Annotated in this window: 59 protein-coding genes and 1 pseudogene (2 of these 60 cut by a window edge); 29 read left to right on the top strand and 31 right to left on the bottom strand. The window is 75.0% G+C overall.

From position 1 onward, the window contains the following. A protein-coding gene (locus CHB98_RS05920; RefSeq protein WP_089304653.1) for a proteasome assembly chaperone family protein crosses the window boundary here: on the top strand, positions 1–654 show its 3' portion. The gene continues 288 nt to the left of window position 1, outside the view; 654 of the gene's 942 nt are visible here — the last part of the coding sequence; the start codon falls outside the window, past its left edge; the stop codon is at positions 652–654. Positions 655–681: 27 nt separating this feature from the next. Here CHB98_RS05920 and CHB98_RS05925 read toward each other — a convergent pair whose 3' ends face one another. The 3 genes from CHB98_RS05925 to CHB98_RS05930 form a co-directional block, all read right to left on the bottom strand. Continuing rightward, positions 682–1,998, bottom strand: a complete 1,317-nt coding sequence (locus tag CHB98_RS05925; RefSeq protein ID WP_089304654.1) for an MFS transporter — start codon at positions 1,996–1,998, stop codon at positions 682–684. A 100-nt stretch (positions 1,999–2,098) separates the two neighbouring features. Then, positions 2,099–2,224: a hypothetical protein gene (locus CHB98_RS22665; protein ID WP_281251834.1), complete on the bottom strand. Its 126-nt coding sequence runs from the start codon at positions 2,222–2,224 to the stop codon at positions 2,099–2,101. A gap of 41 nt (positions 2,225–2,265) precedes the next feature. Continuing rightward, positions 2,266–3,321 carry a substrate-binding domain-containing protein gene (locus CHB98_RS05930; protein WP_089304655.1) on the bottom strand — a complete coding sequence of 352 codons (1,056 nt, stop codon included), beginning with the start codon at positions 3,319–3,321 and terminating at the stop codon, positions 2,266–2,268. A gap of 143 nt (positions 3,322–3,464) precedes the next feature. Here CHB98_RS05930 and CHB98_RS05935 point away from each other — a divergent pair, with 143 nt between their 5' ends. Continuing rightward, on the top strand, positions 3,465–3,878 hold the full coding sequence (locus tag CHB98_RS05935; RefSeq protein WP_089304656.1) for a MarR family winged helix-turn-helix transcriptional regulator: 414 nt from the start codon (positions 3,465–3,467) through the stop codon (positions 3,876–3,878). Between the two features lie 71 nt (positions 3,879–3,949). After that, the gene (locus tag CHB98_RS05940) at positions 3,950–4,987 is read left to right on the top strand and encodes an alpha/beta fold hydrolase (protein WP_089304657.1); all 1,038 of its coding nucleotides are present in this window, start codon (positions 3,950–3,952) and stop codon (positions 4,985–4,987) included. A 75-nt stretch (positions 4,988–5,062) separates the two neighbouring features. On the opposite strand, the gene CHB98_RS05945 is transcribed toward CHB98_RS05940, so the two are convergent. The 7 genes from CHB98_RS05945 to CHB98_RS05975 form a co-directional block, all read right to left on the bottom strand. Continuing rightward, positions 5,063–6,727: a catalase gene (locus CHB98_RS05945; RefSeq protein WP_089304658.1), complete on the bottom strand. Its 1,665-nt coding sequence runs from the start codon at positions 6,725–6,727 to the stop codon at positions 5,063–5,065. Then, positions 6,724–7,197: a Fur family transcriptional regulator gene (locus tag CHB98_RS05950; RefSeq protein ID WP_089304820.1), complete on the bottom strand. Its 474-nt coding sequence runs from the start codon at positions 7,195–7,197 to the stop codon at positions 6,724–6,726. Before CHB98_RS05950 ends, CHB98_RS05945 begins: the two co-directional genes overlap by 4 nt. Positions 7,198–7,259: 62 nt before the next feature. Continuing rightward, on the bottom strand, positions 7,260–8,159 hold the full coding sequence (purU, locus tag CHB98_RS05955) for a formyltetrahydrofolate deformylase (protein WP_245820943.1): 900 nt from the start codon (positions 8,157–8,159) through the stop codon (positions 7,260–7,262). Between the two features lie 64 nt (positions 8,160–8,223). Continuing rightward, complete coding sequence (gene ligD / locus CHB98_RS05960) at positions 8,224–9,144, bottom strand: non-homologous end-joining DNA ligase (RefSeq protein WP_179224232.1); 921 nt, start codon at positions 9,142–9,144, stop codon at positions 8,224–8,226. 18 nt (positions 9,145–9,162) lie between these two features. Then, entirely contained in the window at positions 9,163–10,632 is a 1,470-nt protein-coding gene (ligD, locus tag CHB98_RS05965; protein ID WP_245820944.1) for a non-homologous end-joining DNA ligase, read from the bottom strand. A 1-nt stretch (position 10,633) separates the two neighbouring features. Then, on the bottom strand, positions 10,634–11,638 hold the full coding sequence (ku, locus tag CHB98_RS05970; protein ID WP_089304660.1) for a non-homologous end joining protein Ku: 1,005 nt from the start codon (positions 11,636–11,638) through the stop codon (positions 10,634–10,636). Between the two features lie 129 nt (positions 11,639–11,767). Next, positions 11,768–12,313, bottom strand: coding sequence for a DUF1360 domain-containing protein (locus CHB98_RS05975; protein ID WP_245820945.1), 546 nt, complete (start codon positions 12,311–12,313; stop codon positions 11,768–11,770). Between the two features lie 198 nt (positions 12,314–12,511). Between CHB98_RS05975 and CHB98_RS05980 the strand changes: the two genes are divergently transcribed. Continuing rightward, entirely contained in the window at positions 12,512–12,931 is a 420-nt protein-coding gene (locus CHB98_RS05980; protein ID WP_089304662.1) for a hypothetical protein, read from the top strand. 330 nt (positions 12,932–13,261) lie between these two features. Beyond that, a complete protein-coding gene (locus CHB98_RS05985) occupies positions 13,262–13,660 on the top strand; it encodes an STAS domain-containing protein (protein ID WP_089304663.1) in 399 nt (132 codons plus the stop codon). 69 nt (positions 13,661–13,729) lie between these two features. Here the strand turns inward: CHB98_RS05985 and CHB98_RS05990 are convergent, their stop codons facing one another. Both CHB98_RS05990 and CHB98_RS05995 read right to left on the bottom strand, forming a co-directional pair. Further along, the gene (locus CHB98_RS05990) at positions 13,730–14,746 is read right to left on the bottom strand and encodes a DNA topoisomerase IB (protein ID WP_245820946.1); all 1,017 of its coding nucleotides are present in this window, start codon (positions 14,744–14,746) and stop codon (positions 13,730–13,732) included. A gap of 58 nt (positions 14,747–14,804) precedes the next feature. Then, positions 14,805–16,643 carry a SpoIIE family protein phosphatase gene (locus tag CHB98_RS05995; protein ID WP_089304664.1) on the bottom strand — a complete coding sequence of 613 codons (1,839 nt, stop codon included), beginning with the start codon at positions 16,641–16,643 and terminating at the stop codon, positions 14,805–14,807. 232 nt (positions 16,644–16,875) lie between these two features. Between CHB98_RS05995 and CHB98_RS06000 the strand changes: the two genes are divergently transcribed. Continuing rightward, the gene (locus tag CHB98_RS06000) at positions 16,876–17,373 is read left to right on the top strand and encodes an ATP-binding protein (protein WP_089304665.1); all 498 of its coding nucleotides are present in this window, start codon (positions 16,876–16,878) and stop codon (positions 17,371–17,373) included. Further along, a complete protein-coding gene (locus CHB98_RS06005) occupies positions 17,370–18,374 on the top strand; it encodes an RNA polymerase sigma factor SigF (RefSeq protein WP_089304666.1) in 1,005 nt (334 codons plus the stop codon). The genes CHB98_RS06000 and CHB98_RS06005 overlap by 4 nt, the downstream gene beginning before the upstream one ends. A gap of 59 nt (positions 18,375–18,433) precedes the next feature. Here CHB98_RS06005 and CHB98_RS06010 read toward each other — a convergent pair whose 3' ends face one another. Both CHB98_RS06010 and CHB98_RS06015 read right to left on the bottom strand, forming a co-directional pair. Further along, on the bottom strand, positions 18,434–19,639 hold the full coding sequence (locus CHB98_RS06010) for an SPFH domain-containing protein (protein ID WP_089304667.1): 1,206 nt from the start codon (positions 19,637–19,639) through the stop codon (positions 18,434–18,436). Positions 19,640–19,733: 94 nt separating this feature from the next. After that, a complete protein-coding gene (locus CHB98_RS06015; protein ID WP_089304668.1) occupies positions 19,734–20,177 on the bottom strand; it encodes an NfeD family protein in 444 nt (147 codons plus the stop codon). An 87-nt stretch (positions 20,178–20,264) separates the two neighbouring features. On the opposite strand from CHB98_RS06015, the gene CHB98_RS06020 reads away from it, so the two are divergent. Beyond that, on the top strand, positions 20,265–21,005 hold the full coding sequence (locus CHB98_RS06020; protein ID WP_089304669.1) for a hypothetical protein: 741 nt from the start codon (positions 20,265–20,267) through the stop codon (positions 21,003–21,005). Positions 21,006–21,082: 77 nt separating this feature from the next. On the opposite strand, the gene CHB98_RS06025 is transcribed toward CHB98_RS06020, so the two are convergent. The 3 genes from CHB98_RS06025 to fabG form a co-directional block, all read right to left on the bottom strand. Beyond that, positions 21,083–22,225, bottom strand: a complete 1,143-nt coding sequence (locus tag CHB98_RS06025; RefSeq protein WP_089304670.1) for a ferrochelatase — start codon at positions 22,223–22,225, stop codon at positions 21,083–21,085. A 67-nt stretch (positions 22,226–22,292) separates the two neighbouring features. Continuing rightward, entirely contained in the window at positions 22,293–23,063 is a 771-nt protein-coding gene (fabI, locus tag CHB98_RS06030) for an enoyl-ACP reductase FabI (RefSeq protein WP_089304671.1), read from the bottom strand. Next, complete coding sequence (fabG, locus tag CHB98_RS06035; RefSeq protein ID WP_089304672.1) at positions 23,063–23,779, bottom strand: 3-oxoacyl-ACP reductase FabG; 717 nt, start codon at positions 23,777–23,779, stop codon at positions 23,063–23,065. Before fabG ends, fabI begins: the two co-directional genes overlap by 1 nt. Positions 23,780–24,001: 222 nt before the next feature. Here fabG and CHB98_RS06040 point away from each other — a divergent pair, with 222 nt between their 5' ends. Continuing rightward, positions 24,002–25,699, top strand: coding sequence for a gluzincin family metallopeptidase (locus tag CHB98_RS06040; protein WP_089304673.1), 1,698 nt, complete (start codon positions 24,002–24,004; stop codon positions 25,697–25,699). A gap of 131 nt (positions 25,700–25,830) precedes the next feature. After that, on the top strand, positions 25,831–26,286 hold the full coding sequence (locus CHB98_RS21455) for a hypothetical protein (protein ID WP_179224234.1): 456 nt from the start codon (positions 25,831–25,833) through the stop codon (positions 26,284–26,286). 34 nt (positions 26,287–26,320) lie between these two features. On the opposite strand, the gene CHB98_RS06050 is transcribed toward CHB98_RS21455, so the two are convergent. From CHB98_RS06050 to CHB98_RS06070, 5 genes and pseudogenes are all read right to left on the bottom strand, one after another. Continuing rightward, positions 26,321–27,151, bottom strand: coding sequence for a hypothetical protein (locus tag CHB98_RS06050; RefSeq protein ID WP_089304675.1), 831 nt, complete (start codon positions 27,149–27,151; stop codon positions 26,321–26,323). Next, positions 27,148–27,756 (bottom strand): hypothetical protein, encoded by a 609-nt coding sequence (locus tag CHB98_RS06055; protein WP_143424959.1) that lies wholly within the window; start codon positions 27,754–27,756, stop codon positions 27,148–27,150. The genes CHB98_RS06050 and CHB98_RS06055 overlap by 4 nt, the downstream gene beginning before the upstream one ends. 84 nt (positions 27,757–27,840) lie before the next feature. After that, positions 27,841–28,383, bottom strand: coding sequence for a hypothetical protein (locus CHB98_RS06060; protein ID WP_143424960.1), 543 nt, complete (start codon positions 28,381–28,383; stop codon positions 27,841–27,843). Positions 28,384–28,669: 286 nt separating this feature from the next. After that, positions 28,670–28,909, bottom strand: a pseudogene (locus CHB98_RS22230) (transposase); the annotation flags it as partial. Positions 28,910–29,023: 114 nt separating this feature from the next. Then, positions 29,024–29,815 (bottom strand): CPBP family glutamic-type intramembrane protease, encoded by a 792-nt coding sequence (locus CHB98_RS06070; RefSeq protein ID WP_089304679.1) that lies wholly within the window; start codon positions 29,813–29,815, stop codon positions 29,024–29,026. A gap of 205 nt (positions 29,816–30,020) precedes the next feature. Between CHB98_RS06070 and CHB98_RS06075 the strand changes: the two genes are divergently transcribed. The 4 genes from CHB98_RS06075 (at position 30,021) to CHB98_RS06090 (ending at position 33,821) form a co-directional block, all read left to right on the top strand. Beyond that, the gene (locus CHB98_RS06075; RefSeq protein WP_089304680.1) at positions 30,021–31,592 is read left to right on the top strand and encodes a hypothetical protein; all 1,572 of its coding nucleotides are present in this window, start codon (positions 30,021–30,023) and stop codon (positions 31,590–31,592) included. Positions 31,593–31,595: 3 nt separating this feature from the next. Beyond that, on the top strand, positions 31,596–32,591 hold the full coding sequence (locus CHB98_RS06080; RefSeq protein ID WP_089304681.1) for a hypothetical protein: 996 nt from the start codon (positions 31,596–31,598) through the stop codon (positions 32,589–32,591). A 108-nt stretch (positions 32,592–32,699) separates the two neighbouring features. Continuing rightward, positions 32,700–32,945 (top strand): hypothetical protein, encoded by a 246-nt coding sequence (locus CHB98_RS06085; protein ID WP_089304682.1) that lies wholly within the window; start codon positions 32,700–32,702, stop codon positions 32,943–32,945. 3 nt (positions 32,946–32,948) lie between these two features. Beyond that, positions 32,949–33,821: a matrixin family metalloprotease gene (locus CHB98_RS06090; protein ID WP_089304683.1), complete on the top strand. Its 873-nt coding sequence runs from the start codon at positions 32,949–32,951 to the stop codon at positions 33,819–33,821. Positions 33,822–33,888: 67 nt separating this feature from the next. Here the strand turns inward: CHB98_RS06090 and CHB98_RS06095 are convergent, their stop codons facing one another. Further along, entirely contained in the window at positions 33,889–35,787 is a 1,899-nt protein-coding gene (locus CHB98_RS06095) for a M28 family metallopeptidase (RefSeq protein ID WP_089304684.1), read from the bottom strand. A 246-nt stretch (positions 35,788–36,033) separates the two neighbouring features. On the opposite strand from CHB98_RS06095, the gene CHB98_RS06100 reads away from it, so the two are divergent. Then, positions 36,034–37,110 (top strand): cytochrome P450 family protein, encoded by a 1,077-nt coding sequence (locus tag CHB98_RS06100; protein WP_143424961.1) that lies wholly within the window; start codon positions 36,034–36,036, stop codon positions 37,108–37,110. 150 nt (positions 37,111–37,260) lie between these two features. On the opposite strand, the gene CHB98_RS06105 is transcribed toward CHB98_RS06100, so the two are convergent. Next, a complete protein-coding gene (locus CHB98_RS06105; protein ID WP_245820947.1) occupies positions 37,261–38,289 on the bottom strand; it encodes a zinc-binding dehydrogenase in 1,029 nt (342 codons plus the stop codon). Further along, the gene (locus CHB98_RS06110; RefSeq protein ID WP_245820948.1) at positions 38,286–39,524 is read right to left on the bottom strand and encodes a 3-deoxy-7-phosphoheptulonate synthase; all 1,239 of its coding nucleotides are present in this window, start codon (positions 39,522–39,524) and stop codon (positions 38,286–38,288) included. Before CHB98_RS06110 ends, CHB98_RS06105 begins: the two co-directional genes overlap by 4 nt. Positions 39,525–39,583: 59 nt before the next feature. On the opposite strand from CHB98_RS06110, the gene CHB98_RS06115 reads away from it, so the two are divergent. The 7 genes from CHB98_RS06115 (at position 39,584) to CHB98_RS06145 (ending at position 44,459) form a co-directional block, all read left to right on the top strand. Then, a complete protein-coding gene (locus tag CHB98_RS06115) occupies positions 39,584–39,787 on the top strand; it encodes a zinc-ribbon domain-containing protein (protein ID WP_089304687.1) in 204 nt (67 codons plus the stop codon). Between the two features lie 10 nt (positions 39,788–39,797). Further along, complete coding sequence (locus CHB98_RS06120) at positions 39,798–40,808, top strand: DUF2332 domain-containing protein (protein ID WP_089304688.1); 1,011 nt, start codon at positions 39,798–39,800, stop codon at positions 40,806–40,808. A 126-nt stretch (positions 40,809–40,934) separates the two neighbouring features. Then, on the top strand, positions 40,935–41,975 hold the full coding sequence (locus CHB98_RS06125; RefSeq protein ID WP_089304689.1) for an NAD(P)-dependent alcohol dehydrogenase: 1,041 nt from the start codon (positions 40,935–40,937) through the stop codon (positions 41,973–41,975). Next, positions 41,972–42,637 carry an SDR family NAD(P)-dependent oxidoreductase gene (locus CHB98_RS06130; RefSeq protein WP_089304690.1) on the top strand — a complete coding sequence of 222 codons (666 nt, stop codon included), beginning with the start codon at positions 41,972–41,974 and terminating at the stop codon, positions 42,635–42,637. Before CHB98_RS06125 ends, CHB98_RS06130 begins: the two co-directional genes overlap by 4 nt. Before the next feature lie 28 nt (positions 42,638–42,665). After that, complete coding sequence (locus CHB98_RS06135) at positions 42,666–43,187, top strand: cupin domain-containing protein (protein WP_089304691.1); 522 nt, start codon at positions 42,666–42,668, stop codon at positions 43,185–43,187. 138 nt (positions 43,188–43,325) lie between these two features. Continuing rightward, complete coding sequence (locus CHB98_RS22875; protein ID WP_342744014.1) at positions 43,326–43,745, top strand: GNAT family N-acetyltransferase; 420 nt, start codon at positions 43,326–43,328, stop codon at positions 43,743–43,745. Between the two features lie 30 nt (positions 43,746–43,775). Next, positions 43,776–44,459: an NRDE family protein gene (locus CHB98_RS06145; RefSeq protein WP_245820949.1), complete on the top strand. Its 684-nt coding sequence runs from the start codon at positions 43,776–43,778 to the stop codon at positions 44,457–44,459. Here CHB98_RS06145 and CHB98_RS06150 read toward each other — a convergent pair whose 3' ends face one another. Continuing rightward, the gene (locus CHB98_RS06150; RefSeq protein ID WP_089304693.1) at positions 44,460–44,933 is read right to left on the bottom strand and encodes an EamA family transporter; all 474 of its coding nucleotides are present in this window, start codon (positions 44,931–44,933) and stop codon (positions 44,460–44,462) included. Between the two features lie 653 nt (positions 44,934–45,586). Between CHB98_RS06150 and CHB98_RS06160 the strand changes: the two genes are divergently transcribed. After that, positions 45,587–46,063, top strand: coding sequence for a YybH family protein (locus CHB98_RS06160; RefSeq protein ID WP_245820950.1), 477 nt, complete (start codon positions 45,587–45,589; stop codon positions 46,061–46,063). A gap of 433 nt (positions 46,064–46,496) precedes the next feature. Then, positions 46,497–46,646, top strand: a complete 150-nt coding sequence (locus CHB98_RS06165; RefSeq protein ID WP_089304694.1) for a Zn-dependent oxidoreductase — start codon at positions 46,497–46,499, stop codon at positions 46,644–46,646. Between the two features lie 56 nt (positions 46,647–46,702). Here CHB98_RS06165 and CHB98_RS06170 read toward each other — a convergent pair whose 3' ends face one another. After that, positions 46,703–47,584: a helix-turn-helix transcriptional regulator gene (locus tag CHB98_RS06170; RefSeq protein ID WP_089304695.1), complete on the bottom strand. Its 882-nt coding sequence runs from the start codon at positions 47,582–47,584 to the stop codon at positions 46,703–46,705. A gap of 133 nt (positions 47,585–47,717) precedes the next feature. On the opposite strand from CHB98_RS06170, the gene CHB98_RS06175 reads away from it, so the two are divergent. The 4 genes from CHB98_RS06175 to CHB98_RS06190 all read left to right on the top strand — a co-directional run bounded on the left by CHB98_RS06175 (position 47,718) and on the right by CHB98_RS06190 (position 50,797). Continuing rightward, positions 47,718–48,236 carry a cyclophilin-like fold protein gene (locus CHB98_RS06175; RefSeq protein ID WP_089304696.1) on the top strand — a complete coding sequence of 173 codons (519 nt, stop codon included), beginning with the start codon at positions 47,718–47,720 and terminating at the stop codon, positions 48,234–48,236. Positions 48,237–48,310: 74 nt separating this feature from the next. Next, positions 48,311–49,351, top strand: coding sequence for an NAD(P)-dependent alcohol dehydrogenase (locus CHB98_RS06180; RefSeq protein WP_089304697.1), 1,041 nt, complete (start codon positions 48,311–48,313; stop codon positions 49,349–49,351). Beyond that, complete coding sequence (locus tag CHB98_RS06185) at positions 49,348–50,580, top strand: MFS transporter (protein WP_245820951.1); 1,233 nt, start codon at positions 49,348–49,350, stop codon at positions 50,578–50,580. The genes CHB98_RS06180 and CHB98_RS06185 overlap by 4 nt, the downstream gene beginning before the upstream one ends. A 67-nt stretch (positions 50,581–50,647) precedes the next feature. Next, positions 50,648–50,797, top strand: coding sequence for a Zn-dependent oxidoreductase (locus CHB98_RS06190; RefSeq protein ID WP_089304698.1), 150 nt, complete (start codon positions 50,648–50,650; stop codon positions 50,795–50,797). A gap of 142 nt (positions 50,798–50,939) precedes the next feature. Here CHB98_RS06190 and CHB98_RS06195 read toward each other — a convergent pair whose 3' ends face one another. Continuing rightward, on the bottom strand, positions 50,940–52,001 hold the full coding sequence (locus CHB98_RS06195) for an SLOG cluster 4 domain-containing protein (RefSeq protein ID WP_143424962.1): 1,062 nt from the start codon (positions 51,999–52,001) through the stop codon (positions 50,940–50,942). A 362-nt stretch (positions 52,002–52,363) separates the two neighbouring features. Between CHB98_RS06195 and CHB98_RS06200 the strand changes: the two genes are divergently transcribed. Further along, a complete protein-coding gene (locus CHB98_RS06200) occupies positions 52,364–53,335 on the top strand; it encodes a quinone oxidoreductase family protein (protein ID WP_089304700.1) in 972 nt (323 codons plus the stop codon). A 139-nt stretch (positions 53,336–53,474) separates the two neighbouring features. Here the strand turns inward: CHB98_RS06200 and CHB98_RS06205 are convergent, their stop codons facing one another. The 3 genes in view from CHB98_RS06205 to CHB98_RS06215 are tightly spaced (each overlapping or abutting the next) and all read right to left on the bottom strand, a layout consistent with a single transcriptional unit that may run on beyond the window. Continuing rightward, entirely contained in the window at positions 53,475–54,431 is a 957-nt protein-coding gene (locus tag CHB98_RS06205) for a VWA domain-containing protein (protein WP_089304701.1), read from the bottom strand. Further along, positions 54,428–55,429, bottom strand: a complete 1,002-nt coding sequence (locus CHB98_RS06210; RefSeq protein ID WP_245820952.1) for a DUF58 domain-containing protein — start codon at positions 55,427–55,429, stop codon at positions 54,428–54,430. Before CHB98_RS06210 ends, CHB98_RS06205 begins: the two co-directional genes overlap by 4 nt. Then, a protein-coding gene (locus CHB98_RS06215; RefSeq protein ID WP_089304702.1) for an AAA family ATPase crosses the window boundary here: on the bottom strand, positions 55,426–55,554 show its end. The gene runs 1,176 nt beyond the window's last position; only the last 129 of its 1,305 coding nucleotides appear in the window; its start codon lies beyond the right edge, outside the window; the stop codon is at positions 55,426–55,428. Before CHB98_RS06215 ends, CHB98_RS06210 begins: the two co-directional genes overlap by 4 nt.

A 55,554-nucleotide genomic window follows, 5' to 3' on the forward strand; every position in this document is an offset into this window, starting at 1 on the left:
GGCGTGTACGCGCTGGAGGACGGCGCCGGGCGCCCGTTCCTGCTGCTGCACGGGGCGGAGCCGGACTTCGCCTGGGAGGGCTTCGTGGCCGCCGTCCGGGAGCTGGTCGGGCGGTTCGGCGTCACCACGGTCGTGGCCCTGCAGGCCATCCCGATGCCGGTGCCGCACACCCGGCCGGTGACGGTCACCGCGCACGCCACGCGCCGCCCGCTGATCGCGGAGTACCCGGTGTACTGGGGCGAGGTCCGCGTGCCGGGCAGCGTCGGGGCGCTGCTGGAGCTGCGGCTCGGCGAGGCCGGCGTCGACGCGTGCGGGGTGGCTGCGCACGTGCCGCACTACCTGACCCAGGCGACCTTCCCGGCGGCCTCGCTGACCCTGCTGGAGCACCTGGCCGGGCTGACCGGGCTGCAGCTGCCCACGGAGGAGCTGCGGGCGGCCGCGGAGGTGCACCGCGCGGAGGTCGACGAGCAGATCGGCCGGTCCCCCGAGAACACCGCGGTGGTGGCCGCGCTGGAGCAGCAGTTCGACCAGTTCACCGCCGCCCGCGCGGGCAGCGACCTGCTCGGGGACGTCGGCGAGGTGCCCAGCGGCGAGGAGCTCGGCGCGGAGTTCGAGCGGTTCCTCGCCGAGCAGGAGCGCCGCCGCGGCGAGTGAGCCGGCACCCGGCGCGAGGCCGTCCGCTCAGGCCGGGCGGGCCGAGCGGGTGAGGCTCATGCCCAGCGCGCCGAGCACGCCCACGACGGCGAACACGTAGAACCCCCAGGGGAAGGCGACGCCGGCGGTGACCAGCGCGCCGGTGACCACCGGCCCCACGATCGCCCCGATCCGCCCGGCGCCGGCCGACCAGCCCAGCGCGGTCGCCCGCACCTGCGGCGGGTGGTTGGCGCTGACGAAGGCGTAGACCAGCACCTGGGCGCTGAACACGAAGCAGCCGGTGAGGAAGCACATGGCGTACAGGCCCGCGGTGGGCAGCCGGACCGACAGCAGGGCCAGGAACAGCGCCCCGGAGGCGAACCAGGCGATGCCGGCGGCGCGGATGCCGACGCGGTCGGCGACGGTGCCGGCGACCAGCAGGCCGACGATCGCGCCGACGTTGAGGACCAGCAGGAAGGCCAGCGAGTCGCCGAGGTCGTAGCCCGCCTCGCGCATGATCGTCGGCAGCCAGTTGTTGAGGCCGTAGACGAGCAGCAGGCCCATGAACGACGTCGCGCCGATCGCCACGGTGTTGCGCAGCCGGCCGGCGGTGAACAGCGTGCGCACGGTGGCGGCCGCCCCCGCAGCACCCTCCGCGCCGGCGTGCGGCGCCGCCGCGGGGGTGCTCTCCAGCGCCAGCCCGTGCCGGCGGGCCACCTCCTCGGCCTCGGCCCGCCTGCCCTGGGCGAGCAGGTAGCCGGCCGACTCGGGCAGGTGGCGCACCATCAGCGGCACCAGCGCCAGCGCCGGCAGCGCGCCGATCACGAACATCGCGCGCCAGCCCAGGGACGGGATGACGACGATCGCCAGGGCCGCGGTGGCGACCGCGCCCACGTGGTAGCCGGTCATGATCGTGGTGGTCGCCCGGCCGCTGCGGCCGGCGCGGGTGAACTCGTTGACCATCGCGATCGCCGTCGGCAGGCAGCCGCCCAGGCCGATGCCGGCGAGGAACCGCAGCACGCCGAATACCGCGGCGTTGGGCGCGAACGCACACAGCAGGGTGAGCAGCGAGAACGCGGCGACGGCGCCGATCAGCGCCGTCCGCCGGCCGACCAGGTCGGTGAGGGTGCCGATGGTGAGGGCGCCGACCATCATGCCGAGCAGGCCGACGGTGATGACCGCGGTGGCGCCGGTGCCGGACAGCCCCCACTCCTCCGGCGTGCGCAGCGTGGGGATGACCGTGCCGACGACGACGAGGTCGAAGCCGTCGAGGAGGACGGCGACCCAGCACAGCGGCGCCACCCAGCCCGCGGCGCGCGCCCGTGTCCCCCTCGTGCCGGCCGGCGACGGCGGTGCGGTGCTCATGGTGCCTCCTGACGCGACGGTGCGGACCGCGCAGGACGCTAGGTGAGCCGGGCCACTGCCTCCAGCCCGCCCTCCCGGCCAGCGGAAGCGCCCGCCACGGTCAGGAGGTGACGCAGACCTGCCCGCGGTCGCGGCGCTGCGGCCCCTGCCCGCCGGGGCGGATGTCCTCGTCGGAGATCTCCGTCGGCAGGAACACCGAGCAGCAGGCGTTCGGGATGTCGACCACCCCTGGAAGCGTCCTCCCCGGGCCGGCGCCGCGGCCCGGCGCTACAGCTCAGCGAGGACGTCGAAGTCGTAGCCGTCGGCCACGGCCAGGTGCACCCGCTGCCGCAGGTGGTTGCCGGTGAAGGCCACCGGGCCGCGCGGGCCGTCCCAGCCCACTCCGTCGGCCACCGCCGCCATCCGGGCGACGTCCAGGCTGCCGGCCCGACGCGCCAGGGCCGCCAGCGCCAGCAGCCCCTCGTAGCAGGACTCCGCGGCGTTGTTCAGCGGCGGGGCGTCCGGGCCGTGGTGGCCGACGTAGGCGCCGCCGAACGCCAGCGCCGACGGGGTGGCCAGCGAGCGGAAGTAGGCGGCGCAGACGAACAGGTTGCGGGTCGCCTCGGCCCCGCTGGCCAGGAGCATGTTCTCCTCCATGAGCGGGGTGAACCGGACGAGGTCGTCCTGCAGCCCGTGCGCGGCGAACGCCCGGTTGAAGGCCACCGCGTCCTGGCCGACGAGGTAGAGCAGCACCCCCTGGGCGTCGCTGCGCGCGACGCGCTCGACGACGTCGCCGTAGTCGGCGGTGCCGAGCGGCACGTAGGCGGTGCCGGTCAGCTGCAGGTCCAGCGCGCGGGCGAACTCGCGGGTGACCGCCACCGAGACCCGCGGCCACACGTAGTCGTCGCCCACCACGAACCACCGCCGCACGCCGCACACGTCGCGCAGCCAGCGCAGCGCGGGGGCGATCTGGCGGGCCGGTGTCTCCCCGGAGCAGAAGACCCCCGGCCGCGCCTCCCCGCCCTCGTACAGCGACGTGTAGACGTAGGGCACCCGGCCGGCGGTCACCGGCGCCACGGCGTGCCGGACGGCGGAGATGTGCCAGCCGGTCACCGCCTCGACGCGCCCCTCGCCGACCAGCCGCCCGACGGCCGCGCCGACCCGCTCGGGGGCGGCACCCCCGTCGACCACCTCCACGGCCACCTCCCGGCCGAGGACGCCGGCGTCGTTGACCGCCCGCACGGCGGTCGCGGCGACCGCCTCGCAGGAGGGGCCGAAGATGCCCGCGGGCCCCTGCAGCGGGACGACGAGCGCGACGCGGGTGACGTCGGTCGAGCGGCGCATCGACCCCCCTCGGGTGGGACGCGGGAGCGCTCCGGCCTCTGGGAGGATCCCTGAGGACCACTGTGCTGACCCGCCCCTCCGATGGGAAGGGCGCCCGCTGCCCCGAGCCCACTGCCCCGAGCCCACTGCCCCGAGGACGACCCATGCCGCCGGAGACCCCTCACGTCGACCTGCTGCGGCAGGTCGCCACCGGGCTGACCGCGCGGGTGCAGGACATCCTCGCGCCGAGCGACCTCACGCTGGACCAGTGGCGGGTGCTGCGCACCCTGGACGGCGAGGGCCCGCTGTCGATGAGCGACCTGAGCGGCCGCACCCGGATCCCCGCCCCGACCGCGACCCGCGTCGTCGACCGGCTGGTGGAGCGCTCGCTGCTGTACCGCAACGTCGACGCGGCCGACCGGCGCCGCGTGCTGGTGCACGCCGCCGAGCGGGGCCGGCGGCTGTGCCGGTCGCTGGCCCCGCGGATCGCCGACGCCGAGCGGGACGGCCTGGCCGCGCTGTCCGCCCGGGAGGCCGCCACGCTGCGCCGGCTGCTGGAACGGCTGGCCACCGGCTGACGGCCCGGGTTGCGCCCGGCGGCCGGCGGCGAGCAGGCTGCACCGGACACTTCCACGTGGAAGGAACCGCCGTGCCCCGACCGACCGACGCGGAGTTCTTCGACCTCGGCGACCTGCCCCTGCAGAGCGGCGGCACGCTGCGCGGCGCGCGGCTGGCCTACCGGACGTACGGGACGCTGGCCGAGGACCGCTCCAACGTGATCGTGCACCCCACCTGGTTCAGCGCCTGGCACGACGCCAACGAGTGGTCGATCGGGCCGGGGCTGGCCTGCGACCCCGACCGGTACTTCGTCGTCGTCCCCAACCAGCTCAACAACGGCCTGTCCAGCTCGCCGAGCACCACCCCGCCGCCGTTCGACGGCCCGCACTTCCCGCTGGTCACCTTCCACGACCAGGTGGAGGCCCAGCACCGCCTGCTCACCGGGAAGTGGGGCATCGAGACCGTCGAGCTGGTGCTGGGCTCCTCCATGGGCGCCGGCCAGACCTACCAGTGGGCGGTGAGCCACCCGGAGATGGTCCGGCGGGCCGCCCCGATCGTCGGCTCCAGCCGCACGAGCGAGCACAACCAGGTCTTCATCAAGAGCCTACGCGCCGCGCTCACCCTGGACCCGGCCTTCCGGGGCGGCGAGTACGCCCCGGACGCCCGTCCCACCGCCGGCCTGCGGGCCTTCGCCCGGATCTACGCCGGGTGGGGGCTGTCCCAGGCGTTCTACTGGGGCCGGGAGTACCGCGGCATGGGCTTCTCCTCGCTGGAGGACTTCCTGGTCGGGTTCTGGGAGGGGTTCTGGCTGGACCCCGACCGGGACCCCAACAACCTGCTGGCCATGCTCTGGACCTGGGAGCACGGCGACGTCGGCCGCACGCCGGGCTTCGACGGGGACACCGAGGCGGCGCTGCGCTCCATCCGCTGCCCGGTGGTGGCGATGCCCGCGCGGACGGACCTCTACTTCCCGCCCGAGGACGAGCAGTGGGCCGCGCAGTTCATCCCGCAGGGCGAGGTGCGGGTCATCGACACCACGTGGGGCCACTTCGGCGGCCTGGGCCTCAACCCCGCGGACAACGCGTTCGTCGACGCGAACCTGAAGGAGCTGCTGGCCCGTCCGGTGTGACGGCCCGGACAGCGGAGCGGGCCGCGACCGGGGGATCCCGGTCGCGGCCCGCCGCGTCGTGCTGGGGTGCCGGGTTCAGCTCGCGAGGACGACCCGCTCGTTGGGCACGGTGTGCGTCATCGTCAGGCCGGTCACGTCCCGCGGGCCGTTCTTGCCCAGGTTGGCCGCCCGCTGCAGCTCCGCCTCGGAGAGCGTCTGCGTCTGCAGCGGCTCCAGGCCACGGACGTCGTCGGCACTGATGCCCAGGCCGTCGCCCACGCGCTGGCCGAGCTCGTCGTCGCACATGAAGAAGTGCCAGACCATCCGCTCCTGGACCTCGCGGACCGCCTCGGAGACGTTCTCGACCAGGTTGGCCACCAGGTCGTCCTTCTCCCACTGCTCCATGAGCTGGTAGCGCTGCCCGGCCTGGGTGTAGTCGTCGGTCCGGGGGATGCGCTTGCGGGTGAGCCGGCCGGCGATCAGCGGGCCCTGCTCGTCGTGCGTCGGGTACTCCGCCTCGCGCAGGCCACCCATCACCGACGGCTCGTAGTTGACGTGCGGGTTCTGGCCCGCACCCAGGTCCACGCCGAAGGACATCGGCCCGCCGCGCTGGTTGGTGGCCACCCGGGCGTTCTTCGCCGAGTTCACCGGGAGCTGCAGGTAGTTCGGGCCCACCCGGTAGCGCTGGGTGTCGGAGTAGGAGAACGTCCGGCCGACCAGCATCTTGTCGTCGGAGAAGTCGAGGCCGTCGACCAGCACGCCGGTGCCGAACGCGCTCTGCTCGTTCTCGTCGTGGTGGTCGGTCACGTTGCGGTTCAGCGTCATGGTGCCGACGAGCCTGGGCTCGAAGTCGGTCTCCGGCCACACCTTGGTGTCGTCCAGCGGGTCGAAGTCCAGCTCCGGGTGCTCGTCGTCGCTCATCAGCTGGACGTAGAGGTCCCACTGCGGGTACTCGCCGCGCTCGATGGCCTCGAACAGGTCCTTCGAGGCGTGCCCCAGGTCGTTGCCCTGGATCACCGCGGCGTCGGCCGCGGTGAGGCTCTTGACGCCCTGCCGGGGCAGCCAGTGGTACTTCACCAGGTGCGTCTCACCCTGGGCGTTGACCCACTTGTAGGTGTTCACGCCGAAGCCCTGCATGTGCCGGTAGTCCGCCGGGATGCCGCGCGGGCTGAACAGGTTGACCAGCATGTGCATGGCCTCGGGGGTCTGCGACATGAAGTCGAAGATCCGGGCCGGCTCCTGCCGGAAGGTGACGGGGTCGGGCTTGAGGGAGTGGATGACGTCGGGGAACTTGATCGCGTCGCGGATGAAGAAGACCGCGAGGTTGTTGCCGACGATGTCCCAGTTGCCGTCCTCGGTGTAGAACTTCACCGCGAAGCCGCGCGGGTCCCGCGCCGCCTCCGAGGAGTCCCGGCCGCCGATGACGGTGGAGAACCGGATGGCCAGGTCGGTCTTCTTGCCCGGGGTGTTGAAGAGCTTGGCGCGGGTGTAGCGCTCGATCGGCTCGTCGCCCCACCTGCCGGTGGCCTCGAACTCGCCGTAGGCGAGGAAGCCGCGGGCGTGCACGACGCGCTCGGGGATGCGCTCCCGGTCGAAGTGGCTGATCTTCTCGAGGAACTGGTAGTTCTCCAGGGTCGCCGGGCCACGGGCGCCGACCGTCCGGGAGTTCTGGTTGTCGTAGACCGGGTGACCCTGACGGTTGGTCAGGACCGCGCGGTCGGCCTCGCTGTGGGCCGGGCCCTGCGATGCGACGTCGGTCATGCGTGTGCTCCTCCTCGATCCTGGTGCCGGGCGACCTGCCCGGTCACTCCTGGTGTCCCTACCTGGCACGCACGGCACAGACCCCAGAAGACGACCTCCGCCTCGTCGACGACGAAACCCGCCGTGTCCGAGGGCGCCAGGCAGGGGGCCGCCCCCACGGTGCAGTCGACGTCCGCGACCGCGCCGCACGAGCGGCAGACCAGGTGGTGGTGGTTGTCGCCGACCCGCAGCTCGAACAGCGCCGGGGCGCCGGCCGGCTCGATCCGGCGGGCCAGGCCGCCGGCGACGAGTGCCTTGAGCACGCCGTAGACCGCCTGCGGCGACACGGTGGGGTGCAGGGCACGGGCGGCGGTGACGATGGTGTCCACGTCCGCGTGCGGACGCCCGGCGAGCACCTGCAGGACCGACAGCCGCGGCCGCGTGACACGCAGCCCGGCGGCGCGCAGCCGGTCCGCCCAGGTGGTCCCCATCGGCACCCAGCCAACCCGCCTTCCTTGATCCAGTCAAATCAAGGGCCGGCTCCGGGCGGTCGCTAGGCGAAGACGATCGTCCGCTCGCCGTCCACGATGACCCGGTCCTCGACGTGCCAGGTGACCGCCTGGGCGAGCACCTGCCGCTCGACGTAGCGGCCGATCCGGCGCATGTCCCCCACGCTCGCCCGGTGGTCCACCCGGGCGACCTCCTGCTCGATGATCGGCCCGGCGTCCAGTTGCGGGGTGACGTAGTGGGCGGTGGCGCCGATCAGCTTCACCCCGCGGTCGTGCGCGGCCCGGTAGGGGTTCGCGCCGACGAAGGCCGGCAGGAAGCTGTGGTGGATGTTGATCAGCCGCTCCGGGAACCGGCTGCAGAAGTCGGCCGAGACGATCTGCATGTACCGGGCGAGCACCACCAGGTCGACGTCCCCGATGAGCTCCAGCGCCCGTGCCTCGGCCTCGGCCTTGGTCTCCGGCGTCACCGGCACGTGGTGGAACGGGACGCCGGCGGCGCGGGCCACCGGCTCGAGGTCGGGGTGGTTGGAGACGACGGCGGCGACCTCCGCCCGCAGGTCGCCGGCGCGCACCCGGTAGAGCAGCTCCTGCAGCACGTGGTCGGTCTTCGACACGAACACCGCCACCCGCTGCCGGTGGGCGGCCTCGGTCAGCCGCCAGGTGAACTGCCACTGCTGGGCGAGCAGCGCCAGCGCCCCCTCGAGCTGGTGGCGGCGGGCTGCCAGGCCGTCGAGGAAGAACTCCAGCCGCAGCGTGAACGTGCCGCCCACCGGGTCCGAGGAGTGCTGCTGGGAGTCGATGATGTTGGCCCCGACGTCGGCCATCAGGCCGCTGAGGACGGCGACGATGCCCGGCCGGTCGGGGCACCGGACGACGAGGCGGCCGACGTCGGCCAGCCGGTCGTCGCGCGGGCCGGGCGAGGGCAGTTCAGCGGCGGCGGACACGGCTGCCGAGGATGCCAGGCGCCGCCCGGGCGCACCTCCCCCGGACGGAGCACCCGGCCCCCCGTCAGGCCGGCGGGAGGGTGGCGCGGCCGGCCCCGGCGATGTCGAACAGGTCGCCGTACTCCTCGACCCGGGCCAGCACGTCGTCGGTCCGGAACCGCAGCGACCCGGGGTCGGCACCGTCGAGCACCGCCTCCACCTCGTCCCAGCCGATCGGCGTGGACACCGGCGCGTCGGGCCGGGCGCGCAGCGAGTACGGGGCGATGGTCGTCTTGGCCGGGTTGTTCTGGCTCCAGTCGACGAGCACCTTGCCCGGCCGCAGCACCTTCTCCATCCGCCACACGACCCGGTCCGGCGTCTCGGCGGACAGCTGCTGGGCCAGCGCCCGGGCGTAGCGGCTGGGGTGCTCGCGGTCGGTCACCCGGATCGGCGCGTACACCTGCACCCCCTTGGACCCGGAGGTCTTCACCACCGGGTCCAGCCCGTCGGCCACCAACTCCTCGCGCAGCCGCTCGGCGACCTCGCAGCACTCCAGGATGCCGGCGTCCGGCCCGGGGTCCAGGTCGAGCACCAGCAGGTCGGGCAGGGCCGGCTGCAGCCGGCTGCCCACCCGCCACTGCGGCACGTGCAGCTCCAGCGCGGCGAGGTTGGCCGCCCAGGCCAGGTCGGCGATGGTCTCCAGGACCACCATGTCCAGGGTCTCCCGGCCCCGCGAGCTGCCCGGGCTGGGCAGCCGCACCCGCCGCACCCAGTCGGGGGCGTGCCGGGCGCTGTTCTTCTCGAAGAACGCCTGCCCCTCGACGCCGTCGGGCCAGCGGGTGAAGGTCACCGGCCGGCCGGACAGGTGCGGCAGCAGCACCGGCGCGATGCGCACGTAGTAGTCGATGACCTGCGCCTTGGTGAACGACACCTCCGGGAACAGCACCTTCTCCAGGTTCGAGACGTGCAGCTGCCGCCCCTCGACGCGCACCAGCTGGCGACTCACCCGCACCCCCTACCCGGCTCACCACTCCTCGACCACGTCCTCCGGGGTGAGGTCGTCGCGCAGCCCGCGCCAGGAGGGGTGGCGCATCCGCCCGTCGGCGGTCCACCCGGCGAACGCCACCTCCCCCACCAGCTCCGGCTCCGCCCAGTGCGCGTCGCGGGTCACCCCCCGCGGCAGCGCGTCGGTGAACGGCGGCGTCCGGCGTCCGGTGAGCAGCGGCCGGAGCTCGTGCAGGGCCGCCGCGGTGAAGCCGGTGCCCACGTGCCCGGCGTAGACCAGCCGGCCGGCGTCGTCGTGCACGCCGACCAGCAGCGACCCCACGCCCCCGGCGCGCCGGCCCTGCCCGGGCCGCCAGCCGCCGACGACGACCGCCTGCGTGCGGACGTTCTTCACCTTGCGCCAGTCCGGGCCGCGCACCCCCGGGCGGTAGGGCGAGTCCAGCCGCTTGGCGACGACGCCCTCCAGCCCGTTGTCCCGGCTGGCGGCCAGCACCGCGGCTCCCCCGCCGCGGAACCACGGCGTGGGCACCCACCGACCGCCCGCGACGCCGAGGGCCTCCAGCCGCTCCCGGCGCTGCGCGTACGGCCGGGCGAGCAGGTCCTGGCCGTCCCAGGCCAGCAGGTCGAACACCAGGTAGGTCACCGGGGCGGCCGCGGCCATCCGCGCCACCTCGGGGCCGGTGCGGTGCATGCGCCCCTGCAGCGCGCGGAAGTCCGGCCGGCCGCGGGCGTCGAGGGCGACCACCTCCCCGTCGACGACGGCCTCGTGCCCGGCCAGGGCCGGGGGCAGCTGCACCAGTTCGGGATAACGGTCGGTGACGTCGGTGCCGCTGCGCGCCCGGAGCGTGAGGCCGCCGCCGGCCACCACCGCGACCGCGCGCACGCCGTCCCACTTGAACTCGTAGCCCCACTCGCCGTCCTGCGCGACCGGTGGCAGCCCGCCGGGGGTGGCCAGCATCGGGACGACGGGCGGCCCGGCGGGGACGGGCGCGTCGAGCTTGCGGATGTCCCAGCTGCCCTCGGCCAGCCGGGAGAGCGCGTAGCGGCCGCGCAGCCGCCGTCCGGCGAAGGAGACCCTGACGTGGTCGTCGGCCCACCTCTCGGTGGCGTAGCGCCCGGCGTCCCAGATGCGCACCTCGCCGCCGCCGTACCCGCCCGCGGCGATGGTCCCCTCGAAGCCGGCGTACTCCAGGGGGTGGTCCTCGGTCGGCACCGCCAGCCGGGCCGGCCCGCGCTCGGTCGGCGGCCCCTCGGGCACCGCCCAGCCGCGCAGGACGCCGTCCCGCTCCAGGTGCAGGTCCCAGTGCACCCGCTCCCCGCCCCGGCCGCGGGGAGTGCGGTGCTCCTGCACGACGAAGGTGTCGCCGCCGCCGGCCGGCAGCGGGCTGCCGGCCGGCGGGACCGGCTCGGCGGTGCGGCCGGGGTCCCGCTCGGCGCGGTGCTCGGCCAGCGGGTCGCCGTCCCGCCGCGCGCGTCCCCGGGCGGGCACCTCAGGCGGTGCGGCGGGCCCGCTTGGCCGGCGGCCGCTCGGTGGTCGCCTTCCGGGCCGCCCCGCGCGGGGCCGCCTCCCCCTCCGCCGCGGGGGCGGTGGCCTTCTTCGCCCTCGTCCGGCGGGCCGGGGCGCCGTCCTCCCCGGCCCGGTCGCGGGCCGGCGCGGCCTTCCTCGCCGCGGTCGCCTTCTTCGCCGGTGCCCGCCGGGCGGGCGCCTCCTCGGCCGGCGCCCCGCCGCGGGCGGCCTCCACGCTGCGCCGCAGCGCGCTCATCAGGTCGACGACGGCGGCCCCGGAGTCCACCGTCTCCGGCAGCGGCTGCACCTCGCCCCCACTCTGCTTGGCCTCCAGCAGCGCGGCCATCGCCTCGCGGTAGTCGTCGGTGAACTCCGACGGGTCGAACTCCCCGGTCATCGACCCGATCAGCGCCTCGGCCATCTGCAGCTCCTGCGGCCGGACGGCGACGTCCTCGTCCAGGAACGCGAAGTCGGGACGGCGGATCTCGTCGGGCCAGCGCATGGTGTGCAGCACCATCACGCCGTCCTTCACCCGCAGCGCCGCGAGCGACTCCCGGGAGCGGATGGAGATCTTGGTGATGGCCACCCGGCCCGCGTTCGCCAGCGCGTCGCGCAGCAGCACGTACGGGCGGGTCGCCGAGGCGTCCGGCTCCAGGTAGTAGGTCTTCTCGTACTGGATCGGGTCGATCTCGTCCTGGTCGACGAACTGCAGCACCTCGATCTCCCGCCGGCTGGCCAGCGGGAGGTCCTCGAAGTCCTCGTCGGTGAGCACCACGAGCTGGCCGTCGGGGAGCTCGTAGCCCTTGGCGATCTCGGAGTACTCGACCTCCTCGCCGTCGATCGAGCACACCCGCCGGTACCTGATGCGCCCCCCGTCGGTGGCGTGCACCTGGTTGAACCGGATGTCGTGGTCCTCGGTGGCCGTGTACAGCTTCACGCCGATGCTGACCAGGCCGAAGGAGACCGCCCCGCGCCAGATCGACCGCATGCCGTGCTCCTGTCCGAGTCTCGGGACCGCGACCGCGGGCGGGGAAGACGGGCGGCCAAGATCACCAGGATAGGCGCGCCGGGGGCGCGGTGGCGGGTCGGGCGGCGCCGCCCTCCCCCGACGGAGGGGTCAGCCGCCGGTGCCGCCGTCCCCGTCGTCCTCGGTGACCCCGCCCTGGATCGCGTCGTAGGCGAACTGCAGGACGTCGGACCCCGCGACCGCCGTCATCGTCAGGGCCGCCAGCCGGGTGGCGTTCGGCGCGGCGACGTAGCCGAAGACGAACGCCGTCCCCACCCACTGCGCCAGGCAGAACGGGCAGGTGACCAGCTCCCCGACGGCGTGCTTCCAGCCGCCGTGCTCGCGCACCTCCTCGGCCAGCTCCGCCTCCCCCGACGCGCCGCCGAACGTGGCGAACGGCGCGCGCAGCGGGCTGGTCACCGGGTCCTTGGCGATCCGGCGGGCCAGCCGGAAGGTGGCCACGGTCAGCAGGACGGCGTCGCCGAGCGGGATCCGCTCCGGCAGCGGCCGGCCCGACGCGCGCAGCGCCACGGCACCCGCGGACACCACGCCGCTGTAGACGCCCATCGCGCCGAGGAAGCCGCCCAGCGGGCGGTCCTCACCGCGCGTGTACGCCCGCTGCTGGGCCTGGGCCCACCGGCGGACGGGGGAACTCATCCGCTGTACCTCGTCTGCGACGGCCATGCCCGCGGCGCTACCCCGCCGCCCCCGGCGCCATGCGGCGGCGCCGGGCCCGCGGGCCGCGGCACGCATGGGGGCCGGGCGACCGGGTAGGCGCACACCCGGTCCGCGGCCGTCCCGGTCGCGTCCCGCGGGGGTCGCCCCCGCCGCACCGCGCACCGAGGAGGACCCGCCATGAGCCAGCCCACCGAGGGCCAGACCGCCCGCGACGTCTTCCCCGAGGACGAGGGCATCCCCGAGGTGTCCCAGGACGACTCCCCCACGATGGCCGGCGCGGAGGACCCGCAGTTCGCGCCCGTCCCCGGCGACGACCCGGACACCAGCACCAGCCTGGACTTCGGCACCACGGCGCTGGAGCAGTCCGAGGGCGAGTCCCTGACCGGGCGCCTGGACCGCGAGGTCCCCGACGACCAGCCCGACGTCCGCCCCGCCGAGGACCCCGCGCGCGGGGTCGGCCAGCTGGATCAGGACTACGACACGACCCCGGACACCGACTCCGGCACCCTCCGCACCGCCGACGACGTCGAGGCCAGCCTGGACCCGGGTACCGGTGGCCTCGGCCCGGAGGAGGCCGCGATCCACGCGGTCGACTGAGCCCCCGCCGGCCGGCGGCCGGCGGCCGTCCCCGACCGGGCGGGCTCCCGCCTGCACGACCCTGCGCACCGGGCCGGTCCGCGGTCACCCGGTGGGGGAGTCCGGGACCACGCGACAGTGGTGTCACTCCAGGCGGGTTGGCAGGTTCGAGTTGGCGTGTCTACGTTGTCTGTGCGGTTGAGCAGGCAGCCGCGGCCGAGCCGGGAGCGTCCGGTTCGGACACGTCCGCAGACGCGCGTGTCCGGGGGCCACGACGTCCGGGGGCCGCGCAGCGGTAGATTCACCGGGCGGTCGTGCCGCCCGGTACTGCCGCTGAGAGGAGCTCAGCCCGTGACCACATCCGACCTGCCTGCCGAGGGGCAGCCCGACGTGTCGACCGAGGGCACGGAGGCACCCTTCGACGACGTGATCACGCTGTCGACCTCCACCGGTGAGGACGGCGCGGTCACGGTGACGGTCGTCGGCGAAGTGGACACGTTCACCGCCCCGGTGCTCCGCTCCTCGCTCGACACCCAGCTGGAGCAGCAGCCCTCGGCCCTGGTCATCGACCTGTCGGGCGTGCAGTTCCTCGGGTCGGCCGGCCTGGCCGTCCTCGTGGAGACGCAGAAGTCCGCCCGCTCCCGCGACGTCGAGCTGCGCCTGGTCGCCACCACCCGCGCGGTCACCCGGCCGCTGGAGGTCACCGGCCTGATCGACCTGTTCACGATCGTGGACGGCAGCACCCGCTGACGGCTGCGGGCCTCGCCCGCACCCCGCACGACACGACGAGAGGCCCCGCTCCGGCGGGGCCTCTCGTCGTCACGCGGACAGCATCCGGCAGACCGCCTGCTCGAGGGTGCGCTGCACGTCGCGGTCGGCCTCGACCTGCTGCGCCTCCGTCAGCGCGTCGGCGATGGTCTCGCCGTGCTCGTAGCGGTCGACCACCCGCGGGTCGACGTAGCTGGCCTTGCACACCGCCGGGGTGTTGCCGAGCTGCTCGGAGACCTCCTTGTACGCGGCGGTGATGGTCCGCTTGCGCGCCGTCTTGGTCCGGGGCGCCTCCGAGCCGGCCAGCACCGCCGCCATGTGCACGGTGGCGTTCCACGTCCGGAAGTCCTTGGCGGTGATCTCCGCGCCGCTGACCTCCTTGAGGTAGGCGTTGACCTCCGTGCTGGTCACGTCGTGCCAGGCCCGCCCGTCGGATCCCTCGGCCCAGTAGCCGAGCAGCTCCTCGCCGGCGTCCGCGGGGCGCCGGAGCAGCTCCCGGACGACGGCGGCGGTCGGCTGGTCGGTCAGTTCCACCTCGCGGGCGATGCCGCCCTTGGCGGTGTAGGAGAAGAACACCTGCTCCCCGCGGACCCGCACGTGCTCCCGGCGCAGCGTGGCCAGCCCGAAGGTGCCGTTCTCCTCGGCGTACTCCTCGCTGCCCACCCGGAAGGCGCCGAGGTCCAGCAGCCGGACGGCGGTGGCCAGCACCCGCTCCCGGGTGAGCCCCGTGCCCCCGATGGCCCTGACGACCTCCTCGCGGACGTCGGGCAGCTGCTGGGCGATCCCGAGCACCCGCTCGTGTTTCGCGGCGTCCCGCTTGGCCCGCCAGGCCTCGTGGTAGCGGTACTGCCGGCGCCCGGCGGCGTCCACCCCGGTGGCCTGGATGTGCCCGTTGGGCCAGGGGCAGATCCAGACGTCCTTCCACGCCGGCGGGATGGCCAGCGAGCGCAGCCGGTCCAGCCGCTCGTCCCGGATCAGCGAGCCGTCGAGGTCGTAGTAGGCGAAGCCCCGCCCGGCGCGCCGGCGTCGGTAGCCGGGGCCGTGCACGTCGCTGCGGCGGAGTCTCACGCCCACGGGGATGGGCACCGGCGCCGTCCGGCAAACCCCGGCCGGCGCGGCACGCCGGTCAGCGCAGCTCGACCAGCCCGCCCAGCCCGCTGATCTCCAGCACGTGCCGGGTCACGCCGCCGGCGGGCGCGTGCACCACGAGGCGCCACCCCTCGTCCCCGGCGATGCGGGCCACGGCGAGGACGACGCGTACCGCCGCGCTGCTGAACAGGGTCACCGCGGAGAGGTCCAGCTCCACCCGGCCGGTGCCGCCGTGGCTGGCCTCCAGCAGCCGGATGCGCATCTGCTCGGCACCGGCGGTGTCCACCGCGCCGGCGGCCCGCACGACCGGGCGCTCGCCGCTGCGGTCGACGACGACGTCGGCCGAGCTGGCGCTGCCGCGGCGCTGCTCGTCGTCCTCCGGGCGGCGGCGCAACCGCATGCTCAGCGTGACGGTCGTGCCCCGCTCGCCCTGCAGCACCACCCCGTCGACCAGCTGGCGCATGATCAGCAGCCCGCGGCCGCGGTCGCCGGGGTCGCGGTCCGGGGGCCGCCACCGGCCCTGGTCGCGCACCGTGACCGTCAGCTGGCCGTCCACGTCGACCGCGGCGGCCACCTGCATCCGGCCGGGCTCGGTGCCCCGGTAGGCGTGCTCGGCGGAGTTGGCGGCCGCCTCGCCCACCGCCACCATGACCCCGACCCGGTCCTGCTCGCCCATGCCCAGCCCGGCCAGCCAGGCGCCCAGGTGGCGGCGCACCGTCGGCAGCGCGGCCGGGACGGCGGGCAGGTCCAGGTCCAGCGGCTGGGTCACCTCGGCCCGGCGATGCGCGACGAGGACGGCGATGTCGTCGGGCCGCTCCTCGGCGTCCACGAGCCCCCCGAGGATCGCGGCGGCCAGCTCCCCCGGCGCGTCGCCGTCCAGCGCACCCGGGGCGGCCAGCGCGGCGCGGGACACCGCGGCCAGCAGCTCCAGCCCCTCCGACGACAGGGACCCGGAGGTGGCGACGGCGCCGTCGGAGAACAGCACCAGGGTGGCGCCCTGCGGCAGCTGTGCGTCGGCCACGACGGTGGGCGCGCCGGGCAGGCTGCCCAGCGGCGGGCGGGGGGTGAGCGGCAGGAAGTCCGCGCCGCCGTCCGCGCGGACCACCAGCGGGGCGGGGTGGCCGGCCGCGGCGTAGGTCAGCCGGCCGGTCGAGGCCTCCAGCACCCCGTAGAAGACCGAGGCGCCCTCGACGTCCTCCATCTGACCGGCGAACGCGTCCAGCGCCGACACGACCGCCGCCGGCGAGGGGTCGCGCAACGCCACCGAGCGCATGGCGCCGCGCAGCCGGCTCATCGCCCCGGCGGCGGGCACCCCGTGCCCGACGGCGTCCCCGACGACCAGCGCCAGCCGGCCGCGGCCCAGCGGCACGGCGTCGTACCAGTCGCCGCCGGCGGCCTGCACGGCGCTGGCGCGGTGGTAGCTGCCGGACAGCCGCACGTCGGGCAGCAGCGGCAGCGCCGGGGGCAGCAGCGACAGCTGCACCTGGTCGACGACGTCCCCCTCGCCGGCCGGCGCACCGGGCTCGCCCGTGGCGGCCTGCACGACCAGCAGGACGCCGGACCGCCCCTGCACCTGCAGCGGCTGCAGCACGACGGTCGCCGCCCGGCCGTCGGGTCCCGGCGCGCCGTGCAGCGTCTCGGCCACCCCGCTGCGGGCCACCACGCCGGCCAGCTCGGCGATCCGGGTGCCGGCGAGTGCGGCGACGTCCCCGAGGGCCGCCCCGGCGGCGCGGGCGCGGGCGTTGGCCCACACCGGCTCCAGGTCGGGACCGGCCAGGCACCAGATGGCGGCGGGGGCGGCCTCCATCGCGGCGACGAGCGCGGCGTCGTCGGCCAGTGCCGGTCCGGACCCCGTGCTCTGCTGATCCGCGTTCATCCCGGGCCAGCGAACCGCAGGCCCCCGTGGCCTGCAACCGGGGTGATCAGCCGTGTGACCTGGAGTTTGGCCGACCCGTCAACCGGGGTAACGGGTCCTGTCGGGCGAGCACCCGACGGTGCCGCGGAGAGCGCCGCGACCGGTCGGGCAGGATGGATGCCGACCGCGCGGACCGGGTCCGCCAGGACCACCGGCGCACGATCACCAGGCGAGGACGAGGAGCGGACGACGGATGGTGGACTCGAGGGGTGCCCTCGCGCAGGACGGGCGGCGCGCCGAACGACTGGAACTGCGGGTGCCCACCACCCCCACCCAGCTGCCCGCCGTGCGCGCCATGGCCGGTGACCTGGCGATGCGGATGGACTACGACCTGGACGCGGTCGAGGACCTCCGGCTGGCCGTCGACGAGGCCTGCGCGACGCTGTCCGCGATCGTCGACGACGACCGCCGGCTGACCGTCGTGTTCGAGACCACCCGCGCCGGCCTGCACATCGACGCCTGGGTGTCCACCGCGGAGGGCACCGACGTGCCCCGCGACGGCTTCGGCTGGGCGGTGCTGCACACCCTCGTCGACAAGGTCGAGGCCGGCCCCGCGACGCAGGCCACCGTCCCGGCCGGCGACGGCGGCACCTCGGCCGTCGCGGTCATCTCCATGGACAAGTACCTCTCGGGCCAGCACCCGGACCAGCTGCTCGGGGACGCGGGCCAGAACGTCTCGGTCGCGCGGTGACCGGGGCGGCAGCCCCCGAACCCCAGACCGTCGAGGAGGACACCCTGCGCGACGACCAGTCCCCGGCCGGCCGCCGCGGCGGAGAGGGCGAGGTCGCGTCCGAGGAAGCGCCCGTCGTGGTCCCCGACCCGCGCAGCGAGGCCGTCCCCGTGCCGGACGCCGCGACGCCGACCGCCGCCGACGACACGGCCGACGACGACCCGGCCGACGGCGGGACCCCCGGCGCCGCGCCCATCTCGGAGAACCGGCGGCGGGCCGAGCGCACCGCCCCGCTGTTCGCCGAGCTGGCCGGCCTGGAGAAGGACGACCCCCGCCGCGAGCGGCTGCGGGAGGTCCTCGTCGAGGAGCACCTGCCGCTGGTGCGGCACTTCGCCCGGCGGTTCAGCAACCGCGGCGAGCCCTTCGACGACCTGCTGCAGGTCGGCACGCTGGGTCTCATCGCGGCCATCGACCGGTTCGACCCGAGCCGCGGCGTGGAGTTCCTCTCCTTCGCCGTCCCCACGATCACCGGCGAGATCAAGCGGCACTTCCGCGACCAGGGCTGGTCGGTCCGCGTCCCGCGGCGGCTGCAGGAGCTGCACCTGTCGCTCAACGCGGCCGTCGGCGAGCTGGCGCAGAAGAACGGCCGCGCGCCGACGCCGTCGGAGCTGGCCGAGCACCTGGGCATCCCGCGCGCCGACGTGCTGGAGGGCCTGGCCGTCGCCAACGCCTACCGCAGCAGCTCCCTGGACGAGCGGCTGTCCGGCGAGGACGACTCCCCCACCCTCGCCGCCACCCTCGGCGAGGAGGACGCCGCGCTGGAGGGCGTGGAGTACCGGGAGTCCCTGCAGCCGCTGCTGGCCACCATCCCGGCCCGCGAGCGGCGCATCCTCATCCTGCGCTTCTTCGGCAACATGACCCAGTCGCAGATCGCCGCCGACATCGGCATCTCGCAGATGCACGTGTCCCGGCTGCTCAGCCAGACGCTGGCCAAGCTCCGCGAGGGCCTGCTCAAGGACTGAGCGCAGACCCCCGCCCGTGGCCGCCTGCCGTCCCCGCACCGGGACGGCAGGCGGCGGCGTCAGGGGCGCGGCGCCTCGGCGTGGTCCGGCCTCGTCATCGGCTGGGCGACCTCGTGCTCGGCGGTGCGGGCCAGGGCCGTGGTGTCCGGGACCTCCGGCGTCGGGACGGCCGGCGCGGTGTCGGCGATGCTCGACAGCTCGATCCGCGCCTCGGGCTGGTCGGCGGCCCGGGGCAGCGCCGACTCGAACCAGCCGGAGGTGTCGATCTCCGCCGTCGGCCGGGCCGCGCCGTCGCGCGACGGGTCGACGTCCATCCAGGACCGCCCGTCGCCGTCCGCGCCGCCCAGCTTGGCCAGCCCGTCCAGCGCCTTGCTGAACTCGCTCGGCACGATCCACATCTTGTTCGCGTCACCCTGGGCGATCTGCGGCAGCGTCTGCAGGTACTGGTAGGCCAGCAGGCCCTGGTCGGGCCTGCCGTCGTGGATGGCCTGGAACACCGTCTCGATCGACTTGGCCTGGCCCTGCGCCTGCAGGAACAGCGCCGCCCGCTCGCCCTCGGCGCGCAGGATGCGGCTCTGCCGCTCGGCCTCCGCCTCCAGGATCGCCGCCTGCTTGCGGCCCTCCGCGGACAGGATCGCCGAGGCCTTCTGCCCCTCGGCCGTGGTGATCGCCGACTGCCGGGCGCCCTCGGCCTGCAGGATGATCGCCCGCTTGTCGCGGTCGGCGCGCATCTGCTTCTCCATGGAGTCGCGGATGGACGGCGGCGGGTCGATCGCCTTGATCTCCACGCGGGCCACCCGCAGGCCCCACGGCCCGGTGGTGCCGTCGAGGACCTCGCGCAGCTGGCTGTTGATGCCGTCGCGGCCGGTCAGCGCGCCCTCGAGGTTCAGCCCGCCGACCACGTTGCGCAGCGTCGTGGTGGTCAGCTGCTCCATCCCGGTGATGTAGTTGGCGATGCCGTAGACGGCCAGCCGCGGGTCGGTCACCTGGAAGTAGACGACCGTGTCGATGCCGACCTGCAGGTTGTCCGAGGTGATCACCGGCTGCGGCGGGAAGGAGATGACCTGCTCGCGCAGGTCGATCGTGGCCCGGACGCGGTCGACGAACGGCACCAGCAGCGACAGGCCGGGCGACAGCGTGCGGCTGTAGCGGCCCAGCCGCTCGACGACCTTGGCCTGGGCCTGCGGCACGATCGTCACGCTCTTGGCGAGGACGACGACGGCCAGCAGGGCGACGACGATGAGGGCGATCAGTGCGGGCGTCACGGGAACGCTCCTTCCTGGGTGGTCCGCCCTCGATCCTGCCCTCGCCGGGTCACGATCCGGCCACGGCGCCGCGCGGGATCACCCGCGTGGTGGGTCACTCCAGCTCGAGGGCGTCCCCGACGACCGCGGTGGCGCCGTCCACCTGCATGATCCGCACGGTCGCCCCCACCGGGAACCGCTCCCCGCCGTACTGGCTGCGCGCGGTCCACTCGTCGGCGCCCAGGCGGATCCGCCCGCCGTGCCCGTCCACGGCCTGGGTGACCCGTGCGGTGCGGCCGACCAGCGCGGCGACGCCGTCCAGCTGCTCCGGGGTCCGCTGGGTCAGGTGGCGGGTGGCCAGCGGGCGGACCACCAGCACGAGCAGGGCGGCCACGACGACGAAAGCGGCCAGCTGCAGCGCCACCGGGCCCCCGAGCAGGGCGACACCGACGCCGCCGAGCGCCCCGCCGGCGAGCATCAGCAGGACCAGGTTGCCGGTGGCCAGCTCTCCGGCGGCGAGCAGGCCCGAGGCGATGAGCCACAGCACCCAGTCGTCCACGTGTCCACTCTCCCAGACCGCGACCGTGCCGGGGCCGACCTCGGGAGCGTCCTCACCGGTCCGGGGGGTCCGGCATAACCTCGCCGGGTGCACGACTTCCCCGCGGGCCGCTTCGCGGTCTGGTCGACCGCCTGGCTCACCGGTCGCGTCCCCTACGACGACGCGCTCGACGCCCTCGTCGGCGACGCCGCGCACCGCGTCGCCGGGCTGCCCGGCAGCGAGGGGACGGTGCCCCTCGGCTGGGCGCTGAGCGCGCTGCGCGGCAGCGGCGAGCGCCGGCTGCGGCTGGTGCTGCCGGTACCCGGCGACGTCCGCGGGCTGCCCCGGGTGCCCGGGCTGACCGAGGCGGCCCTGGAGGCCGGGCAGGCGGCCGTCGGCGAGCGGCTGGCGCTGGTGCCGGAGCCCCTCGGCCCGGAGGCGGTCGAGTGGACGGCGTTCGACCTCACCGGCGCGCCCCTGCTCCCCCCGCCGCCGGAGGGCTCGCTGCGCGCGGTGGCCGGCGCGCTGGACCTCGCCGTCGGCGACGCGGCCCGCACGCTGGCCGGCCTGGACCTGGCCCGGTGGCACCCCGAGGTGCCGGCGCTGCTCGCCGGGCTGTCCGCGGGGGTGCAGGTGCCGGGCCTGCCCCCGGACGCCGACCCGGTGGCGGTGTCCCTGCTGGCCCGGGCCCAGCGGCTGGCCCGGGTGCTCGACCTGGCGCTCACCGACGCCCCGGGCGGGGCGGTGACCCACCGGCAGGCCGCGGCCCGCGACGAGGCGCTGCGCCCGCTGGCCGACGCCGTCCGCGCGGCGGTGAGCGCCGCCCACAACGCCGTGCCCCGCCCGTAGCTCGCCGTTGCCGGGCGTTCCGCGCACTGCGGTGCTGCCGGACCGGCGGTGTACGAGTTGTCCCGGCACTCCGTCCCTCAGGCGGTGGGGCGGGGCCGCGGCGCGACGAAGCAGCAGTGTGCCGGGCAGTTGGTGCCCAGCCGCGGGGGGGTCCCGGTGCGGCGCTCCTCGAGCAGCTGGCGCACCATGCCCACGAACGCCGGGTGGGTGCCCGCGGTGCCCGCGCGGGCGAACGCCATGCCGAGCTCGCCGGCGGTCTCGCGCGCCTCGTTGTCCAGGTCCCAGACGACCTCGACGTGGTCGCTGACGAAGCCGATCGGGAACAGCACCACCGCCGGCACGCCGTCCGCCGCGAGGGCCTGCAGGTGGTCGTTGACGTCGGGCTCCAGCCACGGCACCGACGGCGGCCCGCTGCGCGACTGCCAGACCAGGTCGAACTCCCGGCCGGGCGCCACGGCGTCCACGACGAGCCGCGCCGAGCGGCGCAGCTCCTCCTGGTAGGCGCCCCCGGTCGGCCCGGCGACGGCGGCCATGGACTCGGGGATGCTGTGCGCGGTGGCCACCAGCCGGGCGCGGCCGCGCAGCTCCTCGGGCAGCTCGGCGAGCGCGGCGGCCAGCGCCTCGGCGTTGGCCTGCACGAAGCCGGGGTGGTCGCCGTAGTGCGGCAGCTTCTCCGCGGTCGGGCCGCCGCCGGGGGCCGCGCCGGTGAGCACCGAGCGGGCCCGGGCGACGTCCTCGTGGTACTGCCGGCAGCCCGACCACGAGGCGAAGCCCGACGTCGGGAAGACGTAGACGTGCTCGATGCCGTCGTCGGCCATCTGCGCCCAGACGTGCTCGACGTAGGGAGCCCAGTTGCGGTTGCCCCAGTAGACCGGCAGGTCGATGCCCGCGGCGGCGCACTCCTTCTCCACGGCCGCGACCAGCGCCCGGTTCTGCTCGTTGATCGGGCTGACCCCGCCGAAGTGCTGGTAGTGCTCGGCGACGTCGAGCAGCCGCTCGGGCGGGATGCCGCGGCCCCGGGTGACGTTCTCCAGGAACGGCATCACGTCGCCGGGGCCCTCCGGGCCGCCGAAGCCGAGCACCAGCAGGGCCTCGCGCCGCCCGGGCGGCGACGGGTCGGCGGACGGCGTCGTCCCGCCGTTGTTGCGGGCTGCCAGCGAGGGGTCCTCGTCGGGGCGCTGTCCGGCAGGGGTGATGTCGACGTCCGTGGCGAGGGGCACGCCCTCCCTTCTACCCCAGGACGCGGGCGGATGCGGCCGGGGCCGACAGGGTCACACGCCCACCGCCCTATACCCCGACGGCGTGGAAGCCCCCGTCGACGTGCACGATCTCGCCGGTGGTGGCGGGGAACCAGTCCGACAGCAGCGCGACGACGGCCTTGCCGGCGGGCTCGGTGTCGGTGACCGACCAGCCCAGCGGGGCGCGGCCCTCCCACGCCTCCTCGAACTGGGCGCTGCCGGGGATGGACTTCATGGCCATGCTGCGCAGCGGCCCGGCCGCGACGATGTTGGACCGCACGCCCTCGGGCCCGAGCTCGCGGGCCACGTACCGGCTGACCGACTCCAGCGCGGCCTTGGCCGCGCCCATCCAGCCGTAGACCGGCCAGGCGACGGAGGCGTCGAAGGTCAGCCCGACGACCGAGGAGGGGTTGGCCAGCAGCGGCCGGCAGGCCTGCGCGAGGGAGGCGTAGGACCAGGACGACACCTGGAACGCCGTCGCCGCGTGCTCCCAGGCGACCTCGGGGAAGCCCTCCCCCATCGCCTCCTGCGGCGCGAAGCCGATGGAGTGGACGACGCCGTCGAGGCTGTCGAAGCCCTGCTCGCGCAGCCGGTCGGCCAGCGAGGCCAGGTGCCCGGTGTCGGTGACGTCGAGCTCGACGACCGGCGCCTCGCGCGGCAGCCGCTTCGCGATCCGCTGGCACAGCGACAGGGCCCGGCCGAAGTTGGACAGGACGACGGTGGCGCCCTGCTCCTGGGCGATCCGCGCGGTGGCGTAGGCGATCGAGGCCTCGGTGAGGACGCCGGTGACCAGGATCTTCTTGCCCTCGAGAATGCCCATCAGTGCCCCATCCCCAGTCCGCCGTCCACCGGGACGACCGCCCCGGTGATGTAGCCGGCCGCGTCGCTGGCCAGGAAGCGCACCACGCCGGCGACCTCCTCCGCCGACGCGTAGCGCGCCAGCGGCACCTGGCCGAGGATCGCCTGCTGCCGCTCCTCGGGCAGCGCGGCGGTCATGTCGGTCTCGACGAAACCGGGCGCGACCACGTTGGCCGTGACGCCGCGGCTGCCGAGCTCGCGGGCGATCGAGCGGGCCAGGCCGACCAGCCCGGCCTTGGACGCCGCGTAGTTGGCCTGCCCCGCCGAGCCGAGCAGGCCGACCACCGAGGAGACGAAGACCATTCGGCCGCGCCGCGCGCGCACCATCCGGGCGGCGGCCCGCTTGGACACCCGGTAGGCGGCGGTGAGGTTGGCGTCGAGGACGTCGGTGAAGTCCTCCTCCCTCATCCGCATGAGCAGCCCGTCGCGGGTGATGCCGGCGTTGCTGACCAGCACCTCGACCGGCCCCTGGTGCTGCTCGACCTCGGTGAACGCGCGGTCGACGGCGGCGGCGTCGGTGACGTCGCACCGCACGCCGAACAGCCCCTCGGGGGTGCCGCTGCCACGGTGGGTCACCGCCACCGCGTCGCCCTGCTCGGCGAACGCGCGCGCCACGGCCAGCCCGATACCCCGGTTCCCGCCGGTCACGAGCACCGATCTGCCGCCGGACCCACTCACCGCGCCACTCCCCCTGTCGCTGCCGAGACGGACAGGGACCGAACCTAGTCGCTGGTCACCGGTCGGACCGGGCGCCCCCCGGCCCGTGCCCGCGGCCCCGTCGGTCCCCGGCGCGATGACACCGCGGTGACGGGGGGGTGACACCTCGGCTCGAGGATGGCGGCAGGTGAGCCGGAGGGACGGCTCCCTGGCGCTGCCACGGGTGACCGACCGGAGGACGAGATGGCCGACGACGACGCCCTCCCGCGTCCCGGGGCGCACGGGCAGACGGACATCACCGAGGCCCTCGACGCGACGATCCAGGCGCTGACCCAGGCCACGGCGGTCCTGCGCGGCGTCGCCGGGCAGCTGTCGAGCGCGGGGCCACCCGGGGCCGGTGCGGTCGCCGGGGCGGCGGTCACGATCAACGCGTACGAGGACGACCCCTTCAGCGAGCGGACGCCGACGCCCGACCCCGGCCCGGCGGAGCTGATCAGCGAACCACCACCCGACGCCGTCCCGCCCGACCTGCCGTGGCACATCAGGGGCCGGCGGCCGACGCCGGGGCCGCACCCGCCGGGCTCACCGGACTTCCGGTACTGGAACGCCGAGGCGTCGCTCGCGCGCGCCGTCCGGTACTGGGGGTCCCTCGCCCCACAGGGGACACGCTGGTCCACCTTCGACGCCCGGCTGCCGGTGCAGCTCGACGCGGGACAGGACCTCAACGCGTTCTACTCGCGCCTGGCGGGGCTGCGCTTCTTCCGGCAGACGGTGAACGGGACGACGGTCGATACGGGCGACAGCCCGGACGTCATCCGGCACGAGCTCGGGCACGCCGTCCTCGACGCGATCCGTCCCGAGCTCTTCGACGCGGCCAGCATCGAGGCCGACGCCTTCCACGAGGCCTTCGGCGACACGTCGGCGCTGCTCACGGCGCTCGAGCGGCCGTCCTTCCGGCAGAAGGTGCTCGGCGAGACCGGCGCCCGCCTCAACGTCAACTCCCGCCTGTCGCGCATCGCCGAGCAGCTGGGGTGGGGTATCCGGCAGTTCGCCCCGCAGGCGGTCGACCGGGACTGCCTGCGCAACGCGGCCAACCGATTCGCGTACCGGGTCCCGGCCACGCTCCCCCCCGAGGCCCCGGCGACGGAGTTGTCGACCGGGCCGCACTCCTTCTCCCGGGTCTTCACCGGCGCCGTCCTGGACGCCCTGGCCGCGATGCTCGACGTCACCGGGAGCGCCGACGAGGCGACCCTCGAGACGGTGGGTCAGGACCTGGGACAGCTGCTGGTCGACGGGGTGCTGGCCGCGCCGATCAGGCCCACCTACTTCAGCCAGGTGGCGGCCGCGATGGTCCAGGCGGCGAAGGTGCGCAACGACGGCCGCTACCGGTCGGCGGTGCTCGGCGCGTTCGTCGGGCGGGGGGTCCTGGACCTGGTCACGGCACGCGCCCTCGAGACCGCCCCGCTGCCGCGCCTGCAGGCGGCGGCCGCGGGAGGTGCACCGGCCGCGGCCGGCCCGGGGACCGGCGGCAGCGGATCACCCCTCGTCCTGGCGTACGGAGGAACGGCGCCGTCCACCGGCTACCGGGCCGACGCGACCAGCGCCCCCGGGCTGCCGCTGCAGAGCGTGCGGGCCGAGTTCCTGGACCAGCCGGTCCTCTGCCACGCCCCGGCGGAGGGGGCCCGGTTCTCCGCCGCCCCGGCCGTCTACGGCCCGGCGGCCGGTCCGTCCGACGCCACCGACAGCGCCCGGCACTTCCTCGCCACCCTGGTGCAGCTGGGCCGGATCGACCCCGGTCCGGCGCCGGGCATGGTGCGGGGCCCGTCCCCCCGGGGCCGCGAGGCCCGGACCCACCGACTCGAACCCCAGGACCAGGGCCTGGTCCTGAAGCGGATCCAGTTCCAGTGCGCGTGCCGGCCGCTGTCCCCGGGGGCGCGGTGAGGCCGCAGCGCGGGCCCGTCCGGCCGACGCGCGTGGTCATACTGGGAGGGCCAACCGCCTCCGTGCGCGTCCAACCCCACCGGCTGACGCGTGGGGGCGCCGTCTGGATGGCCGGTGACGTGTCTGGACCCGTGGACCCCACTCCCTCGCCCGACGTCGGCGCGCCGGGCTCCCTGACCGCTGCGGTGTCGGCCCTCAGGCGGGCGTCGGAGACACTGGCCGGGATCGCGGTCGCCCGGTCGTCCGAGGCGGCTCCGCCGGACCCGTCACCCGACGTCCCACCTCCGGGCCCCCCGTCCTCCGGGACCCATGCCCCCGGGACCGGGGCCTCCGGGACCGGGGCCTCCGGGACCACCGAGGCCTCCGGGACCACCGAGGCCTCCGGGACCACCGAGGCCTCCGGGACCACCGAGGCCTCCGGGACCACCGAGGCGACCGACGACGAGCGGGGGCTGTACCACCGGCACCTGCGGGCGCGCGGAGCGCTGGTCGACGTGGACGAGGAGGCGGATCTCGAGTCGCTGCCGCCGAGGGTCACCCACGTCCGCTACCCGGACGGCCGGGTGCGCCGTGTCGGGTACAGCTGACCCGGTCCCGGTACGGGTGAGGGCGACGGCGACGTCAGGAGGCGAGCACCGCGGCGACGTGCACCACTGCGGGGTACGTGGCCGCGAAGGCCCACAGGAACGAGTTCAGCCCCATGACGACGGCGTTCATGACGTGGAAGGCCACACCCCAGAGGACGAAGAGCACCACGAGCGGGAAGCCCACCACCAGGGCCAGGGGGAACGCCATCTCCACGAGGAAGGCGCTCCATCCCAGCGACCACGTCAGCCGCGCCCGGTTCCTCAGGAACCGGGCCACGGGTTCGTAGCCGTACGTCTGCGTGTTGAAGATCCGGAAGATGACGCCCTCGCTGCGCCACTGCGGAGAGACGGCCTTGGCCGCGCCGGAGACGAAGTAGGAGAAGCACGCCTGCACGGCGATGTACCAGAGCGCGGCACTGAGGGCCAGCGAGGTGCCGGGCAGGTAGCCGAGGAGCAGCGCGCCGTACACCTGGGTGGTCATCTGGTCGGACCCGTCCATGCCGTACACCGTGCGCAGGTTCATCAGCAGGGTCGTGCCGACGACGACGGCCAGGACGGCGACGATCGCGACCCGCGTGCCGGCCAGGACGGCGGCGGGCAGCAGCAGGACCGACAGGAACCTGATCCCCAGCACCGCCAGGAACCCGCGGTACTCGAGCAGCCGGTTCGCGACCCGCGCCCGCAGCCGCGTGCCGACGGCGAACCGGCGGCTGCCCACGATGGCCCAGTCGTACAGGCCACCGGGGGCCAGCTGACGCGCGTTGCGGAGCCACTCGAGGGTGGAGATCGAGGCGCCCACGCCGGCGAGCGTCGTGGTGCCCAGCACGACCACGCGCGGTTCCAGGACCGCCTGGGCGATGCTCACGGCCGGGTCCGGGCCGCGGGCACGGGCGCCGGGGCAGCAGTCGCGTCGTCCGGGGGCTGCCGGTCCGGCAGGGCGTGCACCGCCGACAGGAACAGCAGGCGTGGCTCCCACTCCGGGAAGAAGCCGTCGGACTCCAGCACCATGAACCGGATCTGCGTCGCAGAGGGCGGGTGCGGCAGGCCGGAGAGGTAGCTCAGGACGGCGATGTAGGAGATCGAGTACTGAACCTGCCAGGTGTTCTCCTCCCCCACCTCGCGTGCCATCCTGCCCATCGCCCGAACCGCGTCGCACAACGCCTTCTTGTTGCGCTTCGAGGGATTCCAGACGGCACCGAGCACAGTTCGGGTGTCGGCCAGTTGCTCCTCACGCCACTCCGTCAGTGCACGCCCGTCGGTGGACGACTGGTACACCAGGTGGTAATCGGTCGTCCCGGGCTTGGGAGCGAAGAAGGTCCACCGCGGTATGAGGGAGAAGTGGTCGCGGGCCTTCAACCAGTCGAGCGCGCGAGAATCGACCTGCCCGACCACCGAGACGGCGAACCACCCGGCGAGTACGACGATGACCGCTACCGTCAGCATGACCGTTCCCACCAGTCGGTCCGGCACCAGGATGAGGGTGTGCCGCGGCGGGACGACGGTGGTGCGGCGTCCCGCCGCGGAGGGGTCTGCGCCGTGACCGGCCGGGGACCGTCAGCTGAGCTCGCGGCGGGTGGCCTCGATCCGGGACCGCACCTGGCCGGCGACGTCCCGCATCCGCCGCTGCGTCTGCGCCTGGGCCTGCAGCACCGACCGGCGGGCCTGCAGGAGCTGCTGCGCCGAGGCCTGTCGCTGCTCCGCCGAGAGCTCCCCCTGGGCGCCCTGCACCCCTCCGGCGGCGGTGGCGAAGCCGATGTCGAAGATCTGCGGGGTGATCTGCGTGGCGAACTGGGTGACCTGGATCACCGCGTCGGTGTTCTGCGTGACGAAGTTGACCGCGTTGGCCGTGGCGTTGACGATGTCGTTGGTCGCGTTGGCGAGGTCGTTCACGATGTTCTGGCCGACGTTCACGACCTCGTTCACCGCGTCACCGATGGCGTCGAAGACGTCGCCGATGAAGTTCTCGGCGCCGGCCCCCGCACCCGCCACCGCGGCCTGCTGCGCGCGATTGGCGATACGGGAGGCCGCCGCCTCGATCTGCGAACGCGTGGCGTCTTGGGCCGCTTCGATGCGAGCGCGCACTGAACCGTCAGGCATGGTCGTCCTCCCGCTCGATGAGCGTGTCGGGCACCGGAGAACCGGATGTGTCTCCGAAATGCCGTCCGACATCCCGGTGGGCGCAGGAACTGTAACGCCGGAGCTGTGCGCCATCAAGGGTCTGGAATTGTCTATCAATTCCCTGGCCCCGGCCGCCGTCTCCCAATTCCGAGCCCTGTCCGACCATTCTTCGGGCTGACCGGGACACGACCGGCCCGGAGGCGCCGGGTCGGGCGGCGGCGGGGACGTCTCCGGCAGGCGCCGGGGCGTCCGGGGGCTGCAGCACGGCCATGACCCGGTCCCAGGTCCCGTCCATGCAGAACCGGCGGTGCCGCTTCCACACCGTCTGCCAGGGACCGAAGTCGGCGGGCAGGTGGCGCCAGGCGCAGCCCGTGCGGTGCCGGAACAGGATGCCCTCGACCACTTGGCGGTGGTCCCGGAACGGCCGGCCGCGCACGCCGCCGGCGCGGGGCAGCAACGGCTCGAGCCTCGCCCAGTCGGCGTCGGAGAGCACCGTGCTCGACATCTCCGATCCCCTCCCCACCGACCTGGCGCAGCCGCGAGGCCGCGGCCGCTCCCGTCGCATGCTGGGGGGCCGGCATCACGCCGGCGTCACCGCGGCATCACCGGGCACCCGGCGTCAGACCACGGCCTGCAGCCCGTTCCGGACGGCGTCGACCACCGCGTGCGCCGCGGCGGGAGCGGCCAGGTTCCCGCTGCGCCGCCACGCCAGGGACAGCGGCACCCCGATGAGGCAGTGCACGACGACGAGGCCGACGCCCTGCGCGGCCAGCGGCACGTCGGCATCCGTCACGGGCAGGTGCCACAGCCCCCAGGACGCGGAGACCAGCAGCGCGGAGGCCACGCCCCGGGGTTCGCCGACGTGGTGGACGTGGGAGTCCAGCAGGCCGCGGAACGTCACCTCCTCCAGCACGAACGCGACAGGGAGGTACAGCGCCAGCGAGAGGGCCGCGGTGGTGAGGCCGTCCAGGACGGGAGCCGCCAGGTACCCCTGCCGGACGAGCCCGATGCCGAGGACGAGGCCCATGACCGCCGTGCCGACGACCGTCGCCGGCACGGCAGCACGAGCGGTCCGCGCCGCAGCGGCCTGCTGCAGCGAGTAACCGGCCGCCACCGCGCCCCCCAGCGCCGCCGTCATCCACGCCGTCCCCGCCCAGTCGCCGGCGGCGACCCGCTCGACCAGGAACACGCCAGGGGCCACCGCCAGGACGGCCGCGACCACCGCACCCCTGCGGCCCAGCCGCGACCTCGGCGGATCACGGACCCACAGGGCGGTGAGCGGTCGCCGCCGCACCCCGAGCTGGAAGAGCACGGTCAGGGGGACGCCCAGCAGGAGGTACCCGGTCTCGTCGACCGGGAGCAGCCACCCGAGGGCCATCCACGTCCCGACGAACGCCGCGCACTGCAGCACGCGCCGAGGCGCCGGAGGTGTGCCCGGTGCACTCACCGCGACGCCACGCCCATGGCCCCATGGGTACACCCCCTCGGGACCGTCCGGCACCGGTGACGCAGGAGTGACGGCCGGATGACGCCGTGCCCGGATCCTGGCTCCACCCACGGGTCCGGGCCGGTGCGTCGTCCCGGGCGACGGCCGCCCAGCACAGGGAGGGAGGACCATGACCACCCGCGCGAGCAGCCCGCCGACGTGTGCGGCCTTCCGGCAGCTGCCGCCCGGGATGCTGCAGCCCGACGCGGTCCACCGCCTGGTGCTGGGCGAGGACGACGCGGTCCGGGTACTGAGCGCCGAGGAGGCGGCCGCCGAGCTCGGGGACCCGTTCGCCACCCACCTGCTGCTGCGCGGCGTGTTCCCCCGGACCGCCGGCGACGTCCTGACGGCCCTGGACCGGGCCACCCCCGTCGGCCACCCGCTGCGCGAGGAGCTCGTCTTCCTGCTGGGCGAGGGCAGTCAGCTCCCCACGGGCGCCGCCACGGCGGCCGTCGACCGCCGGCTGCGGTTCCTGGTGACCCGTGGGGTGGGCGCGGAGGGCGCCGACGTGCTCCTGAGCGCCGCCCACCCGGGCTCCGGAGACGTCGAGCTGATGGCGTGGGACCGCCGGGCCGGCGGCTTCAACTTCTACCAGTCGGTCGGCGACAGCACGGCCTGGGTCTTCGCCGGCAACTCCCGGCACGCCCTCCGCGGACCGAGCCAGGGCAGGGGCCCCTTCGAGAGCCACCTCAGCGGCACCGTCGTCATGAAGGAGCTGCGCTCCCCGTGGCTGCACTGGCACTCGCAGGCCGCGAACGTCCTGCCCTCGGTGCTCCCCGCGGACCCACCGCTGGTCGGTCATCCCTGGGTGACCGCCCGGAACCCGCAGGGGGCCGACATCTGCGAGCTGGCGGTCGCGAGGCCGGGCATCGACCGCTGGACGAGGGCCCGGTTCAAGCGCCTCGTCGAGGCCGGGGTGGTCGACGACCCGGGCCGCGTCCTGGTGCAGGTCCTCGACACGCCCAGCGTCAACATCATCGCGAGCAACCGGGAGAGCCGCGACGTCGTGGCCGGTGGACCACTCGTGCTCCCTCAGACGTTCTTCGTCGACTCCGAGGCGCTCACCGAGGTCCTCGGGCTGCCGGCCCCACCCCGGTTCGCCGTGGCCGCGGAGACCTACCTGCGCAGCCTGCGCACCTTCGACGTCCACCAGGAGGACGACGACGGGGCCCGCTACGCGGGTGACGCCCACTTCGCCTTCGCCGTCCCGGAACGCGCCTTCGAGGACCAGGCCGTGCTGCGCCAGGCGCTGGCCACCGGACTGCTCAGCGACCGGCTCGCCGCCTGTCTGCTCATGGTCGACTTCCCGAACCCCGTCTTCTCACCCCGCCGGGCCGCCCTGCTGGCGCACGTGCCGCCCCGGGCGCGGATCTCCGACGGCAGCAGCGACCTCCCGGACGCCATGGCCGACGCGATCCTGGCCGCCGCCCCGGACACGCCCGCAGGCAGCCCGGAGCGCGAGTTCGCCGAGCTGTGGGACGACGTCGCCTCCCTCGGCGACCGGCTGCGCGCCTACTACGCGGCGGTGACCGGACGGCTGGGGTCGCCGACGGGCTTCGACGACTACGTCCGGCTCGCCGACTCCCGGCGCCGGCGTGTGCGGCAGATGCCCGTCTCGGAGAGCTCCCTGCTCTTCGCCCGCACCAACGTGCCGCCGCGGGAGCGGCGCATGACAGCCGACGGCACTGTCGTGGAGGTCTGACCCGTGCCCATCCTGACCAGGTACGACACGCCTGCCCGCCTGCCCGAGCCCACCGACGGGCACCGCGACGCCTGGAGCTCCCGGGTGGGGGGCATCGTCGCCGCCCTCACCGCCGAGCACCCCCAGTTCTTCGACCCCACCGCCGGCGAGGTCGGCTCCGACGTGCAGGCACCCGTCGTGGCCTGGACCGCCTTCCCTGCGACCCTGCTGGAGGACGCGACCTCCGAGGAGCAGCGCTGGGCGGCGGCGGACGCCTCCCGCGACGTGCAGGACGAGTACTGCGAGTGGAGCGTCGAGCGCGACGACGAGGGCGTCGTCACCCGGGTGACCTTCACCACTGAGGTGCCCGAGTACTTCCACCACCTCGCCCGTGACCCCGACCGGCTGCTGGCCACCTACCGGGAGCTCGTCGGTCCCGACGTCCGGCCGGAGGACCTGGTGGTCGACGGGCGCTACCAGCCCCGCAACGTCCACAACCGGTCGACCACCGGCCGGCTCGCCCACCTGGTGCAGGACAGCAACACCCTCGAGGCCGCCCTGCGGCTCGCCGCCCAGGCCACCGTGCTGAGGGAGGACGCCGACGGGCACCCGGTCACCAGCGCGATGGCCCTCGTCCGCTGCGGCCGACTCGGCGACCACCGGCGCAACAGCGATCCCCAGATCGCCGCGGCGGTCAACGACGCCGCCGCGACCGGCGCCGAGATCTCGCTGCAGGACCCCGTCGGGATCTACATCGACCGGCTGGTGATCGGTGGCATGGAGACCCCCGACCACGAGGACCCCGGGACCTTCTGGACCGTCGAGCGCGGCGATGCCCAGCACGTCCTGCGGGCGAGCTACGCCGTGCCGCCGGACCGGCCGTACCGCGTCGGCGACATCACCGTCGCGGGGCGGCCGATCAGGTTCGGCGCGCAGCTCGCCGACCGGGTCAGCGTGCGGCTCACCGCGCTCGTCCGGCCGGCGGACCACCGGCCGGAGCGCCGGCCCTGCACCGGCTGAGACCGGTCCGTGCCGAGCGGTGACGCGACGGTGACACCCGCGGAGTTGGCTGCCACCGTCGCCTCGACACCGCTCCGAGGACACCAGCGGACGCTGCGGAGGGCCACCGTGGACGACCAGCCGCCGGACGACGTCACGGCCGAGGCCCGGTGGCTGCAGCGGCGGCCGGGCCTGCGGGCCGACGTGCTCGCGTCGGCCGAGTTCCAGCAGTGGCGGGACCGGCTGCGGACGGTGGTGGTGGACGGGGCGACGTACTACGTCCGGGGCGGCGACTCGTTGCGGGACGAGGACCAGGTCGTCGTCGAGTGGATCCGGCGCACCCGGCCGGCACTGCTACAGGGAGGAGAGGAGTGAGTCGTGGACACCACGATGCGGTCCGTTGAGGCACTGGACGAGGGGTACTTCGACCTGCTGAAGGACAAGCTCAAGCGGGTCGAGGTGGACGGCGAGACCTTCTGGCGCGCCGAGAGCGACTACCTCCTGGACGAGGACGAGCTGTTCGTCTACAGCCAGCAGCGCGCCGCGGCCGACGCCGTGCAGCAGGCTCGGAGGATGACCGAGCAGCGGGGCTTCGGGAGCTCCACGGCGCCGGGCCTGGCGACCGCCGACGCCCGGGAGCGGGGCCTCGTGGGGATCCTCCGGGGCGGCCGCATCGTGCGGTGGAAGCCGGGGACGGTCCTCACGTACTGCGTGCTGCGCACGACGTTCCCGGAGGACGACCGGTACGAGGAGGTCGTGGCGCACATGACGCAGGCGACCGCTGACTGGGAGGGCACGTGCGGGGTGGACTTCGCGCACGTGCCCGCCGCCGACCAGAGCGACGACGTGCGGCCCGGTGGGGTCGTCTTCCCCGTGCGGCACATCGACGCCGGTGGGGCCTTCATCGCGGCGGCCTTCTTCCCCCACGACCCCCCGAGCCGCAGGCGGGTGCTGATCGACCCGTCGTACTTCACCCAGGGCACGTTCGATCGGACCGGCGTCATGCGCCACGAGCTCGGGCACGTCCTGGGGTTCCGCCACGAGCACATCCGGTCGGGCGCTCCGCCGGTCTGTCCGGACGAGGACCTCGGGGACACGCTCGACCTGACCGACTACGACCCGCAGTCGGTCATGCACTACTTCTGTGGCGGGGTCGGCCGCCCCGAGCTGGCCATCACGGCACTGGACAGGACCGGGAGCCGGTCCGTGTACGGCCCGCCGCTGGACGACTTCACCGAGGTGTCGCCGTAGACCGACGCGGTCCCGGGGCCGCCGTCCCGCCGGCGGCCCCGGCGCTGCCCGGACGGGGCGACCTGCCTCAGCGCGTGGCCGCGACCCACGCCGCCGCGGTGACCAGGCGGGCGATGTCCGCGGCGTAGCCGGCGTCGACGGTCGTGTCCGTGGGCAGGTGGTAGTCGGGGTTCATCTCCGCCGGTGGCGCCGCGGGACCCGGGCCGGCGAACAGGTCCTCGGACGCGAGGAGCGCCGCGTACCCCTGCTCGTGGAAGCTGGAGTGGTCGCTGCGGCGCTCGGCGGCGTCGCCCTCCGCCCCGGCCGGGTACACCTGGGCCGGCCGGAGCGCCGGGGACACGACCGGCTGCAGCGCGGTGACCAGCGCGGCCAGGTCCAGCGACCGCGCCTCCACCGCGGGGGCGGGGGTGAAGCCCGCGTGCAGCTCGAAGGTGCGCTCGGGCCGCAGGTCGTGGCCGATCATGTCCATCTGGAGGACCGCGACGATCGGCGCGTCGAGCAACGCCTGCTGGTGCGCGTACGCGCGGCTCCCCACGAGGCCGTGCTCCTCGGCGTTGAACAGCACGAACCGCACGGCCCGGCGGGACGGTCGCAGCGCGTCGTCGAGCGCAGTGATCGCCTCGACGGCGGCCAGCACCCCGGCGAGCCCACTGGCGTCGTCGTCCGCCCCGGGGGCCGGGTCCCGGGGCGCCCGGTACCGCAGCGACCGGGCGGCGGTGGAGTCCAGGTGGGCGGTGACGAGGACCACGCCGTCCAGGTCCCGGCCGGGCAGCTCGGCCGCCACGTTCTCCAGCGTGCGGCCCTCGTGCCGGAACTGGTGCCGCTCGACCGCCAGCCGCCCACCGCCGATCCGCTCGAGGTCGGCGACCAGCGTCGCGACGGCGACGGCGTTGTCCGGGTGGTGCACGTGCCGGCTCCGGATGACGGTGCCGTCCGGGCCGGCCGGCGTGGTCCCGGCGTACCGCTCGACGTGGATGGCCACCCCGTGCGGCTGCACCCGCGACCCGAGGACCTCCTGCTCGGCGGGGGTGAGCGCGGCCGCCACGGCCGTCGCCGCCACCAGGGACGCACGGCCGCCGGGCCCGCCCGTCGCGGCCGCCAGCAGCGCGGGGGACGGCGCCAGCTTGAGGTTGTGCCCGTGCCCGGCGTCCGTGGCGTGCAGGCTCTCGACCGACCGGCCCGCCGGCACGGCGACGAACAGCCCCTCGAGGGTGGAGGCGAGGACGTCACGTGCCGCCGGTCCCGCAGCGACGGGGGCCGTCCCGTCGTCCTCGGCGTCGCGGGTGGCGGCGCCGCCCCGCCGGTCGTCGCGCACCAGGTACAGGTCGGTGGTGAGCGGCGTGTCCTCGGCGCCGAGGCGGTCCACCCAGAGGCCGAGCCCGTCCAGGTGCGCGGCCACCGGTGCCGTCGTCACGGCGTAGACGGTCCCGCCCCCGGCTCCCGTGACGTGCACGGGGACCACGGGCAGCCCGCGGAGCACGCGCCGCCAGTCCCCACCCGCCCACCCGGCGGGCACGGTGACGCGGACGTAGCGCAGGGTCCCGGGCTCCCGGAGGACGGACACGGCCAGCAGCGGGTGCGGTGCCACGGACAGCCCGGCCCGGAGGGCGGACCAGCGCTCGCCGGGGTCCTCGCCGACGAAGGACACACGCTCCCCACCGGCGGCCGCGGCCGCCCGCTCGAACACGTCCGGCGAGTCCTTGGGCCCGTAGCGCACCAGGTCCGGTCGGAACCGGTCGGCGAGTCCGGCGATCGCGAGCGCCTCGTCCACCGCCGCCGGCGCGAGCGGACCGGGGTCGGAGAGGATGCCCAGCTCCGCGCCGCCGTCCCGGAGCCCGCGCAGCAGCCCGGGGACGTACGGGAAGACGTCGAGTCGCGCGATCCGGTCCCCGCTCGGCGCGAGGGTCACCGAGGCGAGCGTGTCGCCGATGTCGAAGAAGACCGTCGCACCGGTCAGGTCCTCCATGGCCGCACCCCTCGTGTCCGTCCGGAGCCGGGTCCACGGTGGCGGGGCCGCGTCAACGGATCGTCACGCCCCCGCGACGAGGGCCGCCCCCACGCTCCCGGGCCCGGCCGCCGCACCACCCGGGCAGCAGGCCCTGGACCAGCACGCCGTCGGGCACCACCGCCGGGCCCGCCGTGGTCGTCCGCCCGGTGACGCTCCGGTGACCGGGTCGACGAGCCTCGGCCGTGCCACAGGCAGGGATTCGGGATGCCCGAGACACCGGGACGCACGACGCCGCTCGCCGTGCGGCTGGCCAACAACGCGGCCCTGCTGCGTCTCGCCGGCCGGCTGCTGTCGAGCTTCCTGCCGGTGCTCGCCGTCGGCCGGGTCGTCCTCGTCAGCCGGCACGCCGACGTGGTCGACGTCCTGGAGCGGGACGGGGAGTCCACGATCGCCGAGGTCAACGCGGTGACCATGGACCGGGTCAACGGCCCGTTCGTCCTCGGCATGGACCGTTCGGAGCGCTACGCCCGCGAGCGGTCGATCCTGGAGCACTGCGTGCACCCCGGCGACCCGGCGCGCGGCCTGGAGATCGCCAACCTGCACCGCATCGTCCGCCGGGGACGGGCCTACGGAGGCGGGCTCCCCGAGGACGCCGTGGAGGACGACGGGGTGGAGCGGGGACTGTTCCTCCTCTGTCTCGACGCGACCATCGAGCGGCAGTTCGAGTTCGTCCAGCGGACCTGGCTGGACAACGTGACGTTCGCCGGCCTGTACGAGGAGCAGGACGCGGTGATGGGCACGCCACCGGACGGCGGCGGGCTGTTCACCGTGGAGGGGACCCCGTTGGCCACCCGCCTGCGCGGGGTGCCCGACTTCGTCCGCGTCCGTGGCGGTGCCTACTTCTCCCTGCCCGGCATCCGCGGGCTGCGCGCGCTCGCCGGGCCGGGCCGGACGGGCCCTCGGGGTGTCGCTCAGCGCGGGGACTTGAGGATGAAGCAGGTCGGGCGGTCACCGACCTCGGGGGCGAAGGCCACCACCTCCCACCCGTCGGCGCCGAGCCGGTCCAGGGCCGCCAGGAGGTCGGCCGTCCGGAACTGCTCGCCGGCGGCCGTGGCCGCCACCCACTGCGCGCCGCGGGTCCCCGGCCAGCCGGGCTGCCGGAGGGTCAGCGACGCGTACGACCACGTGGGGATGCCGGGGTCCTCCACGTCGACCTCCTCGGGGGTGCGGATGACCGCTCCGGGCGGCCGACCGCAGTCCAGCGACTCAGCACGAAGAACCCGGCCGAGGCCGAGGCGTATCCCCTGGCGTACGGCGAGGCAGCCCAGCGGAAGCCGATGACCGCGGAGGCGAGGGCGGCCACCGCCGACGCCGCCAGCCAGAACCGCTCCAGATCCACGACCCGATGGTCGGGGGCCCGCGTCACCGGCTCGTCACGGGCGGCCGGGGGCCGGCGCCCGGGGCGTGCCCCGGCGCGACGACGCGCCGCGCTCACGTCGCCGCGACGACGACCTTGACCTGGCCCGCCGCAGGGCGGGCGGCGTGCTCGTAGGCGGACTGCGCGTCGTCCACGGGGAAGACGTGGCTGACGTACCCCTCGGTCAGCTCCGGGTGCGCACGCAGGTACTCCTCGGCGCGGGCCAGCACCCGCCGCCGCTCCCAGGTGATGCCCGACCGCAGCGTCAGGTTCTTGCGCAGCATCAGCCGCATCGGCACTGGGTAGACCAGCTCGTCGGGGACGCCGAAGTAGAAGACCTCCCCGCCGGGGGCCACGGCCTCCAGGGCGTGGGTGAGCGTGGCCGTCTGGTGGCCGGCGGCCTCCACGACGAGGTGGGGGCGGTCGGCGTCGGACAGGGACGCCGCCCACAGGTCGCTGGCGGCCCGCACCGGCTCGTCGACGCCGAAGGCGGCGGCGGTCCCCGACCGGTCGACGCGGTCGACGCCCACCACGCGCGCGGCCCCGGCCGACGTCGCGACGTGCGCGAACAGCAGCCCGATGGGCCCCTGGCCGATGACGGCGACCGTGCGGCCGGCGACGGGGCGCACCTGCTCCATGGCGTACAGGACGCAGGCCAGGGGCTGCAGCATGACGGCGGTGCGCGCCGGCAGCCGCCGGTCGTGGGCGTGCAGCCCGTCGCCGTCGCAGACGACGAGCTCGGCCAGGCCGTCGAAGCGCGGCGCCCAGCCGACCACGTCGTCGCCCACCCCGATCGCGGGGTGCCGGGAGGCCACGGCGGTGCCGGCGACCTCGTGCATCGGGAACCCCGGCGTGCCGAACTCGCGGGCGTCCGGGCCGAGGTCCGGGGACAGCCCGCCGCGGAAGAACGGCAGGTCGCTGCCGCAGATGCCCCCGGCGGCCAGCGCGACCAGCACCTCACCGGGGGCCAGCGCGTCCTCCCGGGGTGCCGGGACCTCGACCTGCTCCAGCTGGTGCGGGGCCACCAGCCGCTGCGCCCACATGCCCGCCCCCGACCGCCGCTCGGGCTCCTCCCGCGCCGGCGCGGGGCCCGCGTCGGTCACCGGTGCACCACGGGACGGGCGCCGGCGCGGCGGGCGCGGGCGGCCTCGGCCAGCTCGGCGAGCACCACCTCGGTCGTGTCGAGGTCGATGCAGGCGTCGGTGACGCTCCTGCCGTACTCCAGCGACCCGGGGCCGTCGCGGTCGAGGTCCTGGCGGCCCTCGACGAGGTTGCTCTCGACCATCACCCCGCGGATCGCCCGCTCGCCGCCGGCGACCTGCCCGGCCAGGTCGCGCACCACCTCGACCTGGCGCCGGTGGTCCTTGCGGCTGTTGCCGTGCGAGGCGTCGACGACGACCACCTCGGGCAGGCCGCGGGCGGCCAGCCGCCGCCGGGTGTCGGCGACGTGGTCCGCGGAGAAGTTGGGGCCGTCGGCCGCCCCGCGCAGGATGACGTGCGCGGTGTCGTTGCCGGTGGTCGACAGCTGGGCGCTCACCCCGTGGTGGTCGACGCCGAGGAACTCGTGCGGGGCCCGCGCGGTCAGCACGGCGGAGATGGCGGAGTCGATGCTGCCCTCCGGGGAGTTCTTGAAGCCGACGACCGACGAGAAGCCGGACACCCGCTCGCGGGCCGTCTGGTCGGTGACGTTGCGCGCGCCGACGCCGTTGTAGGTGACCAGCCCGTTGACGTACTGCGGCGTCAGCGCGTTGAGCGGCTCGGCGGCCACCGGCACGCCCAGGGCGGTGATCCGGCACATCAGCACCCGGGTCGCCACGAGCCCGACGCTGATCCGGCTGGACCCGTCGAGGAACGGGTCGTAGGCGAACCCCTTCCAGTCGACCTCGGTCCGCGGCTTCTCGGTGTAGGTCCGCATCAGGATCTCCAGGTCCGCGCCGTGCCGCTCGCGCATCCGGGCGAGGAAGGCGGCGTACTCCAGCGCCGCGGCCGGGTCGTGGATCGAGCACGGCCCGGCGATGACGGCCAGCCGGTCGTCGCGGCCGGCGACGACGTCGGCCGTCGCGCGGCGGGCCGCCCGCGTCGTGACGACCGACGCGGCCGGCAGCGGCACGACGGTCGCGACCGCGGCCGGCGTGACGACGACGCTCAGCCCGGTGATCCGGGTGTTCACCAGGTCGCCGAGGTCGGCGTCGTCGGCCTGCTCGACGCCCAGGCGCTGCCGGACGGCGGGCAGCAGCTCGGCCAGGGTGGCGTCGATCTGCGCGTTGACCCGCGTCTGCACCTCCAGCAGGGAGTCGGCGATCCGCGTCGCCACGTCCAGCACCGGGTCAGCCGCCATGGGCCCCATCCTCCCCCGTCCGGGCGGCGCACCCGAGGGGCGGCCCCTACGCTCGCCGCGTGTTCCTCCTCTTCGGCTTCGGCACCGGGCAGCGGGACCTGGGTCCCGGGGAGGTCCGCACCTGCCCGCGCTGCGGCAACACCAGCCAGTGGGGGCGGGTGCGCCGCTTCCGGCAGTTCAGCGTGTTCTTCGTGCCGGTCGCCCGGTGGGGACGGCGGGAGTACGAGGTCTGCGGCATCTGCGGCACCGCCGTCGAGGTCTGAGCCGGTCCCGGTGCCCGGCGCCTCGCCGCTGCAGGCGCGCGTCGCCTCGGCGCTCGGCGGGTCCGCGGACGCGCAGCGAGCCCTCGCCACGCTGCCCGCCCGCGCCCGGCGCCCCGCGGTGGTCCTCGCCGCGCTGCACGACCTCGCCCTCGCCGGGCACGCACCGGAGCTCGCCGCGGCCCACGCCGCCGGGGACGCCGACGCCGCCGCCCGCGCGGCCGTCGACACGCTGCTGCGGATGACCGACGCGGTCGCTGCCCTCGCCACCCGCCGGCGGGTCCGGGCCGACGAGACCGGGCGCGGCGCCGTGCTGTACCCGGCCGTCGCCGAGGCGGCGCGCCGGGTGGGCGCCACCGCGGTCGGGCTGGTCGCCGTGGGCTGCGGGGCCGGGTTCGACCTCCTCCTCGACCGCGTCGCCATCGGCTACGGCAACGCGCCCGACCTGGGCGACCCGTCGTCCCCCGTGCGGTCCTCCGCCGCCGTCGTCGGGGACCGGCCGGTCCCCCGGCGGCCGCTGCCGCGGGTCGTCGCCCGGGTCGGCGTCGACGCCGACCCGGTCGACGTCACCGACCCGGACGATGCCCGCTGGCTGCGCGCCTGCCTGCCCCCGGACCGACCGGAGCGGGCCGCCCGGCTCGACGCCGAGATCGCCCTGGCGGCCGCGGGCCCTCCGCTGCTGCTGCGGGGGGACCCCGTCGAGCTGCTTCGGGACGCCGTCGCCCGCGTGCCCCCGGACGCACTGCCCGTCGTCACCACCGCGTGGGCGCTGTCGCGCCTGCCGCCGGGGGGCCGGCTGCGCCTCCTGCACCGCCTGGACGAGGTGGCGGCCGGCCGGCCGGTGGCGTGGGTGTCCGCCGAGGGCGTCGGCGTCGCACCGGCGGTCCCGACGCTCGGCGACCGGCGTGCCTCCGGCCACAGCGTCGTCGGCCTGGCCGTGTTCGACGGGTCGGGACTGCACGTCGAGGCCGTCGGCCGCTGCTGGTCGAGGGGCCGCACGATCGCCTGGCTGGCCGACCCCTGAGCCGGCCGGCCCGGCCGCCGAGGGGAGTCGTGACGGTCCCGCCTGCCGCCCCCACCCTGCACACCGCCGGGCGGGGGTGTTCCGTGGTGTCCGGTACCCCCCATCCAGATCCGAGGAGAACTCCGCATGCGCGTCCCCGCCTACGCCGCCCCCGCCGCCGGCCGGCCGCTGGGACCCACCACCGTCGAGCGCCGGTCGGTGGGTCCGGACGACGTGCTGATCGAGGTCACGCACGCCGGCATCTGCCACTCCGACATCCACACCGTCCGCGGCGAGTGGGGCCCCCAGCCGTACCCGCTGGTGCCCGGCCACGAGATCGTCGGCGTGGTCGCCGAGGTCGGCCCGTCGGTCACCACCCACCGGGTCGGCGACCGGGTGGGGGTGGGCTGCATGGTCGGCTCCTGCCGCCGGTGCGCTCCCTGCCGCGCCGGGCAGGAGCAGTACTGCGTCGAGGGCATGGTCGCCACCTACGGCGGCGTGGACCGCGACGGCACCGTCACCCAGGGCGGCTACTCCACGCACGTCGTGGTCGCCGCCGACTTCGTGCTGCGGGTGCCCGACGGCCTGGACCCGGCGGCCGCCGCACCGCTGCTGTGCGCCGGCGTCACGACCTGGTCGCCGCTGCGCCACTGGGGCGCCGGGCCGGGCCGGCGGGTCGCCGTCGTCGGCCTCGGCGGGCTGGGCCACCTGGCCGTCAAGCTGGCCGCCGCGCTGGGCGCGGAGGTCACCGTGCTGTCGCAGTCGCTGAAGAAGCAGGAGGACGGCCTGCGGCTCGGCGCCCGGGACTACCACGCCACGAGCGACCCGGACACCTTCACGGCTCTCGCCGGACGGTTCGACCTGGTCGTCAACACCGTGAGCGCACCGCTCGACGTCGACGCGTACCTGTCGCTGCTGGCGGTGGACGGCGCGCTGGTCAACGTGGGCGCCCCCGCCGAGCCGCTCAGCGTGGACGTGTTCTCGCTGCTCACCAACCGGCGCACCTTCGCCGGCTCGATGATCGGCGGCATCGCCGAGACCCAGGAGATGCTGGACTTCTGCGCCGAGCACGGCATCGGCGCCGACGTCGAGGTCATCGCCGCCGACCAGGTCAACGACGCCTACGAGCGGGTGCTGGCCTCCGACGTCCGCTACCGGTTCGTCATCGACACCGCGACCCTGCGGTGACCGTCCTCGCCGTCGTGGGCGCCGGCCGCGGCCTGGGCGCCGCGGTCGCGCGCCGCTTCGGCCAAGTGGGCTTCGACGTCGCCCTGCTGGCCCGCAGCCAGGAGCGCGTCGACGCGCTGGCCGGCGAGCTGGGTGCCGAGGGCATCGGGGCCCGCGGCTTCGCCGCGGACGTCCGCGACCGCGCCTCGCTGTCGGCGGCCCTGGACCGGGCGGCCGACACCCTGGGACCGGTCGAGGTGCTGCAGTACAGCCCGATCCCGCAGCCGGAGTTCCTGCGCCCGGTGCTGGAGACGACCCCGGAGGACCTGGCCGCCGCGCTGGAGTTCTCCGTCCACGGCCCGGTCACCGCGGTCACGCGGGTGCTGCCGGGCATGCGGGCCCTGGGCCGCGGCACGGTGCTCCTCGTCAACGGCGGCAGCGCTGCCCGACCGGACCCCCGGGTCGCCGGCACGTCGGTCGCCTTCGCCGGCGAGTCGGCCTACGGGCAGATGCTGCACGACGTGCTGGCGGGCGAGGGCATCCACGTCGGGCAGCTGGTCGTCCCGGGTGCGATCACGCCCGGGGACGCGCGCACCGACCCCGCCGTGCTCGCCGACACGCTGTGGGCGATGCACACCGAGCGGGACGGGTTCCGCCGCCTCGCCCGCGACCTGGACGCCTGAGCCCGATGCGACCCCGGAGGACCGGCCGATGACCTACCCCGCACCGCGGCACCTGGGACCCGGCGTGGCGACCGCCGCCCTGCGCCCGGGGTCGGCCGGCCCGGACCTGCGGTTCACCCGCGGCGGCGCCGTGCACCACCTGGCCACGCAGGCCTCGACCGGCGGCGACTACGGCCTGTTCCGGTGGGACATGGCCGCCGCCCCCAGCGGGCCGGAGCCGCACTTCCACCGGGGCATGTCCGAGGCGTTCTACGTCCTGGAGGGCACCGTCGCGCTGTTCGACGGGCGCCGCTGGACCGACGCCGTCCCGGGTGACTTCCTGCACGTGCCGCCCGGCGGCGTCCACGCCTTCCGCAACGAGTCCGGGGCGCCGGCGTCGATGCTCATGCTGTTCACCCCAGGCGCGCCGCGGGAGAGCTACTTCGCCGAGCTGGAGGAGATCGCCGCGCGGGGCCGCACCCTGACCGGCCAGCAGTGGACCGAGCTCTACGCCCGGCACGACCAGGTCATGGTCGACGTCGACACGCTGCCGGGCCACCGGCGCGGCTGAGCAGCACCGGCGTCCGGTGCGCGGGCGCCGGGAACCGCGTTGCGGCACCGGGCTGTACGGCCGACGCTGTCCGCCGTGCTCCGGCCCCTGCGCGACGGCGACCTCCCCGCGGTGCGCGACCTCGTCGTCGCGGCCGGCATGGTCACCGCCGAGGAGGCTCCCTTCCTCGACGACGTGCTCGGACCCCTCACCGGGACACCCGGTCTGCCTCGTCGGCGACCCCGGGGACCCATCCGCCCCGGCGACGCTGACGGCGGTCGTCTACTACCGGCCCGAGGAGGCCGCCGACCGCGTGTGGGACCTCACCATGATCGCGGTGCACCGGCCCGCCAGGGTCGCGGCACCGGGCAGGCACTCATGCGGCACGTGGAGGCCGACCTGTCCGGCCGGGGCGCGCGCCTGCTCGCCGTCCGGACCTCGGGCACCGACCGGTACGCCGGCACCCGCGCGTTCTACGACCGGTGCGGCTACGACCGGGCCGCGCGTGTCCCGGACTGGTGGACCGACGGCGACGACCTGGTGCTGTTCAGGAAGCGGCTGGCCCCCCGGGCGGGGTGAGCGGGTCCGCCGGCTGGGACGATGGCGGACGTGTGCACGGTGGTGGTGCGGTGGGCCCCGGGCACGCCCACGCGCATCCTCGCCCTGCGGGACGAGCTGGTCGGCCGGGAGTTCGACGACCCCGGCCGCTGGTGGCCCGAGCACCCGGACCTGGTCGGCGGCCGGGACGGCGTCGCGGGCGGGACCTGGTGCGCCACCCACGTCGGCAGCGGCGTCACCGCGCTGGTGCTCAACCGGCCGCAGAAGCCGACCGCTGAGCCGGGCGCACCCAGCCGTGGCGTGCTTCCGCTGTTGGCCGTTGAGCACGGCCCGGACTGGCCGGCGGCGATCCGCACCGAGGGCATGGCGAGCTTCCTCCTCGTCCTCGCCGGGCCGGACGGGCTGACCACCTGGGACTCCGACGGCGGGCGGACGGTCCGGACCGACCACCCGGAGGGCACCTGGATGGTCACCTCCGGGGGCCCTGAGGACCGCAAGGCCGACACGTTCCTCCCGCTGTTCACCGCGGCCGGCTACCCGGACGGCTGGCGCGAGCTGGTGCGCAGCGCGCCCCCGCGCGACGACCCGGGTGCCCTGCTGGTCCGGCACGAGCAGGACGGCAGGGTCTTCGCGACGGTCTTCGGCGAGCTCATCGACGCCCGGCCGGGCCGGCTGGCCCTGGAGTACAGCCGCCGGCCGTGGCTCGGCCCGTGGCAGCCCCTGGCCGTCGGCTGATCACCCCGTCGCGACCAGCACGGTGCCGCCGAGCGCGCCGAGGACGCCGAGGGCGGGGAGCAGCCGGAGGCGTTCCCGGAGCACGAGGGTCGCGACGAGGACCGCGACGACGGGGTCGAGGGAGGCCAGGGGCCCCACGACGGCCAGCGGGCCCCGGTCGACCGCGAGGGTGACCAGGACGTCCGCGCCGACGTCGACCAGCCCGACGAGCGTGGCCGGGACGACGAGGGAGCGTTCGGGTCGCGGGCAGGCGCGGGTGTGCCGGGTGGCCGCCAGGAGGGTCACTCCGAGCGCCCCGGCCTGGACGGCCAGCGCAACGACCAGCGCGACGTCGACCGCCCCCCGACCCGCCCCGGGCAGGACCGCGCGCCCCGTCGCGCGCTCGAGGACGACGGAGAACAGGCCGAACGCCAGGGCCGCCAGCGTGGCCAGCACCACGGACGAGCGGGCGTCCCCGGCCCGGGCCGCCGGCATGCACCCGTCGTCCACGGGGACGGGCTGGGCCACGTTCCGGGCCCGCCACCGGGGCCCGCGCCGGGTGCCTGCCCGGGGCGACACCTGGCCTGCTTCGGCGGCCCCGAGGTCCTCGACGTCGTCGACCGGCCCGACCCGGTCCCTGCCGACGGGCAGCAGCTCTTCGACGTCTCCACGGCCGGCGTCAACTACGCCGACACCCACCACCTCCTGTCCTGAGACGCACATGAGCCAGATGGACAGAGTGCGAACTCAGCTCGTGTCCAAGGACGCGGCTCCGACCTCTATCGGGAGCAGCTGCGCCGCTGAGAGCACATGGACCTCCCGACCCGCGCTCCTCGTCCTGTCGCTCGCCGTACAGCAAGCCAGGGGGCTCACCAGCACCCTGCTCGACTTCGGCGGCGACCGACTCGGAGAGCTACGTCCACTCCTCGCTCAGGACGTGACGGTGGACGCCGCCGGATCCTCCGCCCCGCGTCAGACATCTCGCAGGTCATGCCGCCCTCAGCCGCGATGGACACGCAAGGCGGTGGAGCAGCGACACGTGAGCGAGCAGGCGTGCGTCACAGGAGCACTGTGACCGGCGCTCCCGTGCGTGGACAGCCACTCAGGGCGCACCGGAGGTCACTGCGGGACTGCGTGACGTTCGGATGATGACTCTGCGCGCGTCGCCGGATGGACGGACCTTGTCGGCCGTCGAGGGGAGTGCCAGCCTGGTCTCCCATCTGGCCGGGAGGCACATCATGTCCCGCAGTCACGTCGACGCGCTGAACGCGACCCTGACGCAGGCGCTGGAGAAGAACGACTCCGGTCTGCTGGCCTCCATCTACTCGCCGGATGCCCGCTTGCTGCCTCCGGGGTCGGATCCGGCAACGGGACAGGGGATCCAGGCGTACTGGCAGAGCGTCATGGACATGGGCGTCACCGGGGGCCGACTGGAGACAGTCAGCCTCGAGGAACGGGACGACCTGGCGGTGGAGGAGGGGCGTTACGAGATGCAGGTCGGCTCCGAAGTCGTCGATGAGGGGAAGTACGTCGTCGTCCACCGCCGGCAGCCTGACGGTGATTGGAAGCTCGCTATCGACATCTGGAACTCCAACCAGTCGCCGCAGACGCCCCCGACTGGCTAGCACCCCGAGCCTTCCGAGAGCCCAAGGCGGCCAGCGCACGCCTTCCTGACGCCGATCCGTGCCGTCGTCTGCTCGAACTCGGCGCCATGCCTGTCTGACGCCGTTCGACTGCGACAAGGTCCGGACAACCGCCTGCACCGCGACGCTCCCAGGGAGAAGCGGATGCGCCGCGATCACCGCAGCGTGGTCGCGCCGATGACGAACCGGTAGCGGCCCTCGACCTGCCCGGCCGAGGACCGCTCGGACCTCCGCCTGACGGTCTACACGGCCGTCCCCGGGTCGGCGTCGGAGGACCGCCTGAAGGTGCTGGCGAGCTGGGCGGCGACGCAGGCGACGCCGTCGGCGGCCGGACAGCGGCTCCGACGGCCGACCAGCCTTGGTCGGGCGCACCGAGGGCGCGGTTCGTCCGGACGCACTCACCCAGCCTGCCCTCATGCGTGCCGTGCAGATCACCCGCTTCGGCGGCCCCGAGGTCCTCGACCTCGTCGACCTGCCCGACCCGGTCCCCGCCGACGGGCAGCAGTTGTCCGACGTCTCCACGGCCGGCATCGACTTCGCTGATACCCACCACCGCGTGTCCTGAGACCCACCAGAGCGAGCCGGGCCGGACGACTCCCGGCACAGTCCCGGGTGACAGGGTCAGGGCAGGTCGGCCGCCGAGGCGACCGCGTCGACGGCGGTCGCCGCCCAGCTGGCCAGCAGCTTGAGGCCGTCCTCCGACGGTGAGCCGGGTTCGGCGGTGTAGATGGTCAGGCGGAGACCGGACCGGTCCTCGGCGGGCAGGTCGAGGGTGCAGTAGGTGAGGTCGACGGTGCCGACGACCGGGTGGCGGAACTGCTTGGCGCCGTTGTGGTGGATGCGGACGTCGTGTGCGGCCCAGCGCGTCCGGAACTCCTCGCTGACCGTCGAGAGCTCCCCGACGAGCTCGCGCAGCTGCGCGTCGTGCGGACGGCGGCCTGCCTCCGCCCGCAGCAGGGCGACGGTGATGCCGGCCGCGCCCTGCCAGTCGGGGTAGAAGTCGCGCGCCCGCGGGTCGAGGAACTGGAACCGGGCGAAGTTCGCCTGCCCCCGCGGGTTGTCGAACAGCGGGAAGTGCAGCGCCCGCCCCAGGGTGTTCGTGGCGACGATGTCCAGGCGGCCGTTCGCGACGAACGCGGCCGAGCCCGTCATCGTGTCCAGCATCCACTGCACCTGCGGCTGGATGGTCGCCTTGGCGCGGCGCTGCGGGGTGCGGTTCGGCTTGGCGGCGCGGGCCAGGTCGAACAGGTAGGTCCGCTCGGCGTCGTCGAGCTGCAGCGCCCGGGCGACGGCTTCCAGCACGTCCTCGGAGACGCCGGCGATGTGGCCCTTCTCCAGCCGGGTGTACCAGTCCGTGCTCACCCCGGCGAGGACGGCGACCTCCTCGCGGCGCAGACCCGGTACCCGTCGCCGTCCTCCCCCGGGCAGCAGCCCGGCCTGCTCCGGCGTGATCCGGGCGCGGCGGCTGGCGAGGAAGTCGCGGATGTCGGCGCGGTTGTCCACGGCCGCGACGCTACGTCGCCCCGCCGCTGGAGGGAGGTCGAGCTTGTACCCCCCACAAAGCCGCCCTCCCACGGCGGAGGACGGAGGCGTTCCGTGGAGCCAGCGCCCCACCGACCCAGGAGGACGACCCGACGTGAGGTCCCACCTCGTTCTCGCCACCACCTCGCTCCTGGCCCTGCTGCTCGCATCCGGCTGCGGCAGCGACGGGGGTCCGGCCCCCGCCGGTGGCGAGGCCACGGGCACCCGCGGCGCAGCCACCCCGACCAGCACCGCAGCAGCCCAGGAGGAGCCCGTGCCCAGCCGGTTGACCGTCGGCGACCAGGAGGCGACCGGCACCCTCGACCCCAACCCGGCCGCCCGTGACCTGGTGTCCCTGCTCCCGCTCACCGTCCCGATGGGCGACCTCTTCGGCCGCGAGAAGCCGGGCCCGCTGCCCCGGGCGCTGACCGGTGAGGTGGAGCCGGTCCTCACGTACCGGGTCGGGCAGATCGCCTACTGGCCGCCCGGTCGCGACTTCTTCGTCGTCTACGACGGGGACGCGTTGCCGGTGCCCGACCCGGGCCTCGTCCCGCTGGGCACCGTCGACTCCGGGCTCGACGTCGTCGCCGCCGCCGGCGCGGACTTCGACATGACCATCACCGTCCTCGACTGACTCGACGCCCTCCACGCGTCACCGCGCCCGCCGCACCGCGGGCGTCCGACCCTGCACCGAAGGAGCACCACGACATGCGCGTCAACGCCTACGCCGCCCCCGCCGCCGGGGAGCCCCTGGCCCCCACCACCATCGAGCGCCGGGACGTCGGCCCGGACGACGTCCTCATCGAGATCGAGTTCGCCGGCATCTGCCACTCCGACATCCACACCGTCAACGGCGACTGGGGCCCGCAGCCCTTCCCCGTCGTCCCGGGCCACGAGATCGTCGGCGTCGTCGCGGAGGTCGGCGCCGACGTCACCCGGCACCGGGTGGGTGACCGCGTCGGCGTCGGCTGCATGGTGAACAGCTGCGGCGAGTGCGCCAACTGCCTGGGCGGCGACGAGCAGTACTGCGTCCAGGGCATGGTCGCCACCTACGCCGGCACCGACCGCGACGGCAGCACGACCCAGGGCGGCTACTCCACCCACGTCGTCGTGGACGCCGGCTACGTCCTCACCGTCCCCGAGGGCATCGAGGCGTCCGCCGCCGCACCGCTGCTCTGCGCCGGCATCACCACGTACTCGCCGCTGCGCCGCTGGGGCGCAGGCCCCGGCAGGCGGGTCGCCGTCGTCGGCCTCGGCGGGCTGGGCCACATGGCCGTCAAGCTCGCGCACGCCATGGGCGCCGAGGTGACCGTGCTGTCGCAGTCGCTGAAGAAGCAGGAGGACGGCCTGCGGCTCGGGGCTGACGCCTACTTCGCGACCAGCGACCCGGACACGTTCGCGGAGCTGGCCGGCCGGTTCGACCTGATCCTCAACACCGTCAGCGCGCCGATCGACGTGAACGCCTACCTGTCGCTGCTCGCCGTCGACGGCGCGCTGGTCAACGTCGGGGCACCCGCCGAGCCGCTGGCCGTGAACGCGATGTCGCTCATCGGGGGCCGCCGCACGTTCGCGGGCTCCATGATCGGGGGGATCGCCGAGACCCAGGAGATGCTCGACTTCTGCGCCGAGCACGGCATCGGTGCCGAGGTCGAGGTCATCACCGCCGACCACGTCAACGAGGCCTACGAGCGCGTGCTGGCCTCCGACGTCCGCTACCGGTTCGTCATCGACGCCGCGACCCTGCGGTGACGTCGGACCAGCTGACCCGGCCGGTCGGGCCGGCGGCACCGACCGCCGACCCGACCGGACGGCTCCCGCTCGTCGTGTACGTGCTGGCCGTCGGCACGTTCCTCATGCTCACCACCGAGTTCGTCGTCGCCGGCCTGCTGCCGGAGATCGCCGGCGACCTCCAGGTGAGCGTGGCCCAGGCCGGGCTGCTCATCACGGTGTTCGCCGTCGGCATGGTGGTCGGCGCGCCGACGATGGCGCTGCTGACCCGGCGGATGCCGCGACGGACGACGCTGGTGCTCGCGCTCGTCGTGTTCGCGGTCGGCCACCTCGTGGTCGCCGTCGGCTCCAGCTTCGCGCTCCTGCTGGCCGCCCGGTTCGTCACGGCCTTCGCCACCGGGGCGTTCTGGGCGGTGGCGTCGGTGGCGGCCACCCGCGCCGCCGGTCCCGGCTCCAGCGCGCGAGCCCTCGGTCTGGTGGGCGCCGGCGGGATGCTCGCCAACGTCCTCGGGGTGCCGCTGGGGGCGTTCGCCGGCCAGCTGTCGACCTGGCGGGGACCGTTCTGGGCCCTCGCCGCTCTGGCGCTGGCCGCCGTGCCGCTCATCGCGCGGCACGTGCAGCGGGACGACGACGAGCAGCAGCCGGTGCCGCTGCGGTCGGAGCTCGGTGCGATGCGGTCCGGCCGGCTGTGGCTGGTGCTCGCCGCGTGCGCGACCACCACCGGCGGCGTGCTGTCGGTCTACTCCTTCATCTCCCCGCTGCTGACCGACCGCGCCGGCCTCGCGCCCTCCTGGGTGCCGCTCGTGCTCGTCGGGTTCGGCGTCGGCTCGCTCGTCGGCACGGTCCACGGCGGCCGGCTCGGCGACGCCCGGCCGCACACCACCACCATCGCGGTCGCCGCGTCGACCACCGTCGTGCTGCTGGCGCTCTGCCTGCTTGCGACCCACCCCCTGCCGACGGTGCTGCTGGTGGTCCTGCTCGGGCTGCTCGGGCTGAGCGCCAACCCGGTGCTGTCGGCGCTCGCGGTCCGCTTCGCCGGCGTGGCCCCCACGCTCGGCGTGGCCATGTCGGTCGCGGCCTACGACCTCGGCACCGCGATCGGTTCCGGGGCCGCCGGCTCCGCGCTCGACTCCGGGCTCGGCGCCACCGGCCCGGCCGTGGTCGGGACGGGCATCGCCTCGCTCACCCTCGTCCCCACGATCACCATCGCGGTGGTCCGTCGCCGACGGCTCGCGGGAGGCCGGCCGTGAGCACCTCCGCCCGTCGACGGCTCCGGCCGCGGTCGCCTCGCACGGCGGCTCGCCTAGCCTGACCTGCATGCGCGCAGGCCGGATCACTGAGGTCGGGGGTCCCGAGGTCATGGACGTCGTCGACCTCCCCGATCCGACCCCGGGGGACGGTGAGCAGCTGTTCGAGGTGTCGGCCGCGGGCATCGACTTCGCCGACACCCACCACCGGGAGTCGTGAGACGTACATCAGGTCCCGCTGGCCTGGCCGCCCAGAGACGATCACCGCGTGGGCCGGTGACGCCGGGCCGACCCGGCGGGGTCGAGTCGGACGCACGGAGGACTGTCGGGCACGCGCCGGGGCGGTCGTGGGGTCGGATGCCTCACAGGAATTGCACGAGCCCGGCCGACCAGTAGATGCAGAAGACGAGCGGGAGCGCCAGCGTCAGTCCCGTGGGTCGCGACAGGTTCACCAGCGCCTTCTTCGGCCGGCCACGCGCGCGCGTGTCGCCAAATCGATTCAGTGCTGCAGGAGCGACGCAGGTCATCCCCTCGATTCGGCGACCGATGGCGACGAGCTCATCGCGCCACTCGAGGATCCAGTAGTAGGAACTGCCCCACAGGCCAAGCCAGCACACCGAGAGGGCCAGACCGAGCCCAGCCACGGCGGACCCACTGTCGACCATTGCCTTCGATCGGTCCAGGGCCGCGAAGCCCGCGACGACGAGGATGAACAAGTTCATCCTCGTGACAAACAGGTCGAGATCCTTCTCATAGTGTCGCTGCGCGGAGTCGTACGAACGCCAGAGACTCTCGATCCGCTGCTGCGAGGACACCGCGGTCGTTTCCGCGGGGCGAGATCCCTCGGTCGCGTCGTGTACAGCGTCGAGACTCCGCGGGGAGTGCGACCGCGCTCTCCAGTCCTCAGCAGCCTGCACGGAGAGCTGAACGACATGGCTGGACGGGCGCCCGCTGTCGACCGGTTCAAACAGCTCGTGGTCGGGTCGATAGTCGGTCAGTAACCCATAGACACGCTTGCCCGCCTTCAAGGCGATGTTGGTCTCAATTCGAGTGCCCTCGTTGTCGCCCACCGAGATCAGCGCCTCACTGGCCCCCACGACCGCGAAGTTCCGCGCCTCGCCCAACCCAGTGGGGATGATTCTTGTGAGGAATGCGTTTCCTTCCCGGCGCTCCAGGGACGGCAGAAATCCATAGGCGCGCCCGCCCATACAGCGCGCTCCTCTGGCTGCGGCGAGCATGACGCCACCCTTGCCGCCGTTGACCACCGTTGCGCCGACTCTTGCAAGTTCCTCACCGATCCGCTGGGCGACGTCGAAGACCGCGGAGTCAACCGCAGAGTCCCCAGGTCCGATGACACCGACCCAAGGTTCCTCCGCATACTGCCTCGTTCGCTGACGACGTCCTCTCTCAAGGAAGCCGAGCATGGTGGACACCTCTTTCCAGTCGCATGTCAGGCGATGTGGCGTGGGCTCCCGCTGCGGACCTGCCGCCGAGAGTGGGCGGCGGTCGCCGGTCCGACACCGAGGTCCGGGGGTAACGACCAACCCGAGGGCCAGCCGGTATGGGGACCACGAGCGATGATCCGTGACGGCTCCGCCTGCTCGACGGTTGCCTTGCCGTGGGCGCCGCTACGGCTCAGTCCATCTCACCGTGCGACTCCACGACCCATGCGGTGCAGCCTCACCGTCACTGCGGAGATCCGCGGACGGGAACGTCTCCTCAGCTTCCAGGCAGGAGACTCCGCCGCCGAGACGGGGTTCTCCCCGCCGCACCTAGGCTCACGTACATGCGCGCTGTGCAGATCACCCGCTTCGGCGGCCCCGAGGTCATGGACCTCGTCGACCTGCCCGACCCGGTCCCCGCCGACGGGCAGCAGCTGTTCGACGTCTCCACGGCCGGCGTGAACTTCGCAGACACCCACCAGACCGAGGACAGCTACCTGGCCCCGCAGCAGCTGCCGCTGGTGCCCGGTGCGGAGTTCGTCGGGACGCTGGCCGGGGGCGGCCCGCGGGTGGTCGGCCTGCTCGACGGCGGCGGCTACGCGCAGCGCGTCGCAGCGCACCCGCGGCTGACCTGGCAGGTGCCCGAGGGGGTGAGCGACGAGCAGGCGCTGGCCGTCGTCCTGCAGGGGGCCACCGCTTACCACCTGCTGCGCACCAGCGCACACCTGGCCGCCGGGGAGACCGTCGTCGTCATCGCCGGCGCCGGCGGGGTCGGTTCGCTGGCCGTGCAGCTGGCCCGCCGCTGGGGCGCGGGGCGGGTGATCGCCACCGCGTCCAGCCCGGAGAAGCGCGAGCTGGCCCAGCAGCTCGGCGCGGACGCCGCGGTGGACCCCGCGCTGGCCGACGGCGACCCGAGGACCTTCACCGCCGCGCTGCGCGAGGCCAACGGCGGCCGGCCGGTCGACGTCGTCCTGGAGATGACCGGCGGCGACGTCTTCACCGGTTCCGTGGCCGCGCTGGCCCCGTTCGGCCGGGTGGTCACCTACGGGATGGCCGCCCGCCAGGAGACCGCCCTCGTCGCCCCGGGGATGCTGCTGCAGAAGAGCCGCGCGGTCGTGGGCTTCTGGCTGGCGCACTGCATGGCCCGCCCGGCGATGCTGGACGACGCCATGGCCGAGCTGCTGCCGCTGGTCGCCGACGGCGCGCTGCGGCCGGTGGTCGGCGGGCGCTACCCGCTGACCGCCGTCCGCGAGGCGCACCAGGACCTGCTGGCCCGCCGCACCACCGGCAAGCTCGTCCTCGACCCCGCCCGCTGAGGCACCGTTCCGCTCCGGGCCGCCCCGCGGCGCTCGGCGCGGTACGCACGAGGTGTCCCGGGGGACCCGTGCCCTGCCCAGCACGGTGGGCAGAGCACGAGCATCCCGGCAGGTGCGCCTGCCACCAGAGGTGGCACCGTCACAGCAGGCGGTTGGTCCAGAGCAGGCTGAGGACGACGCCGAGCAGCGCCAGCAGCACCCCGCCGCGGACGAACCAGTAGCTGACGTCGCGCGGCTCGGTGGTGTAGCCGATCTGGCTGCCGAGGTCCTGGTAGACCTCCTCGAGCTCGGCGGCGCTGACCGCCTGGCTGTAGCTGCCGCCGGTCTGCTCGGCGATGTTCTCCAGCGTCGCGCGGTCCACCGGCACCGGCACCCGCTCGCCGTCGAGGTCGAGCGTGCCGTAGTCGGTGCCGAAGGCGATGGTGGAGACCGGGATGCCGGCGTCCAGGGCGGCGTCCACCGCCTGGGTGTCGGGGCGGCCCACGGTGTTGTACCCGTCGGAGAGCAGCACGATCCGCGCCGGCGGCACCTCCTCGCCCTCGGCGTCCAGCGAGGTCTGGAAGTTCTCGATCGCGGTCAGCGAGGTGAACACCGCCTCGCCGATCGCCGTCGACTCGGCCAGCTCGAGGTTGTCGATCGCGGCGCGCACCTGGGCGCGGTCGGTCGTCGGGGTGACCACCGTGGTCGCCGTCCCGGCGAAGGACACCAGGCCGAGGTTGATCCGCTCGGGCAGCACGTCGACGAACTCCTTGGCCGCCACCTGCATCGCCTCGAACCGGCTGGGCTCGATGTCGGTGGCCTGCATCGACAGCGACACGTCGACGGTCATGATCACCGTCGCCTGCTCCCGCGGTACCCGCACCTCGGTGCTGGGCACGGCCAGCGAGACGACCAGCGCGGCCAGCGCCAGCGCGACCAGCCCGAACGCCAGGTGCCGCCGCCAGCCCGGGCGGCGGGGCACCAGCGTGCCGAGCAGCGCGACGTTGGTGAACCGCGCCGCGTAGGCCGTGCGGCGCCACTGCAGCACCACGTACAACGCCACCAGCGCGACGACGGCGAGCAGGCCGAGCAGCCACCACGGGGCCTGGAAGGTCATCGGGACGCCCCCCCGGAACCGGCCCGCCGACGGTCGGCGACGAAGCGGACCACGTCCATGAGCCAGTCGCGGTCGGTGCGCAGCTGCAGGTGCCCGGCACCGGCGCGGCGCAGCGCGGCCGCGATCGCCCGCCGCTGGGCCGCGGCGCCCTCGGCGAACCGGGCGCGGAACGCGGCGTCCCCGGTCGGCACCTCCAGCGTCTGCCCCGACTCCGGGTCGACGACGGTGAGCAGGCCGACGTCGGGCAGCTCCAGCTCCCGCGGGTCGACCACCTCGATGGCCAGCAGCTCGTGCCGGGCCCGCAGGCCGCGCAGGGGGCGCTCCCAGTCCGGGCCGCCCCCGGCGTCGGAGCCCAGGAAGTCCGACACGACGACGACCAGCCCGCGGCGGCGCGGCGGCCGGCGCAGCGACTCCAGCGCGGCGGCCAGGTCGCCCCGGCGCCCGCCGGCCGCCCGCGGCGTGGCCACGACCCCGCGCAGCAGCCGGTCGGCGGCCAGCCGACCGGCCGTCGCCGGGTACCGGTCCACCCGCTCCCCGGTGGTGACCACGGCGCCCAGCCGGTTGCCGCCGCGGATGGTGAGGTGGCTGACCGCCGCCAGCCCCGCGACGGCCAGGTCGCGCTTGGTGCAGTTCGCGGTGCCGAAGTCCAGGCTGGCCGACAGGTCGACCACCGCCCAGGTCTCCAGCTCGCGGTCGGCGATCGTCTCGCGCACGTGCGGCACCTGGGTGCGGGCGGTCACCGGCCAGTCCATCCGCCGGACGTCGTCCCCCGGGTGGTAGGTGCGCGAGTCGCCGGCCTCGCTGCCCGACCCGGGCACCAGCCCCAGGTGGTCGCCCTGCAGCAGGCCGTCCAGGCGGCGCCGCACGGTGAGCTCGAGGCGTTGCAGCAGCACGTCGGAGGGGCCCTCGCCGACGTGCGGCGGCGCCCCGGCGGCGTCCGGGACGGGCGCGGCCGGGTCCGGGACGGTCGCCCGGCGGGAGCGGCGACGCAGGATCACGCCGGCGCGGGCCCGCGGTCGCCGTCCGCGGCCCCGTCGGGGCGCCCCTGCGGCGGCGGGCCGGACGGCCCGGCGAACGGCCCACCGGGCTGGCCGGGGGCGGGCCGGCCGGGGCCGAACTGGCC

Origin of the sequence: Geodermatophilus pulveris (genome assembly GCF_900188375.1) — a bacterium.
Lineage (GTDB): Bacteria > Actinomycetota > Actinomycetes > Mycobacteriales > Geodermatophilaceae > Geodermatophilus > Geodermatophilus pulveris.

What these genes read in the sequence shown, in the direction of transcription:
- CHB98_RS06125 (WP_089304689.1), top strand. Translation starts at nt 40,935, where the DNA reads ATGCGCGTCCCCGCCTACGCCGCCCCCGCCGCCGGCCGGCCGCTGGGA.
- CHB98_RS06095 (WP_089304684.1), bottom strand. Translation starts at nt 35,787, where the DNA reads ATGGAGGACCTGACCGGTGCGACGGTCTTCTTCGACATCGGCGACACG.
- ku (WP_089304660.1), bottom strand. Translation starts at nt 11,638, where the DNA reads ATGCGGTCGATCTGGCGCGGGGCGGTCTCCTTCGGCCTGGTCAGCATC.
- CHB98_RS05935 (WP_089304656.1), top strand. Translation starts at nt 3,465, where the DNA reads ATGCCGCCGGAGACCCCTCACGTCGACCTGCTGCGGCAGGTCGCCACC.
- CHB98_RS06075 (WP_089304680.1), top strand. Translation starts at nt 30,021, where the DNA reads ATGACCACCCGCGCGAGCAGCCCGCCGACGTGTGCGGCCTTCCGGCAG.
- CHB98_RS06110 (WP_245820948.1), bottom strand. Translation starts at nt 39,524, where the DNA reads ATGGCGGCTGACCCGGTGCTGGACGTGGCGACGCGGATCGCCGACTCC.
- CHB98_RS06200 (WP_089304700.1), top strand. Translation starts at nt 52,364, where the DNA reads ATGCGCGCTGTGCAGATCACCCGCTTCGGCGGCCCCGAGGTCATGGAC.
- CHB98_RS05980 (WP_089304662.1), top strand. Translation starts at nt 12,512, where the DNA reads ATGAGCCAGCCCACCGAGGGCCAGACCGCCCGCGACGTCTTCCCCGAG.
- CHB98_RS06150 (WP_089304693.1), bottom strand. Translation starts at nt 44,933, where the DNA reads ATGCCGGCGGCCCGGGCCGGGGACGCCCGCTCGTCCGTGGTGCTGGCC.
- CHB98_RS05975 (WP_245820945.1), bottom strand. Translation starts at nt 12,313, where the DNA reads ATGAGTTCCCCCGTCCGCCGGTGGGCCCAGGCCCAGCAGCGGGCGTAC.
- CHB98_RS06060 (WP_143424960.1), bottom strand. Translation starts at nt 28,383, where the DNA reads ATGCCTGACGGTTCAGTGCGCGCTCGCATCGAAGCGGCCCAAGACGCC.
- CHB98_RS05950 (WP_089304820.1), bottom strand. Translation starts at nt 7,197, where the DNA reads ATGGGGACCACCTGGGCGGACCGGCTGCGCGCCGCCGGGCTGCGTGTC.
- CHB98_RS22875 (WP_342744014.1), top strand. Translation starts at nt 43,326, where the DNA reads ATGGTCACCGCCGAGGAGGCTCCCTTCCTCGACGACGTGCTCGGACCC.
- CHB98_RS06040 (WP_089304673.1), top strand. Translation starts at nt 24,002, where the DNA reads ATGGCCGACGACGACGCCCTCCCGCGTCCCGGGGCGCACGGGCAGACG.
- CHB98_RS06180 (WP_089304697.1), top strand. Translation starts at nt 48,311, where the DNA reads ATGCGCGTCAACGCCTACGCCGCCCCCGCCGCCGGGGAGCCCCTGGCC.
- CHB98_RS06165 (WP_089304694.1), top strand. Translation starts at nt 46,497, where the DNA reads ATGCGTGCCGTGCAGATCACCCGCTTCGGCGGCCCCGAGGTCCTCGAC.
- CHB98_RS05925 (WP_089304654.1), bottom strand. Translation starts at nt 1,998, where the DNA reads ATGAGCACCGCACCGCCGTCGCCGGCCGGCACGAGGGGGACACGGGCG.
- CHB98_RS06100 (WP_143424961.1), top strand. Translation starts at nt 36,034, where the DNA reads ATGCCCGAGACACCGGGACGCACGACGCCGCTCGCCGTGCGGCTGGCC.
- fabI (WP_089304671.1), bottom strand. Translation starts at nt 23,063, where the DNA reads ATGGGCATTCTCGAGGGCAAGAAGATCCTGGTCACCGGCGTCCTCACC.
- CHB98_RS05930 (WP_089304655.1), bottom strand. Translation starts at nt 3,321, where the DNA reads ATGCGCCGCTCGACCGACGTCACCCGCGTCGCGCTCGTCGTCCCGCTG.
- CHB98_RS05995 (WP_089304664.1), bottom strand. Translation starts at nt 16,643, where the DNA reads ATGAACGCGGATCAGCAGAGCACGGGGTCCGGACCGGCACTGGCCGAC.
- CHB98_RS06205 (WP_089304701.1), bottom strand. Translation starts at nt 54,431, where the DNA reads ATGACCTTCCAGGCCCCGTGGTGGCTGCTCGGCCTGCTCGCCGTCGTC.
- CHB98_RS06000 (WP_089304665.1), top strand. Translation starts at nt 16,876, where the DNA reads ATGGTGGACTCGAGGGGTGCCCTCGCGCAGGACGGGCGGCGCGCCGAA.
- CHB98_RS06195 (WP_143424962.1), bottom strand. Translation starts at nt 52,001, where the DNA reads ATGCTCGGCTTCCTTGAGAGAGGACGTCGTCAGCGAACGAGGCAGTAT.
- CHB98_RS06135 (WP_089304691.1), top strand. Translation starts at nt 42,666, where the DNA reads ATGACCTACCCCGCACCGCGGCACCTGGGACCCGGCGTGGCGACCGCC.
- CHB98_RS05945 (WP_089304658.1), bottom strand. Translation starts at nt 6,727, where the DNA reads ATGACCGACGTCGCATCGCAGGGCCCGGCCCACAGCGAGGCCGACCGC.
- CHB98_RS06190 (WP_089304698.1), top strand. Translation starts at nt 50,648, where the DNA reads ATGCGCGCAGGCCGGATCACTGAGGTCGGGGGTCCCGAGGTCATGGAC.
- CHB98_RS06160 (WP_245820950.1), top strand. Translation starts at nt 45,587, where the DNA reads ATGACTCTGCGCGCGTCGCCGGATGGACGGACCTTGTCGGCCGTCGAG.